The sequence below is a fragment of the bacterium genome, assembly GCA_019912885.1.
Classification (GTDB): Bacteria; Lernaellota; Lernaellaia; order JACKCT01; family JACKCT01; genus JAIOHV01.
Map to the genome: position 1 here is coordinate 1 of JAIOHV010000213.1, position 44,015 is coordinate 44,015.

Genomic DNA, 44,015 nt, shown 5'->3' on the forward strand with positions numbered 1-44,015 from the left:
GCGCGGCTCATCGTGATCGACGATTACGCCGACGGATATCTGCCCGCGCACGCGATCGTGAACCCGAACCCGCACGCCTATCTTTGCCGCTATGACACGGCGATGGACACGCGCACCGTTCTCGGCGCGCCGTTCGCGCTCGTTCGCCCCGACGTGGTCTTCGCGCGCGATCGTGCGGTGGATTCGGGCGCGTGGCCGCGCGTCGTCGTCTCGCCCGGCGCGTTCGACGCGGACGGCGCCGCGCGCGTGGTCGCGGCGCTCGACGCGCTTTCCGATCCGTTCACCCTCGTCGTCACGGCGTCGGTGGACGCTCCCGGCGCGGGCGCGATGCGCGAGGCCGCGGCGTCGAACCATCATCCGACCACGATCGTGCTTTCGCCGGAGGATGTCGGCGCGACGTACGCGGGCGCGGCGGTCGGCGTTTGCACGTCGCCGGTCTCCGCCGCGGAATTCGCGTGCCTCGGCGTGCCGGGCGTGTATCTGCCGCGTAACGCGCGGGACGCATCCGCGTTCGCGGTCCTCGGCCGGATGGGCGCGGGCGTGGCCGCCGGCCGCGCGGGCGCGTTCGACGCGGACGGCCTTTCACGCGTCGTGCGCGCGATGCTTCGCCCGAACGGCCCGCGTTCGACGCTCGCCAAGAACGCGCGCGCGCTTGTGGACGGCAAGGGCGCCGCCCGTGCGCTCGGCAAGCTGTCGAAATACAACGTGCTTCCGCTGGCCGTTCCGGACATCCCCTGATGCCCGATCCCGAGCCGGAAGCGCGCGACCACGACGCCGGCGTCGAATACGTCGGTTTCTGGGAGCGCCTCGCGGCGGTCGCGTTCGACGAGACGTTGCTGGCGATCCTGACATGGCCGCCCCTCGCTGCGATCTATGGCCGCGACTATTTCCTGTCAGACGCGATCATTTACGGCGCCTGGGATGTGGTTTTGGCGTGGGTGTTGCCGCCGATCGTGACCGTGTTGTTCTGGAATGCCTACGCCGCGACGCCCGGCAAGATGCTGATCGGAGCGCGCATTGTCGACGCCTACACGTTCGAGAAACCGTCTCTCTGGCGATATGCGCTGCGTTACGCGGGGTATGTCGCCAGCGCGCTGCCGTTTTTGCTCGGCTACGTCGGCATCGCGTTCACCAAACGCAAGCAGGGGCTGCACGACGCCATCGCGCGGACGGTGGTGATCCGCGCGCGGCCGCGCCTCGTGCCGATCGCGGTGGTCGCGTGTCTCGACGCGCTCGCGTTCGGCGCGGCGATCGCCTTGGTCGTCTGGGCGAGTCTTTCGCCCGAGGATCGCGCCGCGCTGCTGCCGTGGTGAGGCCGGGGGGGGGCAAGACGGCGATGGACAAAATGGACCAAATGGACGGAATGGACATGGCCAACGAAATGCCTGGCGCCCCGAAACCGTCCTGGCGCTTCAATCCCAATTCCCAATTCCCAATTCCCAATTCCCTATTTGTGCTAATATCCCGGCCGCGCGAGATTCCGCGCGAGGAGCCATGGACGCCCACGTCCGACCGTTCAGCATCCTTCCCCAGCCCGACGAGACAAGTTGCGGACCGACGTGCCTGCACGCGGTCTATCGCCACTTCGGGGACGATCATCCGTTGACCGATATCACCGAGGAGATCCGCTGGCTCTCAAGCGGGGGGACGCTCGCCGTTTTTCTCGGATGCCACGCGCTTTCCCGCGGATATCGCGCGACGATCCACACCTTCAACATGGACGTCTTCGATCCCACGTGGTTTACATCCGGCGCCGACCTTGCCGCCAAATTGCGCGCGCAGCTTCTGGCCAAGCGCCGCGCGAAAATGCGCGTCGTGACCGAGGGATTCCTCGAGTTCTTGCGTCTTGGCGGGCAGGTTGTATTCGAGGACCTGACGACGCGCCTTTTGCGCCGCTATCTTGCCAAAGCCACGCCCGTCATCGCGGGCCTGTCCGCGACTTATCTCTACCGAGAAGCGCGCGAAGAGCCGCTCTCCGGCCGCGAGGACGACATCCGCGGCGAGCCCGTCGGCCATTTCGTCGTGCTTTGCGGTTACCGACCCGAAACGCGCGAGGTGACCGTGGCCGACCCGCTGCGCGACAACCCCTATTCGGATACCCACATGTACGACATCCACATCGAGCGCGTCCTCGGCGCGATCCTTCTCGGGACGCTGACGCACGACGACCATCTGCTGATCCTCGCGCCGCCCGCCGCGCCCGTGCGTTCCTGAGCCGTGAATATCTATCTCGTCGTCGAAAAGCCGAAGGACTGGCCGCTGGCCATTCCGGGCGTGCAGGTGATCGCCGCGCGGGAATACCTGACCGGCCCGCCGGTGGCCGGCCGCGGCGTGCGCGTGTTCAACCTGTGCAAGTCGTATCGATACCAGAGCCTCGGATACTACGTGTCGCTTCTGGCCGACGCGCGCGGGCACAAGCCGCTGCCGCGAACCAGCACGATTCTCGACATGAAATCGCTTTCGCACGTGCGCTTCGTGTCCGAGGACCTGGACGATCTGATCGAAAAGAGCCTTGCGCGTCTTGCGAGCGACCGCTTCACGCTGTCGATCTATTTCGGCCGGAACGTCGCCAAGCAGCACGATCGTCTCGCGTCCAAGCTGTTCGCCATGTTCCGCGCGCCGCTTCTGCGCGCGACCTTTTCGCGCAACGGCGGCTGGCATCTGACGAGCGTCGGTCCGATCCCCGCCGCGGACATCCCGCCGGAGCATCACCCCTTCGTGATCGAGGCGGCGAACGCGTTTTTCGAGTCGCGCTCCCAATCGAAATCCACGCGCCCCGCGCGCTTCGACCTGGCGATCCTCTACAGCGAGGACGACCCCTCGCCGCCGTCCGACGAGCGCGCCATCGCGAGGTTCGTGCGGGCGGCCAAACGCCTGTCCATCGAGGCGGAAATCATCGACAAGACGGACTACGACCGCGTCGCGGAGTTCGACGGTCTGTTCGTGCGTGAAACGACAAGCGTGCCGCATCACACCTTCCGCTTCGCGCGGCGCGCCGTGTCCGAGGGACTCGCGGTCATCGACGATCCGGAATCGATCCTGCGCTGCTCGAACAAGGTCTTCCTCGCCGAGCTGCTCTCGCATCATCGCATTCACACGCCGCGCACCGTCGTCGTGCATCCGAACAATATCGACGAGGTGGAAAGGACGATCGGTTACCCGTGCGTCGTCAAGCAGCCCGACAGTGCGTTTTCGATGGGCGTCTTCAAGGTTGAAAACCGCGCCGCCCTCATCGAACGCGTGGACGCGCTGCTCGATCGCTCCGAGTTCGCGATCGCGCAGGAATTCCTGCCCACGCCCTTTGACTGGCGCGTTGGCGTGCTGGATCGGCAGCCGCTTTTCGTCTGCAAATACCACATGGCGTCGCGCCATTGGCAGATCATCCGACACAGCCGCGAAAAGGCGTATTATGGAAAGGTGGAAACGATCCCGGTCGAAGCCGCGCCGCCGCGCGTCGTCAGCGCCGCCGTCCGCGCCGCGAATCTCGTCGGCGACGGCCTCTACGGCGTCGACGTCAAGCTCGTCGGAGGCCGGCCCTACGTGATCGAGGTCAACGACAACCCGAACATCGAGTCCGACATCGAGGACAAGGTGCTCGGCGACGAGCTGTACGACCGCGTGATGCGCGCGTTCCTCGCGCGCATGAGCCGCAAGAGAGGAATCGGCCCATGAGGACGCCGCTTGGCCTGTTTGACGCCTACGGCATCGAAATCGAATACATGATCGTCGACGACATCACGCTCGACGTGAAGCCCATCGCCGACAAGGTGCTCTTCCAGCTTGCCGGTGTGTACGCCCCCCAGCTCGCCGTTGGCGAACTGACGTGGAGCAACGAATTGGCCGCGCATCTGCTGGAACTGAAGGTGACCGACCCCGCGCCGACTTTCGCGGGCGTCGCCGCGCTGTTCGATTCCGGCGTCGGCCGCGTCAACGACATCCTTGCCGAGATGGGCGCGCGCCTTCTGCCCGGCGGCATGCATCCCTGGATGGATCCGGCGCGCGAATCCGGAATCTGGGAACACGACGGCCGCGCGATCTACGAGACGCTCGACCGCATGTTCGACGTCCGCCGCCACGGCTGGCTGAACCTCCAGAGCACGCACCTCAACCTGCCGTTTTCGGGCGACGAGGAATTCGGGCGTCTGCACGCGGCGGTGCGCCTGCTGCTGCCGATCATGCCGGCGCTCGCCGCGTCGAGCCCCGTGTTCGACGGCAAATTGGCCGGCGCACTCGACGCGCGGCTCGAACATTATCTCGTCAACCAGGAGGAGATCCCGTTTCTCGTCGCCGGCGGCGTGCCCGAACCCGTCTACACGCGCAAGGAGTACGGCGAGATCATCGCCCGCATCGAGCGCGAGATCGCCGTTCACGATCCCGCGCGCGTGTTGCGCGCCAAGTGGGTGAATTCGCGCTACGCCATTCCCCGCTTCGACCGCGACACCGTCGAGATCCGCATCCTCGACGCGCAGGAGTGCCCCAAGGCCGACATCGGCATCGGCGCGCTCATCGCGTCCGTGCTGCGTTCGATGACAAACGGGCGGTGGATCGATGTCGAAACGCAAAAAGCCTGGCCGACCAAGACGCTGCGCGAGATCGCGGCGGCGGTCATCAAGAACGGCGGCGACGCGCTGATGTTCGATCCGGAATATCTGCGCGCGTTCGGCCAGCCGACCCGGGCGCCGATGCGCGCCCGCGACTTGTGGGGGCATCTCTTCGACGCGCACAAGGAAGACCTTGCCGCGGCCGACGCGGACGCGTTCGAGGGCATCCGCACCATTGTGGAAAAGGGTTGCCTGGCCGCGCGAATCGTCGATCGGCTCGGACCCGACCCGTCGCCCACGCGCATCAAGGGCGTGTGGCGCGAGTTGTCCGAATGCCTCGCGGCCGGGGCGATGTATGGCGAATAGGGGGGATATGGAAGGCGAAGGGCTCCGTGCGGGTGCGACGCTTTTACGGGCCGCAGGCCAGGAAAGGTGTGCGCGGTCCGCTCGGCACACCTTTGACCTCGCACGCTCGGTCAAAAGGGCGGCACCCGTCCATCCTGTCCATTCGGTCTGTGACGTCCATGATGTCCATTCGGGCACCGGCACTCGATACGCGCGGCGTATGGATTGCCTCGATTAACCCCCCTATAATGCGCACCTCAATTTCCATTGGCGGCCGCGTCCCATGTGCGGACCGGCGGAGGAAGGGATCATGACCAAGTGGTGGATTCTTGTGCTCGTCGCGATCGCGGCCCTTTCGGTTTCCATCGTCGCTTGCGGCGATGACGACGACGACGACGATGATGATGACGCGGCGGACGACGACGCGGACGACGATGACGACGACTCCGCCGACGACGATACCGGCGCCGACGACGACATGGATGACGACGCCGATGACGACGATATGGATGACGACGACGCCGATGACGACGACGCCGACGACGACACGGACGAAGGCACGCCGATCTCGCAATACGCGCTGTTGCTCGAAAACGCGAAGGTCAATATCGCGACCGGCGGGATCGACTTCGACCGCGCGTTCATCTCGACGTCCGGAACGATGACGATCGACCAGATCGGCACGACGACCGGCGCGACGTTCGAAGGTTCGCTTCAGACCGTCGGCTTCACGCAGGCCGAAGTCGATTTTGACGCCGGCACCATCGGCATCCTGCAGGACGGCGACACCGGCGTGCTCGCGCTCGAGGAAGTGACCGCCACCATCACCGCCGTTCCCGTGAAAAAATCGTTCGACGTTTCCGGCACGCCGTCCGGCGCCAAGGCCGAAGCCTTCAACATGAGCGAGTTTACCCAGTGCGCTTCGCCGACATGCGTTTCCGCGGCGTATGCGTCGGTGACCGGCGTTTATCAGGTCTCCGAATACACCGACGGCATCCTCGCCACGAACGACTGGATGCTCATCTGGGCGATCCCCGGCGATGCAACCAACGGTTCGGTGTACGACTTGACGATCGAACTGGACGAATAGCTCATCCGCGCGCGGCGCGGCTTGAACAGCCGTTCAAAAACAACGGCGGCGAGTCCCTTCGGATTCGCCGCCGTTTGATTTCCGGCCACGCAAGAGAGCGCGGCGCTCGCCTGTTGCGCCGGATTATACGGCTTCAATGGCGAATGACAATGCAAGTATCGAGTGACGGCTGATTGCTGACGGCTGATCGGTGACCGCTGACCGCTTCTAAAAATCGTCGTCGAAATCGTCGTCGAGATTTTCGTCGAAGTCCTCGTCCACGTCCGTGCCGGCCATCGGCTTGCCGCCGTAAGCGGACGAATACATCGTCTCGGCGAGCTTGTGCGACGCGCGGTTAAGCTCGTCGATCGCCTTGCGGATCTCGCGCACATCTTCGGTACGCAGCGTCTCTTTCAGTTCGTAGATCGCGTTTTCGATCTGATCCATCTCCTGGTCGGAGAGGCGATCGGCGTATTCGCGCAGAGACTTTTCCGCGGTGTAAATGAGTCCGTCCGCGCTGTTTTTCAACTCCGCCAGCTCGCGCCGGCGCATGTCGTACTCGCGCTGGCCTTCCGCGTCGCGGATCATCTTGTCGATCTCGCCCTCGGACAGGCCGGAGGCGCCGGTCACCTGAATCGACTGCTTCTTGCCGGTGCCGAGATCCTTGGCCGAAACGTGAACGATGCCGTTGGCGTCGATGTCGAATGTGACCTCGATCTGCGGCACGCCGCGCGGCGCCGGCGGAATGCCGACAAGCTCGAAGCGGCCGAGGCTGCGGTTGTCCGCGGACATCTCGCGCTCGCCCTGAAGGACGTGCACCGTAACCGCGGGCTGGTTGTCCGCCGCGGTGGAAAATACCTGGCTCTTTTTCGTCGGGATCGTCGTGTTGCGCTCGATGATCTTCGTGAAGATACCGCCGAGCGTCTCGATGCCGAGCGACAGCGGCGTGACGTCGAGCAGAAGGACGTCCTTCACCTCGCCGCGCAGCACCGCGCCCTGGATGGCCGCGCCGATCGCGACGACCTCGTCCGGGTTGATGCCGACATACGGCTCCTTGCGGAAGATCTCGCGCACCTTGCGCTGCACCACCGGCATGCGCGTCATGCCGCCGACCAGGATGATGCGGTCGATATCTTCCGGCGAAAGCTCCGCGTCCTTCATCGCCTTCTCGCACGGCTCGATCAGGCGGTCGATCAGGTCCGCGACCAGTTCCTCGAGCTTCGTGCGCGTCAGCTTGACGTTCAAATGCTTCGGGCCGCTCTTGTCCGCCGTGATGAACGGCAGGTTGACGTCCGTTTCCGTCACCGACGACAACTCGTGCTTGGCCTTTTCCGACGCCTCCTTCAGGCGCTGCATCGCCATCTTGTCGGAGGTGAGGTCGATGCCCGTGTCGTTGCGGAATTCCTTGACCAGAAACTCGATGATGCGCTGGTCGAAATCCTCGCCGCCAAGGAAGGTGTCGCCGTTCGTGCTCTTGACTTCAAACACGCCGTCGGAGATTTCGAGCAGCGAAATATCGAACGTGCCGCCGCCCAGGTCGAACACCCCGATCAGCTCGTCCGCCTTTTGCTCGAGGCCGTACGCGAGCGACGCGGCCGTCGGCTCGTTGATGATGCGAAGGACATTCAGACCGGCGATCGTACCGGCGTCTTTCGTCGCCTGGCGCTGCGCGTCGTCGAAGTACGCCGGCACCGTGATGACCGCATCGGTCACCTCTTCGCCGAGGTAGTCCTCCGCCGTCTGCTTCATCTTCTCGAGGATCATCGCGGAGATCTGCGCCGGGCTGTAGCTGCGCCCCATCACCTCCACCCACGCGTCGCCGTTGTCCGCGGGAATGATCTTGTAAGGCACCATCTTCTTGCTGCGCTGGATTTCCGCGCTGTTGTACTTGCGACCGATCAGGCGCTTGATCGCGTAGACGGTGTTCACGGGGTTCGTGATCGCCTGCCGTTTGGCGATCTGCCCGACGTGGCGTTCGTTGTTCTCGGTGAACGCCACCATCGACGGGGTTGTTCGCGATCCTTCGGAGTTCGCGATCACCACCGGCTCCCCGGCTTCCATCAGGGCGACGCACGAGTTGGTCGTGCCCAAGTCGATACCGATGCTCTTGCTCATGGAGCTATCCTCAAGCCGACGGAAACTTTCTTGTTGCGAATTGGCAAAAAACCATAGGTTTTCGTGGGGGATTCGTCAAGTACCTCAACGATCTTGGGAAGTTTGGGGGTCTTGGTGGTTCAAATCCGGCCCGGAATCCGCATTCGGCCCGGGTCCGGCGCCGTTTGTTCGCGTGGCGACCACGACCTTCGCGGGGCGCAAAAGACGCCCGTGCAGCAGGTAGGCCGGCTCGTATTGGGCAATCACCGTTCCCGGCTCGCGATCGGCGGTTTCCATGCTCGCCATCGCCTCGTGATAGACGGGATCGAATTGCTGATCGGACGCGTCGATCTTGCGCACGCCGTTTTGCGAAAGCGTGTCGTGCAGTTGTTTCAGAACCAGGCGAACGCCGTCGATCATCGCGTCGGGGTCGTGCGTCGCCGAGGCGTGAGAGATCGCGCGCTCGAAGTTGTCGATGATCGGCAGCATCGACAGGATCAGGTTCTCGTTCGAAAAACGCACCATGTCCGCCTTGTCGCGATTGATGCGCTTCTTGAAATTGTCGAACTCCGCCTGAATGTGAACAAGGCGCTCCTGCAGGCCTTGAATCTGCGTTTCCTTTTCCTTGAGCGCGGCGCCGGATTGCACCGTGGCGCCTGCGGACGCCTGCGCCGAGGCGCGCGTCTCCGCGAGCACCGTGCGCAGCAATTCCGCTTCCTTTTCGAGGTTCTGCTCTTCCTCGAGAAGCTTGGCGAGCATGTCCAGGTCGGCGTCGCGCGAGGCCGGCGGACGCGCGCTCGGCCGGGCGACCTCCACGGGCTCGACGCCGCCCTCCTCGAAATATTTCAGCAGGTTGGCCAGGTCATCCTCGCCCGTCGCGTCGGCGTCGATTTCGATGTCCACCTCGTCCGCCGCGCGAGCGGGGCTCCGGGGGGGTGGAGCCTGCGCCTTGACCGACGGTTTCGCGCCGGCCTTGCCGCGGCGGCGCGATTCTTCCTGCGCGCGCTCGATCGCCTTCAGCGCCTCGTCGAAGGCGGAATCCGGTACGCCGGAGTCGATTCGGTCGTCGTCGGCCATGAAATTAGCTGTCCCCTCGCATGCGCGGAATTTTCGCGCTCGGCGATTCCGGACGCGTCGTCGGTTGCCGGCGGGAATGGAGCCCGCATCAGATTCAAAAATATCATGACTTTCTAGGTCCGGGCAAAAGCTCTTGTCAAGCCCCGTACTCGCGATAACTGCTTGCGGCGTTTGACTTTTTCCGTGGCGCGGATCATATCTGGCCTCCCGTCGCCGTGCCTTGGCGGCGCGTACGTTCCATTCAAGGATCTTCCCCATGACCACGACCGATTCCGGCCTTCCCGCCGCCGGCGCCCGCCCCGATGCCCAAACGCTTCGCGAATGGGAAGACGCCTACGGCTCCAGCAACTACAAACCATTGCCTGTGGTGCTCTCCCACGGCAAGGGCGCCCGCCTGTTCGATATCGAGGGGCGCGCGTACATCGACATGCTTTCGGCTTACTCCGCGGTGTCGCACGGCCACGGGCATCCGCGCATCCTGCGCGCTCTCGCCGCGCAAGCCGAGCGCCTGTGCATGACGAGCCGCGCTTTCCGCAACGATCAGCTCGGGCCGTTCCTGAAGGAGTTGTGCGAGTTGACGGGCATGGCGCGCGCCTTGCCCATGAACACGGGCGCCGAGGCGGTCGAGACCGCCATCAAGATCGCGCGAAAGTGGGCGTACGCCATCAAGAACGTCCCGAACGACACGGCGGAAATCGTCGCCTTTACCGATAATTTCCACGGCCGGACGACGACCATCGTCGGCATGTCCACCTCCGCGAAGTCGCGCGATCACTTCGGGCCGTTTACCCCGGGATTTCGCGTCCTGCCTTACGGCGACATCGACGCGGTTCGCGCCGCCGTCGGCGAACGAACGGCCATGGTGCTCGTGGAGCCGATCCAGGGCGAGGCGGGCGTTCGCATTCCGCCCGACGGGTTTTTGCGCGAGTTGCGCGCCATCTGCGACAAGACGCGCACGCTCCTCGTGTTTGACGAGATCCAGACCGGTCTTGGCCGCTGCGGGCGCATGTTCTGTCACGAATACGAAGACGTGCGGCCCGATGCCATGTGCCTCGGCAAGGCGCTGGGCGGCGGCGTGCTGCCGATCAGCGCCGTTGTGTCGACCGAAGAGGTGCTTGGCCTGTTCAAACCCGGCGAGCACGGTTCGACCTTCGGCGGAAACCCCCTCGCGTGTGCCTGCGCGCGGGAGGCGATGCGTGTGCTCGTCGAAGAGGACCTGCCCGGCCGCGCGGCGCGCCTGGGCGAGCGGTTGATCGCGGGCTTGAGGAAGGTCGCCACGCCCCGCGTCGTCGATGTGCGGGGCCGCGGGCTTCTGACGGCGATCGAGCTTGCACCCGGCGAGCCCGGCGCGCGGACCATCTGCGAACGCCTGATGAATGAAGGCGTCCTGGCCAAGGAAACGCGCGACACGACGATCCGGTTTGCCCCGCCGCTCGTGATCACCGAGGAAGAACTCGACGACGCGATCGGCCGAATCGGAAAAGTCCTGGCCGAGGCTTGAACCCGGCACGTCAGGCGCCTCATGCGATTCGCGGAAATGACCCGCTCCAAGCGTTCATTTTCCTTGACTTTTCCGCCCCTGAGGTCCTTAATGCCTCCCTATTTGAAATGCGCGGTGTAACCCGCGTCCATGAACATCCGGCGATCGCCGGGGGGCTTTTTCCGGCGCGTTGGCCGGAGTGGTGAGGGTAGGGCGTTCCGCGAAGCGAACCCCCTTTTCCAAAATGAATGGTTTGTCATGACGACATCCGGTTACGTCATTCATCGACTTTCGCTTTCGGCCGATGCTTCGCGGTCGGCCGCTAATACGAACCAGAAAAGGTAGGGAGGTCCCAATGAAACACACATTCACTTTCATGCTGGTCGCGATTCTCGCGGCCCTCTCGCTCGCCGTCGCGGGCTGCTCGTGCGGCGACGACGACGACGATGACGACGACGGCGCGCCGGATGACGACACCGGCGACGACGACGCCGACGACGACACCGGCGACGACGATGCCGATGACGACGACATGGACGACGACATGGACGACGACGATACCGGTGACGACGATACCGGCGACGACGACACCGGCGACGACGATACCGGCGACGACGATACCGGCGACACCGAGTTCAGCTCGTTGAGCTGCCCCATCTCGGATCCGGAAAGCATCGGCTCGGCAAACACGGTCGGCGGCGGCTCGGCGACCACGACCGTCGACGTCTACGTTTTCGACGACAATGACTGCTCGGCCATCCAGAATGCGGACGTCATTCACGGCGACACCGTTTATCAGACCGACGTCAACGGCCATGCGGTCGTGACGCTGACGGACGCCGAACAGACCATCACCGCGTACGCGGAAGGCTACTGGTCCTGGACCTACAAGGTCGATGCGGCCGTCATGTATTTCCGCCTGCGTCCGGACAGCTTCGGCAACGCCTACACCGACTCGGGTGACGGCACGTTCCAGGACGAGGGCGGCTCGGACCTCGGCCTGACCAACCCCACCCTGTTCGGCCTGTTCTCGAACCCGATCTATCTCGGCGTCGCACTGCCCGGCCTCGCGCGCGCCGATCTGCTGTCGATGGACTTCGACGGCCTGCTCGCCACGGACACCTTCGATCTGACGCTCGATCTCGGCGACGGCCCCGCGGTTACCGAGGCGCCGCGTAATATCTATCTCCCGGCGCTCAACCTCAGCATTCCTGGGCTGTTCAGCGTCACGGGCACCAACGAGGATTACGTCCTTCCGGTGCGCACCGGCGCCTCCGTTTCGCCGATCGAGGGCTTTGTCCTGTCGGCGAGTGTCGGCGAGTTGTTCGACAACGTCGGCGAGATTCTCGCGGTCGTTGCGTGCGTCACCGGCGGCGGCGACATCCTCGAGTGCGTCGAACCGCTCGTTCTTCCGCTCATCAACGACGCGCTCGCCTTCAGCCATGTCGGCGCGCGCCCGGACTGGAACGGCACCGGCGATCCGTCGATGACCACGCAGGAGACCGGCGGCAACACGCTGTCGATCAACGTCGCCAATGAGGACGCCAATTTCGACTATCTCGCGATCTTCGCGGCCGAAATTCCGAACCGCGCGCTGCTTCCGCTGGGCGTCGGCATCGTGGATTCCGGGTCCGTGGATGTTGACTACGCCGACGTCCCCGACGGCGATTACCTTGCGGTCGTGGGCGCGACGGACCTGTTCGCCTCCGGCTTCACGAGCGTGAATTTCTCGTTCGCGTTGAAATACGGCGAGAGCATCGCGGACATGACCGCCAAGGCGTCCTTCGACGCGGATACCGATTTCCTGCCGAACTTCAACGGCGACAATACCGGATACGACGACGTGACCGGCGAGATTTTCTGGGAACTCGAGGCCGGCCCCGCCAAGGCCACCGCCGACGTCTTCCAGATCGTCTACGTCCCGGATTGCGAGGACTGCCCGGTCGTGCTCGCGCAGGTGCCCGGCGCCGACTCGAGCTTCCAGCCGCCGGTTGATGATCTCGGCATCACGCCAAGCGACGCCGACATCGTCGTCGTGCTGGGGATCGACTACCCCGCGGGCGTGGATCTGCAGGAGTACAACCCGGCCGGTCTGCTCGGTTACAACAGCAGCGCCGTCAACATGTGGACGAACTTCGACATCCTCGGGTTGCTCGGCGGACTGTTCTAGGCATCAGCAAACGCTAGCGAAGCGGGCCGCGCGGTGTTTGCCGCGCGGCCCGCTTTTTATTGAGGATTGAGGATCGAGGATCGAGGATTGAGTCCATCGCAACGGGACACCGCGGCATGCGTTGTGATGACCTTTCAGACTTTCAGACTTTCAGGCTGTTTAGGAACGAGGAGCGAGAGCTGCGAACATCGTGGCCTGCGTGGCACTCGATCCTCAATCCTCGATCCTCGATCCTGCCCACGCACCCGGTCACTTCGCGTAGGGTATGGCGCATGTCATCAGTCTGTTTTCCGGTTGCGGCGGAATGGACCTGGGGTTTCGCGGCGGCTTCGTTTTCGGCGGACGGCGATACGCGCGCACGGGTTTCGATATCCTCGCCGCGGTGGACGCCGACGCCGAGGCTGCGTCGCTCTATCGGTTGAACATCGGCGCGATTTGCCGCGCGCGTGTGGAAGATGTCGCGATCTGGCCGCGCGCCGGCGTTGTGATCGCCGGGCCGCCGTGCCAGCCATTCTCCGCCGCCGGAGTCAAACAAGGCGCGAACGACGCGCGCGACGCCATGCCGGTCCTTATCGAGGCGATCGGCGACATCGCGCCGAGCGCGTTCGTCATCGAAAACGTGCCCGCGCTCGCCGAGCGAAAGCCATTTCGGCAAGCGTTCGCCGAACTGACCGGCGCGCTCGCCGCGTTGGGCTACGAGATCCGCGCGCGCGTGCTCGATGCGGCCGATTTCGGCGTTCCGCAGCACCGGCGCCGCCTTTTCATCGTGGGGCTGCGGCCCGATCAGGCATGCCCCGATCCGTTCCCCGCGCCGACGCACGGCGGAGCGCTTCGCCCGTTTGTGCGCGTGCGCGACGCGATCGCCGATCTGGGCGTTCCGGGCGATCGCCATTTCGCGAAACGCGACGCAACATTGCGACGACTCGCCGAGGGCGAACGGCGGCATCCGCGATTCGGCGCGTCGTCGCGGCGTGTTTTCGCGGATCGCCCGTTCCCGACGATCAAGGCGTCGGACACGGCGGCGCCGCGCCTGATTCATCCGTGGTTCGACCGGGCGCTGGCGATGCCGGAGCTACTGCGCGCGCAGTCGTTTCCCGACGATTTCATCGTCCCGCGGCGCACGCCCTCGATCGGCAACGCGGTGCCGCCGGTGCTGGCCTGGCATATCGCGCGAAGTATCGCCCGGATCCTGAAGTGAAGCGGTGGCGATCGAACTCGCGCCTATCGCGGCTCTACCTTGGGGGCGGGTTTTGCGATGACCTCTTTCCTCTTTCCTCTTTCCTCTTTCCTCGTCTCACGCGTGTCCTTCGCCCTTGGCCCAGGCCCACGCATCGCCTTCCTGCGTGCGCTCGAAGTATTTCACTTCGCCTTTGGTGAAGGGCGTCATGAGTTTCGCCGAGATTCGCTGCCAGTCCTTGTCGCCGACCATAGCGACGCGCTCGACGTGTTTGTTCAGCTTCCCCTCCAGTTTCAGATCCTCCCAGGCCGCCTTTACGGAATCCCACCCGTGGAAGTCGTCCATGATGACGACCAGGCGAAGCTTGCCTTGCGCCTCGGCAAGCGCCTGCGCGCGCTCGCCGATTTCGTCGAGCTCTTGTTTGGTCAATTTTCCGCTGATGCGAAGGCCGACCAGGTTGCCTTCGGCTTTGCCGCCAACAACTTCAAACATGGCGAATTCTCCTTTTGAAAAAATGAAAAACGCCGCCCCATCCCGCCTTCATTGTAGTCCCGCCGGGATCGGATGGCGTAAGGAAATTTACATGTGTTTCGGATAAAGACGGCGAAACGACGCATCAGGCGCCTCGACCGACTGCGGTCGCCCTTTTTGCACCCGCGCTTCGTCGTCGCCACGCGTCGCCGGGCATCACGCTTATGAGCGTGCTGATGCTTTTTGCACCCGCGCGTCGTCATCCTGAGGCGATGCGTCGAGCGTCGTCATGCCGAGGCAATGCATCGAGCGTCGTCACACTGACGCGATGCGTCGAGCGTCGTCGCCCCGAGGCGATGCGTCGAGCGTCGTCACACTGACGCGATGCGTCGAGCGTCGTCATCCTGAGGCGATGCGTCGAGCGTCGTCATCCTGAGGCGAGCGAAGCGAGCCGAAGGATCTGGCTGGCCCCTGCCGGCGGCCACGCGTCAACCGGGGCGAGCCAGATCCTTCGCTTCGCTCAGGACGACGATCACCGCGATGACGAGCACCGAATTGACGATCACCGCGGCGACGAGCACCGGAGCGACGAGCGCCGCGATTTCAAATCGACGGAAACCCTCGGTGTCCTCTGTGGCTCCTCCGCGCGCTCTGTGTACCGCCGAACAAAAATCGTTTGTGACGACCTGTCAGCCTTTCGGCCTTCGAGCCTTCGAAGGCCGTCTCCTAGCAGCCGCAACACGCTCCGCCGGTCACCGCGCCTTCGGGCCAGCCGGGTCCGCCCTCGTCCTCGTCGACCGGGATATCCGGATCCGAGTCCGTGTCATCGTCCAGGGTCGCTTCGTCGTCGTCGTCGTCGGCCGGATCCTCGGGCGTTTCGCACGAACGGTTGAACTCGTCGCAGCTTTCGCCCTCGGGGCACGGATTACCGGAATGCGTGCAGATATCCGCGTCCTCGTCACAGCCGTCGTCGCCGTTGCAAAACAGCGCGTCGTCCAGGCACGGCACGAGGATTTGCGTGCACATATCCGTTTCCTCGTCGCAGAACTCGACGCCATTGCAATATTGCCCGTCATTCAGGCATTGCGGCCCGGTCGTCCCGCACTTGTCGTTCACCTCGTCGCACGATTCCGCGCCGTTGCAGAAGACGCCGTCGTCCGCGCAGTCGGGCACGGCCACCTGCACGCACGTGTCCGCCGCCTCGTCGCAGGCCTCGTCGCCGTTGCACCACGCGCCGTCGTCCGCGCACGGATCGTCACCCGGCCCGCACACGTTTTCGTCCATATCGCAGACCTCGGCGCCGTTGCAGAAGATGCCGTCGTCGCACTCGCCGTCGTTCTGGCAGTCGCAGAAATCGAGCCCGTCGCAATTCTGGTCGATGCGGTCGCAACGGATTTCGGTTTCGCCCGGATTGATATCGGGATCGAAGTCGTTGCAGTCGTCGCCGTTGCACTGCGGGCCTTCGTAGCCGTCCAGGTCGTTGTCGCACTCGACAAGAACGCCGTAGAGCGGAATGAACTCCGCGCCGGCGACCACGCCGAAGCTGTTGAAGACGGACAAGGGCTGCGTTCCGGTGACGTGCCACGTGGACGTATAACACGGCACGAGCTGATGCCCGCCCTCGCCGAGCGTGCCGCTCCACACCACCACGTCGTCGCCCGGCGCCAGCGTGTTTTTCGTGTCGGTAACGACGATGTCGTTGTCGTCGAGATACGAGAACAGGTCGAACTGCCCGTTCACGGACGTGAAGAAAAACTCCGTGCCGATGCGCGTGCCGTCTTTGTCCGGCATGATGTCCATGTAGTGGTAATCCCCCGCGGCGCCGCTGAAGGGATTGACCTGCACGGCGACCGGCGCGTCCGCCGTCACGGTGAAATACAACTCGTTGAAGGTCTGGAACGCGGTCTGCCCGCTCGCCAGCGTTCCGGACTTGACGATCGCGGAGGTCTTCGAGTTGCGCACCTCGTAATTGTTTCCGTCCGTATAGCTCGTGATGAGAAGATCGCCGCTGCCGCTTGTCGTCCCCATGTAGCCGTGAAATTCCGTGCCCGTGAACAGGCCGGATTTCGACGGCACGGAATAGCCGATGTCCGTGAAGTTGAGAACGGAGATGATCCCCGTGGAAACGGTCTTCACGTACCTGTTGCGCGTCTGCGCGGGCGGCACCTTCCACGTCTCGCCGTCGGCGAGAACCCTGGACGCCAGCAGCGTCCCGTTGACCATGTTGAAGACTTCGACGAGGTTGTTGTCGCCGTAAGACGAAACGTACTGCGCCTCTCTCGAGTCGCCGAATCCGCCGCGCTGATAGCTGTAGAATTTGATGCCCGTGCCGATCGAGGCGTCGGTGAGCGCATGGTAGCCGGTGATGTTGTCGTCCGCGGCGCCGACAAGGACGCTCACGAGGTCCGAGGCCTCCAGCCGATACGTCCCGACCGGGACGTCGAAGCGGACGTAGCCGCCGTCGGAAAGGCTCGACGCCGCGAGGATGTTGCCGCCCTGGTCGTAGAGCGTGAACGTCGTGCCGTCGTGAAATCCGAATATGAAGATGCGGTCGAACGCGTAGAAGTAGCTCGTGTTCGGCTGCGGCGCCGCCTGCGCGCCTTTCGGAAACGCGTAGTAGTTCGGCGGCGGAACGTACTCCTCCACCGGTTGCAGCAGCATCTTCGACCCGTTGTTCGGATACGCCGGCGCGTCCGTCAACGCGAACGCGGCCGCGGCAATGGCCAGCACGGCCAGGATCAGCGCAAATCGTCCGAAATATCGCATGAACGAACCCTCCCAGGCGGCTCGCAAGATGTGTTTGGGGCGCCGGGAATATGGCACAGGTTCCGGCGTCCGGCTACCGGTTGCCGGCTGCCTGCTACCGGCGCCGGCAACGGGCTACCAGCAACGGGCGTCACGCGGTTTGTCACCGTGAGCGAAGCGAAGGGCCTCCGTTCGTGCCGGCACGGCGCGAGATCCTTCGCTTCGCTCAGGATGACAGCCGCTCAGGAGTTGCGGCATGGACGTCTGACGTCGTGCTGCCGAGTCTCGTTTTGTGTCCTTTGTGCCTTTGGTTTGAATAGCGATTCTGCGATGGCGTTCCAGCCCGCTTCTAACACCCGCAGCAATTGCCTCCGGTCACCTCGCCTTCGGGCCAGCCGGGTCCGTCGTCTTCTTCGTCCGCGGGGATGTCGGGATCGGCGTCTTCATTCGGATCGCCGACGGGCGGGTCGTCTTCCTCGTCGTCGTCGGGCTCGGGATCGTCGTCCGGCGGCTCGCAGCCGCTTGCCGCCTCGACGCACGTCTCGCCGTCGGGGCACGGGTCGCCGGTGTGCACGCAGTTGTCGATCTGCTCGTCGCAAACCTCGTCGCCGTTGCAGAAAAGCGCGTCGTCCGTGCAGGGCGCCGGGCCGCTCGCGCAGGAGTCGGTCTCCTCGTCGCACGCCTCGGAGCCATTGCAGAACTGGCCGTCATCCGCGCACGGCGGATCGGTGGAGACGCACGCATCCGCCGCCTCGTCGCAGGATTCGGCGCCGTTGCAGAACAGGCTGTCGTCCGCGCAGTCCGGCGGATTCACGTGGATGCAGGAGTCGATCTGCTCGTTGCACGCCTCGCTGCCGTTGCAGAACAGGCCGTCATCGCCGCACGGATCGTCGCCCGGCTCGCACTCGTTGATCGCGAGGTTGCACGTCTCCTCGCCGTTGCAGAAGATGCCGTCGTCGCAGTCCGCGTCGCTCGCGCAGTCACACAGATCCTCGCCGTCGCAATCCTGGTCGATGCCGTCGCAGCGGATCTCCGGCGCCCCGGGGTAGATTGTCTCGTCGAAGTCGTTGCAATCGTCGCCGTTGCACTGTGGGCCGTCATGCCCGTCCCCGTCGTTGTCGCACTCCACGAGGATGCCGTAGAGCGGGATGAACTCCGCGCCCGCCTGCGTGCCGAAGCTGTTGAACACCGTCAGCGGCTGCGTCGCCGTGACATGCCACGTGGATTTGTAGCACGTCACCCGCTGGTGGCCGCCGACGCCGAGCGTGCCGTTCCAGACCGGGATATCGTCGCCCGGCGCGGTCGTTCCGCGCGTGTCCGTCACCGTGATCTGGTTGTTGTCGACGTACGAAAACAGGTCGAACTGGCCGTTCACCGACGCGAAGAAGAACTCCGTGCCGATGCGCGTGCCGTCCTCGTCCGACATGACGTCCATGTAGTGGTAATCGGGAACCGTGCCGCTGTACGGATTGATGGCGACGGCCAAGGGCGCGTCGGACGTCACGTGGAAATACAGTTCGCTGTACGTCCGATACCACGTCTGCCCACGGCTGAGCGTTCCGTTGGCGACAAGGGAGCCATTGTTCGCGTTGCGCACCTCGAAATTGTTGGCGTCCGCGTAGCTCGTCAGGAGCAGATCGGCGGGGCCGCTCGTCTCCCCCATGTAGCCGATGAAATCGGTGCCGGTGAACAGCCCGGACTCCGAGGGCACGCTGTACCCGATGTCGGTGAAATTCAGAACGGCGATTTTCTTGGTCGCGGTCGTCTTGACGTATTTGTTGCGCACATCGCCCGCGGGCACCTTCCAGACGGTGCCGGCCTGCATCAGCTTGGAGGTGATGAGGTTGCCGTTGGCCATATTGTAAATCTGCACGAGCGTGTTGGGCTGATACGCCATCACGAACTGCGTCTCCGCGTTGTCGAGAAAATCGCCCATCTGGTAGGAGTAAAATTTGGTCCCCGTGCCGAGCGAGGAGTCCGTCAGCGCGTGGTAGCCGGTGATGTTGTCGTCGGCGGTGCCCACCAGCACGCTCACCAGATCGGACGCCTCCAGGCGGTAGGTGCCGACGGGCACGTTGTACCGCACGTAGCTGCCGTCGTTCAGGCTCGACGCCGCGATCGGATTGCCGAACATGTCGTAGAGCGTGAACGTCGTGCCGTTGTGGAACCCGAAGATGAAGATGCGGTCGAACGCGTAGAAGTAGCTCGTGTTCGGCTGCGGCGCCGCCTGGGCAATTTTCGGGAACTCGTAGTAGTTCATCGGCGGGATGTATTCCTCGACCGGCTGCAACAGCAGGCGCGAACCGTTTCGCGCCGGCGCCGCGCCGACAAGAACCAGCGCGGACACGGCAATCCCCAGCGTCGCGAGTAGAAGGACGAACCGTCCGGATGCGCGCATGAACAAACCCTCCCCAAAGGGCAAACTGTTCTTTTTTGCGCGCAAATTATCGCACAGGCCAATCCAATAGGGAATTGCGAATGGAATACGCGGGAGCGAATTTCGGGAGCCCCCGCGGGGCGTCCGTCAGACCCTTCGCGCCCGCCCAAGCTCCCCGGATACGCCCCTAAACCCGTACCAGCCGCGCCAGCCACGCGGCGGCGCCGTCCTCGTGGATGTTCGAAACGAACCGGGCGGATTCGATCGAGAGAATCTTGAATCCCTCGGCGAAGGTGTCGCGGATCTCTTCCTGCGTAACCCGCCTCGGACCGCCCTCGCGCTTTTCGTGCTCGGAAAAGCACATCAGGAAATAGCGCGAGCCGGGCGCCGTGACGCGGCGCAGCGAATCCACCCACGGCTCGCGGTCCTCGTCCGGAAACGTGTGGAAAAGCCCCACGTCGATGACGGTATCGAAGACGCCTTCGAGCCTTCCGGCGTCGTGGGCGGAAAGCCGCGCGAAACTCACGCGCGCGATGCCGCGCTCCGCCGCCTTGTCGTTCGCGAAGGCGATCGCCGGTTCGGAAAAGTCGATGCCGACGACCTCGTGCCCGCGCGCCGCGAGATACAGGGCGTTTTCACCTGTGCCGCACCCCGCGTCGAGCACGCGCCCGCGGATTTCGCCGGATTCCTCGAGCGCGAGAATGACCGGCTGCGGCCTTCCGATATCCCACGGCGCCTGGCCGAGGGATTGGTACATTTCGTCAAAGCGGCTCATTTTTTTCTCCCATGCCCGTGCCCGGCTGAATAGTCTGAAAGTCTGGAAGTCTGAAAGTCTGAAAGGTCATCGCAACGCACACCGCGATGTCCCGTTGCGATGGACTCAATCCTCAATCCTCGATCCTCAATCCCCGTTCCTCCCTCTACGCCCCGGCTTCCTCGATGGCCCGCGCGAGCACGGACAGCCCGTCGCGGTTCATCGCCTCCTGATAGAGATACGGCAGCTCGACGAACTCCGCATCGATGCGCTTTTTCGCGCGCGTCACGTAGCCTTCCGCGAGTTTGCGGCGCGCCTGTTCGCGCCGTCCGGCGGCCAAAAGCCTCTCGTGCCCGCCGGGAAGCGCGGCGTCGAGCGCCGCAAGCGCCTTCCCGTCCTTGGCGAGCGCGTCGATGCGCTGTTGCTGCGCGGGTGTCAGCACCTTTTGCGGCATCATGTTTATGAACACGAACCCGAACGGCATCAGCAGTTGGTCGCGCGCGGCGTCGAACATCTCGCACGCCTCGTTCATCGGCATCTCCTCGGGCAGCGTCACGACGTTCAAAAGCGTGCGGTGCGGATCGAGCAGGAGTTTTTGAACCTCCTGCGTATGATGCCGGATCGGCCCGTATTTGAATGTGTCGATGATGGCCCTCGGCACGCGGAAGAATCCGACGCCGTGCCCGGTTGCCGGCGCGTCCACGACGATGAGATCGTATTCCGGCTTGCCGGTCCGCTTGTCCGCCGCCTGCTCGATCGTCCAGATCTTCCCGAGGGTGATCAGCTCACGCCAGCCCGGCGCGGCCTGCAAAAGCGCCCGGATGACGTCGGTCTCCAGGAACTTTTTCGCGGCCCACTCGAATTTCATCTGTTGTGCGAGGTAGTCCTGAAACGCGAGGTAAGGATCGAGCCTCAGCACGTCCAGGTCGTCCTCGACCGTGGCGATATTGTAAACGGGAATCCACTTGTGAAAGAGCTGGCCGAGGTTTTCGGTCACCCCGACCTCCACGAGCAGCACGCGCATGCCGCGGTCGCGCGCGGCCACGGCCAGCGAGGCGGCGATCGTCGTCTTGCCGACGCCGCCTTTCCCCGTGATGAAAAGCAGCCGGCGCGAAAATAGGGTTTTGTGCGGCATACGCGTCGCGCCAAACCTTAAAGGAGAAAAGAGGAAAGAGGAAAGAGGAAAGAGGCCGTCGCGCCGGGCCGCCGGACAGGGCAGGGGCAAGGCCGCAATCCCATGGACACGATGGACGGATTGGACATGATGAACGGCATGGACAATTCGCCAAGCGCCACGCCCCCGGCCGTGGGCAAGTCGCGCCCGCGCCGCGCGTACGCGCGCCCGCCCGTGGCGGCGGCGTATTTCGTTGCGTCGGCGGTATCGTGGGTGCTCGTCGGCGGTAGATGGAACATCGCCATTCCGATCGCGATCGCATCCGCGGCGCTCGGGTGGCTTGTCATGATCGAGCCGACCTTCCGCGCGCCCGCGCGCGTCGCCGGTGGCGCGGCGTTCGTGCTCGGGGGTGCGATTCTGTTTGTCGCTTACCTCACCGCGCGTCTCCATGGCTACATCTGACGCACCGCTCCGCGCCCGCGCGATTCAGCGGCACGCGCTCGCGTTCGCGGGCTTTCTGGCGGCGATGTTCGTGCTCTGGGAGACGATCGCGCGCTTCATTCCGTACGTGGGGATGCTTCAGTACGACCCGGTGCTGCTATGGACAAATCAGCGGACCATCGGTTCGGGCATCAACGAGCAGGGGCTCCGCGGCCCGGCCGTCGATCCGGAGGCGCGGCCGGATCTTCGTATCCTCGCGTTGGGTTGTTCGTCGACCTACGGCCTGATCGTGCCGGAGGCGGCGGCGTACCCGCGCCGTCTCGAGACGCGCCTTCGCGAGCGCCTGCCCGGCCGGTCGATCGAGGTACTGAACGCGGGCGTCAACGGCTATTCGTCGTACCAGGGCGTCACGCTGCTTCGCGACCTGGGGCCGCTTTATCGGCCGCAGATCGTGACGTTCATGTTCGGACATACCGACAAATGGAAATCGCGCCGTTACGCCGGCGGGGACAAATCACGCGTCATGCCCGAGCTGACCCGGCTTGAGCGGATGATGCGCGACGCGCCAAGCGCGCTGCTGCGCCTGAACGTCTATCCGCTCGCCGCGCCGCGTCGCAAGAAAAACAGGCCGCCGCCGGCGGGCGAATCGGCGATGCGCGTTCCTCCGGGCGAGTTTCTCGACAACGCGGAGGAGATCGCGCGGCTCGCTTCGGCGTGGGGCGGGCGCGTCATCTTCCTGACCTACCCCGCGAAAAGTCTCGACACCGAGGAATATGACGCGGCGCTGCGCGAATACGCGCCCCCACGCCGTGAGGTTCTCGTCGATGCGGCGGCGATCCTGCGCGCCGCGGGCGACGACGCGTTCCTGCTTGATGAGTACCACCCGAGCCGCGCGGGCCACGATCTTATCGCGGCGGCGCTGGCGGACGCGGTGCTGGAGTTGCGGCCGGACCTTGTTCCCGTGCGATAGGATCGGGTGACGGAAGCGTTATCAAGAAGGCAAACGCCACCGCGTTTGGCGGTTCGCGAGATAGATACGCAGGCTTTTGCAATCGGCGAGCGATCGCATCCGGCCCGCGTTCGCGCGGATGTACGCCGCGGCGTCGAAGAGGTTCACGAACTGGAACGCGGCGGGAAGGATGGCCGTTTCGTCGCCGGAGAGCGGACGCCGCGAAACATATCCGTCAATCATGGCGCGCGCGACGCGCGGCGGCAGCACGTGCGCCTTGTTCTCCCCGGCGAAGTAGTGCAGCGAACGCGCGAGGTCGATGATATACGGCGCGCGGTGCAGCGAGACGAAGTCGAGGACGGCGGCAAGACGATCGCCGCGAAAGATGACGTTCAGCCGGTGCAGATCGTGATGGATCGGCCCGCCGGGCAGCCGCGGAAGCGCGCGGCGGAGGATCGCGCCGTCGGTTTCGAGAAAATTTTTCGCGATGCGCCGGAAGCGGTCGCGCCCGGGATAGGCGCGCCGGGCGCGCGCGGCGTTCGCGATGGTTCCGAGCCTTTCCAGGCCCGGCAGCTTTTCGGGATACGCCGCGCCGACGATGTGAAGCCGCGCGAGCGCCACGCCGATCTCCGACGCGACGTTCATCGTCATCCTCGGCGGCACGTCGCCCGGCACGAAACGCAGCAGCGCGATCGGGCGGCCGTGATGCGTCGTGTGGCGGCGACCGTCGATCGTGTGGATCGGTTCGGGCGTGGGGAAATTGCGCTCGGCGAGATAGGACAGAAAAGGTAGCTCGCGCGCCGCGCGGCCGCGGGGCGCATCGTCGTACCGGCGCAGCACGAAGAGGCCCGCATTGGTGTCGACGACGAAGTTCGTGTTCTCGAGCCCGCCCGTCAGGAGGCGCGGGCGATCGCGCAGGCGCAACCCGTAACGCTTCAGGATCAACCCCACGGTCGATTCGTCGATGAATCGTTTGGCCCGCGGCATCGCGACACCCCGCGCTGAGACGGTAACGACCCCGGCGCGTGCCGGGGCCGTCGGTTTTCGAAGCGGGCGCGGCGCCCGCGCTCGCGCGCCCGTTACGGTTCCGTCACTTCGCGGACGAGTTCGCTTGCGGCGGCGTCTTCGACGTTCTGCGCGATGTCGCCCATCGAGACGACGCCGATGGGCTTGCCCTGCGTATTCACGACGAGCAGCCGGCGCACCTTGTTCTGTTCCATGATCCGCGTCGCCTTTTCGAGTTCGTCGTCCTCCAGGCAGGAGACGACGCCCGCGCTCATGATGTCGGCGATCTGCTCGGTCATGGGATCGTATCCCTCGGCCACGCTGCGAAGCGCGATGTCGCGGTCGGTCACGATGCCAATGCAGTTTTCGCCGTCGATCACCGGGATCGCGCCGACGTCGAACTCCCGCATCTTCTCGGCGGTCGTTCTCACGGTGTCGTTCGGCTGAACGTATTGAATCTGGCGTGACATGACTTCTCTTATCTTCATGACGAAATCCCCCTTGACGATTTGTCGTTTGGCCGGCGCGTGGCGGAGGTCGAATACCGACGTTTCCGCCACGCGCCGCGCGTTTTCCCGTATCCCCCATCGCGCCAACGCCGCGGGCAACGCAAGCCGCGTCGCCGCGGCGTCTATTTCCGTTTTTCCTCCTGGGTCTTCGTGCGCGGCTCGGCCGGCGTGCGCCGGTATTCGGGCAGCGGCGCGAGGTGAAGATCCTGCGTCGCCGGACCGTGGATCACGCGGCCGGTCGCGGTGTACCGCGAGCCGTGGCACGGGCAATCCCAGCTTCGCTCCGCGCCGTTCCACGCGACGTGGCAGCCAAGGTGCGTGCAGGTCGGATCCATCGCGTGCAGCTTGCCCGTGTCGTCGCGATAGACTGCGATCCGTTCGCCATCCAGGGCGATCACGCGCCCGTATCCGCGCGGCAGATCCTCGATCTCGGAATCCCCCGCGCCGACGGGCCGCCGGTTCAGCCGGTCGGTAACGAGTCGCGCGGGGTAGTCCTTGTTCTCGGCCAGGAAGCGGGCCGCCGACGCGAGCGGCTTGACGCGCCGCGCGTCGTACAACCCGGCGTACCGGTTCTCGATCTCCAGGATCGCGTCCGAGAGGATCATCGACGCGATCGCCGCGCCGGTGAGGCCCGTGCCCGCGTAGCCGGTGGCGATGAAGACGCGATCGCTCATCACGTTGCGGCCGATGTACGGCAGGCCGTCGACCGGATTCAGGATCTGGCCCGACCAGCGATACGGCGCCCACTCCACATCGAATCGCGCGCGGGCGTATTCCTCGAGCCGGATGTAACACGCCTCGGTGTTCTCGACCGCGCCGGTCTTGTGGTCCTCGCCGCCGACGATCACGACGGGCTCGCCGTCGATCGTCTGCGTGCGGATGTAGTGGTACGGCGTCTCGGTGTCCCAAAACAGCGCGTCCATCGGCGCGGCCGGCGTCTTCAGGTGCACGCCGATCGCGTAGGTCCGATACGCGGCGAGCTTCGTCAGAAGCGCGTAGCGGTTGGTCGCCGGGGAATTGGTCGCGATGACGACGTTTTCCGCGAGCACCGTTCCGCGGTCGGTGATGACGCGGCAGGGCTCGCCCTCGCGCACGTCGATGACGCGCGTGTGCTCGTGAATGGCGCATCCGTTGCCCGGAATGCGCGCCGCCAGGCCGTTCAGGAAACGGAGCGGGTGAAACCGCGCCTGATCCGCGAAACGCAGCGCTCCGCGCGTGACGAACGGCAACGGCGGGGACTCGATCCACTCGGCGTCGATATCCAGGTCGCGCAACGCCGTCAGCTCGCGCCGAAGCTCCAGCTCCTGGCTTTGCCGCTCGACGTAGAGATATCCGGGGATGCGGGCGAAATCGCAATCGATGCCCATCTCGCGCGTCATGTTCTCGATCATGCCCATGGCGTCGCGCGCGGATTCGTTGGCGAGCGCGGCGTCGGATTTTGAGAACTTGGAGACAAGCTCGAAGTAGCGCCGGTCGAAGACCTCGGTGAGATGCCCGCTCGTGTGGCCGGTTTCGCCGTGGCCGACACGCTCGCGTTCGACCAGGATGACGGATTTGCCGGCGTCCTTCAGGAGCCACGCGGTGAGGATTCCCGTAAGCCCGCCGCCCACAATCGCGACGTCGGCGTAAACGTCCCCCGCCAGCGGCTCGAACGGTTCGGCCTCGGCCGTCGACAGCCATATCGACCCGTGGCTTGTGTTATTGGCATGCGCCATTTTTTTTCTCCTTCCGCGAATCGCTATTTTTCAAAAAAACGGATAACCGTTCGCGGCGGCAACGTACGCGGCGGAAGGTGCGTATTCGCGGTCTATAAGTCGCGCCATCCGATCGGGCGTTGTGCCCCTTGTGCGCGGGTGCAATCAACCGCGCGGGAATGCGGAACCGCCGCGTTCCATATCAATAAGGTATCAGCGTGCTAAAACGCCTGATGGCAACGTTGGCGTTCTCCGTGAGGCGCGTAACGAACGCGCCTTTGCGGCGGTCCGCGGCCGGAAAAATCTACCCGGAAGCGGTTTCGCAAAAAGGGGCGCGACGTAACGTTATTTCACGATCGCTTATGCGATGCGCCATCGCGGGACAGGCGCGGGACGGGTTCGCTACGCGCTGAACGCGCGGCGATAATTTTCGATGGCGTGCCGGATCGTGTCCTTCGCCTTCGCGGGGCCGAAAAAATCACGCACCAATACCTCCTTGTTTTCGAGTTTCTTGTAATCCTCGAAAAAGCGGCGGACTTCCTGCATCACGTGCGGCGGCAGCTCGCTGATATTGTTGTACGACGCGTAAGCGGGATCGTGCAGATGAATCGCGATGATTTTTTCGTCCTGTTTGCCCTGATCGACCATTTCCATCATGCCGATCGGCCGCGCGTACAGAAGCGACAACGGCACGACCGGCTCCTGCATCAGCACGAGCACGTCAAGCGGATCGTCGTCGTCGCCGAGCGTTCGCGGCAGGAAGCCGTAGTTTGCCGGATACACGACCGACGAATACAGCACGCGGTCGACCTTGATGAGGCCCGACTCCTTGTCGAGCTCGTATTTGACCTTGCTGCCCTTGGGAATCTCGATGACCGCGCGGAAGGCGTCGATGTCGCCAAGCTCCACGTCATGCCACGGATGACTCGCCACGAACGCGCCTCACGCGCCCGACGGCGGCGTGCCGGCGGACGAGTCAAGCGACGCGAGCCACGCGCGAACGCGCCCGGCGACCTGTTCGGGCGTGAAACCGAACTTCTCGCGCAGGACATCGTCGGGCGCCGAGGCGCCGAAACGGTCAAGGCCGATGGAAAGGCCGCGCCGCCCGGTGACAATGGCCCATCCCGGCGTTGCGCCGGCCTCGATCGAGCACACCGGTCGGTCGAACGGCACGATTCGCTCGCGTTCTTCTTCCGTGCGCGAAAGGAATCGCTCGCGGCACAACATCGACACGACGCGCGTCGCGATGCCGTGCTCCTCGCGCAAAAGCCGCGCGGCCTCCTGCGCGATCCAGACTTCGGAGCCCGTGGCGACGATCGTCGCCTCCTCGTCGAGATGCGTTTCAACCACCTGCGCGCCGTTCAGCAGATCGTGGATCGTGTACGGCGCGTCGCGCTTGACCGGCGGGATCTTGTGCCGCGTCAGCGACAGGATGCTCGGCCCGGAGTGTTGCAGCGCGGCGTACCACGCGGCGCCCGTCTCGACGCCGTCCGCCGGACGCAGCACCAGAATGCCGGGGATCAGGCGAAGCGAATCCAGGTGCTCGATCGGCTGGTGCGTCGGCCCGTCCTCGCCAAGCTGGAACGAGTCGTGCGTGCACACGTGAACGACCGGCAGGTGCATGATCGACGCGAGCCGCAGCGTGGGGCGCAGATAGTCCGTGAAAATGAGGAACGTCGAGCCGTAGGGGCGCCATCCGCCGAACGCGGCCATGCCGTTGACGATCGCGCCCATGCCGTGCTCGCGCACGCCGAAATGGATATTGCGGCCGGCGAAATTTCCGGGCGCGACGGCGCCGCCATTCTTGATGTCCGTCTTGTTCGAGACGGCCAGGTCCGCGGATCCGCCCGCAAGCCCTGGCACGAGTGCGGCGACCTTTTGCAAAACCGCATGGCCAAGCGAGCGCGTTGCGTCCTTCTTGTCCGGTGCGACGGCGATGAGCGCGTCAAACAGATCGGTTGGCAGGCGGCGGTTCCAGAAATCGTCGAGTGCCCGGGCGCGATCCGGGTTGGCGTCGTTCCACGCCGTGAAACGGCGGTTCCACGCCGCGCGCGCCTCGCGCCTTTCGTGTACGACGCCGCCGCAGAAATCGCGCACGTCATCCGGCAGCTCAAACGGCGGCAGGTCCCAGCCGAGCGCCTTTCGCGTCGCGGCGATCTCCTCATCGCCAAGCGGCGCGCCGTGCGAGTCGGAGGTGTCGTGCGCGTGCGGCGCGCCGTGGGCGATGTGCGTCCGGCAGATGACGATCGCGGGCTTGCGCGCCTCCTTCGCGGTCGTGATGGCGTTGTCGATCGCGTTCAGATCGTGCCCGTCGATCGACTGCACGTGCCATCCGAGCGACGCGAATCGCCCGGCGACATCGTCGGAATAGGTGATCTCGGTGGGGCCGTCGATCGAGATGTGATTGTCGTCGTAGTAGACGATCAGGTTGTCGAGCTTCAGGTGCCCGGCGAGGCTCGCCGCTTCCTGCGTGACGCCTTCCATCAGGCAGCCGTCGGAGGCGATGACGTGAATCCATTGATCGAACGGCGAAAATCCTTCGCCGTCCGGAAAGTGCTGCGCGGCCATCTTCGCGGCGAGCGCCATGCCGACGCCGTTGGCGAAGCCCTGACCGAGCGGGCCGGTGGTGATCTCAACGCCCGGCGTGTGCGCGCGCTCGGGGTGGCCGGGCGTTTTGCTCTCGTACTGGCGGAAATTCTTGATGTCGTCGATCGACAGATCGCAGCCGAAAAGGTGCAAAAGCGAATACTGAAACATGCACGCGTGGCCGTTCGAGAGCATGAAGCGGTCGCGCCCCAGCCAGTTCTCGTCGTCGGGGTCAAAACGCAGGTGCCTGGCCCACAGCACGGCGCCGATTTCCGCAAGGCCCATCGGCGCGCCCGGGTGGCCGGAGTTCGCCTTCTGAACGGCGTCCATGGAGAGGAAACGGATGGCGTTGGCGACGCGCGAAAGGCGTTCGAGATCAAGCGGATCGAGCGGCATGGCAGTCTCCGGCAAGGAAAAGGAAACGCCGCGGGCGCGCGCGGATCGACGCGCTTTTCCAAAACGCCGGCGGTAGGGATTCGCGCCGCGCCTGAAAGCGCGCCGCGCAAGCCGTTAGTATACCCGCTTCGGGCGCATTTCAACGAGGTGCGGGCCGGTCGAAAGTCCAGGGCCTATTTCCAGGCATCGAGAAGCCGCCGCGCAAGCGCTTCACAAGAAAGGGCGATGGCGCCCTCGACTTCGAGTCCGGCGCTCGCGCGTACGGCCATCCGCGCGCCGATGCCGTTGCGATCGGCGAAGAGCCGGCCGAGATACCCGCGCGCCTGCCGGGTAACCTCCCCGGCCAGGGGATGCGCGGCAAGCCTGGAAAGCGCGTCGGCAAGATTCGCCGTATCAGCGAACCGGAGCAGGCGCAGTACATCCAGGCCGTCCTTGTCCTCCAGGCGGTTCGGTGTGACCGCGCGTTCCGCGATCTTGTGGAGCTTCGCCACGACCAGCGCGGCGACACCGGCAACACGCACGTCGAATGCCCGCGCGTCAGCCGGGTGAAGGGCGCTTACTCGGACGAACGCGTGATCGACCACCGCGGCTTCGAGGCCGGCGGCTTTCCGCGCGAAGTCGGCGCCATGAACGCCAAGCCGGGCGCCCCGCCGTCCCCGACCGCCGAATGACGCCGGCACGAGAAAGTCGATCTGCACCCCCGACCTGCTCCAGGTGCCGGGGCGAATCGTGAGTTTGAAGCCAGCGCCCTTGAGCATGTTCGACAGCATGGGTTCGTCGTCGAGTTCTCGTGGATCGATCGCGAGGTCGCCATCGGTGGTGTACGGGGCCACCGCGAGATCCCCCTCGCCCGTGTGCAGATAGATCGCCTGCGCGCCGACCAACACGACGGATTTCCGATGCGTGTCGAGGGCTTCGAGGGCATCGAGCAGCACGCGCCTTGCAGCGATGTATTCAGGATCGGGGGCGTTGGCGCCAGGCATACTCGGTTCGCCTCATCTTCTGAATGAGCGCTTCGGCTTCTTGCGGGCCGCGGCCAGGGCTCGTCATCAGATCGGCGACGATCTGACTTGACGCCGCCGCCGTGATGGCCGGCATTTCGGGCGCGGGTGCGAACGGCACGTTTTGCGTCCGCTCGAACACGACGTTGTCGTACGGCTCGATAAGCCAAACGTTGGCGCCGGTTTCCGTGGCCACGAGTTCAAGTACGTCCGCCGCGAATTGGGCGTCATCGACATAGATCATGGCAAGCCGCGCCGGCGCGAGACCCGTTCCGGCAAGGCTGCCGGTAACGGCGTACCGTCCGAGCCTCGATATTTTGGCGCCCAGGGCGGCGAGCCCGCGAGGTTCCAGATAGGAACGCGGCACGTTGGACTTGGTGACGCTGTAGTCGCGAGCCCAGCGTGCGATGAGAGCCGGCCAGTCGACGGCCGTAACCACCTTTTTGTCGTCACGCGTGATAAGCGCCTCCTCCTCGAGAAAGCTGATCACCCGCGACACCGTGCCGAGGGGGGTGGACGAAGTCTCCGCGAGAGAGCGCACGCCATAAGGCGGCATGAAGTCGCAAAGGGCGCGAACGACGCGCCCGGCAACGGCCCCTTTTAGGCTTTTGAGCGCGCGGGGCTCTCGATTCGGATCCCGATCGGCGCCGCGACCCTCGATAAAAACGGCCGGACGAGCGACGGCGATCCGGACGTTGCCCGTCGCGTCGATATAGCTGGCGCCGGAGTCGGCGAGGAGCTCGCGGGTTCTCACGCTGAAAAATGGTGCGACGATCAGAAGCGGCGCGTCTTGGGCCTGGCTCACGAGGTACGGAACGTCCTTCGGGCCGATTTGCCTGCGCGAAACGACTTTGAGCGTGGCGCGACGCCCGTCAGCGCCCCGCAGGACGAACACCGCGTCCTGGTCGCCCGATCCTGCCCGAAGTTCCGAGGACCAGCCCGGCGGAAGCCTCTCGCGGACCTTTTCGGCGGCCGCCCGAACGCCAAGTGTTCCATACTTATATGTGTTCCGCATTATGTGGAACATGCCATATTGCGGAACGTTCGGCAAGGGCGTTCGGCTCCGGTTTGCGACGACGGCCTGACCGACCGCGTTGTCAGGCGCGGCGAGCGTATCTATACTTCGCGGCTCCCGCGCGGCGCCGGGCGTTTCCGGCCGTTCGCGCCAAAAGACGCACGCAGGACCAGTCGTTATGTTTTCGCTATCACCGACTCGAATTTTGGCCGCGCCGCGCCGGCGCGCTGCCGCCGCGTTTGCATTCGCGGTGCTTTTCGCCGCGCTCCTGACCGTCGTCGCGTGCGTCGAGAGCGAAACCGAAGACGTCGACGAGGGCGGCATCGACGGCGAGGTGGATTCCAACTATTGCGGCGTCTCGTTCGAAGAAGACATGCTGCCGTTTTTCGACAGCTACTGCCTGCGTTGCCATTCCGAACAGGTTGAGGGCGACGCGCGGCGCGGCGCCCCCGCGGATCTGAACTTCGACACGCAAGAGCTCGTGCTGGCGAACGCCGAGGACGTGCGCGGCGCGCTGCTTGATAACAGCGGCCAACCGCCGAGTCCACCGTATCCCACGGCGTACGATCGCGACCGCGTGCTGGCCTGGATCGACTGTGCCGAGCGCGTGCGTAGCGAGGAATAGACTCTGCGTGCGACGGCGCCGCTCGACATTCGGCACTCGAAAATCGACACTCCCAAAAATAGGTGACTGTCCCCTGTTTGGGGGCGGGCGATGAACGCCGGCGCGGTCGGGCGCGATCTTCGCCGCGCGCTCGTCGCCGCCAACGTCGCCGGCGCGGTCGCGCTCGCGTCGCTCATCCCGCTTTTCGTCTGGCCTGACGCCAAGGCCGGCGCGGCCGGGACGATCACCGCGATCTTCGGCGCGATCATGAAAGGCGGGCTTGCCGCGACCGCGCTTGCGTACGCCGGCATCCGCGCGTTCGACCTCTTTCGCGCGCGGCGTTGGCGATCGTTCGGCTGGCCCGGATTTTTGCCCGGCGCGATCGCGATGTTGTTCGCGGCGCTTCTGATCGTACGCGTCACGGTTCAGGTCGGCACGCGCGAAAGTCCGCACGCCGACGATCGCGCGAAAGAACTCGGCACGATCGCCGAGAAGGCGCTGAAGGCCTATCACAAGCAAAACGGGCACTACACGGACAACATCGCGGAGCTTGCCGCGATCGACGAGCGGCTTGATGATCGAGGCGGCATCGAGTTTCATTTTGACGTCGCGGACGAAAATGCCTATCGCTTCACGACGCACGCCAAAGGGAGCGCGCGGCTGTTCCGCTTCGTGAGCGAGGGCGTGCCGTTTCTGGGCGGCGTGAAATTCGAGGAGGCCGATCCCCTGGCGCCGCCCGCGCCGCCCCTGCCCGATCCCTACTGACCGGAGGCCCGACGATCGAACCCCGCACCGCCAATATCGCGTTTTCCCTTCTCGCGGTCGCGCTCATCTCGGTTGCCGCCGTCTGGATTCTTTCAAGCGGGCGCAATCCCCTTGTCGCGTCGCCCGTGCCGGTCGAGGAGGAGCTTGAATCGCTGCCGTTTTCCGAGCGAATCGACCGCGTTCGCAAATCGCTCGAATGGGTCGATCGGCCCGACGATCACAAGATCGATCGTGCGACGCTTGAACATTCCCTTGAGCTCGCGACGCAATTCCTGATCGCGAATCAACGGACCGAGGGCAATTTCAATTACGAATACGACTTCGTGCAAAAGTCGATGAACGACGACGACAATCAGGTGCGTCAGGCGGGAGCGCTCTGGGGCGTGGCGTCGATCCATCGTTACAAGCCGTCGCCGAAAACCGCCGGCGCCGTGAAAAAGGGCGTGGAGTTTTTCGAGCGCCACACGAAATCGCGCAAGGACGCGATGGACATTGCGTATCCCGGCGAGATCATGTGCAAGACCGGCACCGTCGCGCTGACGGCGCTTGCGCTCATCGAGGCGTTGCGCGTCAGGGAATCATTTCCCGGCGAGGACATCGAAAAATTCGAACGGTTGCTCGACGGCTATCTGGCGCATCTGTTACGCATGCAGCGCGGCGACGGCCGGTTTGCGCAAGCGAGCCTCGTGCTGAACGGCAAGCCGTCGATCGGCACGAGCCCGTATTTCGATGGCGAGTCGCTGCTCGCGCTCGCCAAGGCCGCGCGCTATCTGGGGCGCGTGGAGCTTGTGCCGGCGATCGAAAAGGCCGCGTCCGCCATGGCCCGGTTTTACACGTTCGACGCGTGGGAAAAGGACGCGGACTCGGAAAAAACCAAGGGCTTCTACCAGTGGGGTTCGATGGCGTTTCGCGAATACGGCGAGGCGGGCTGGGCCAACGCGAAGGATTACAAGAACACCGCCGTCGTGCTCGCGTGGTGGATGATCCACACGCACCGCACGCTTTCGCGCCGCGCCAACACGGGCTACGCCTACGAGGGCATCGCGAGCGCGTACGCGATCGCGCGGCGGATGCACCTCGCGGACGCGATCGACGAGATCGCCTACACGATCGACCGCGGCCTGTACAAACTGACGGCGTGGCAGGTCGAGGGGCCGCTCGTGAGGAAGAACCGCTTTCTCATGAAACATCGCACGGACGATGCGCTCGCGATCGGCGGCGTCATGAATGCGAAAAATCTCGCGCCGCTGCGCATCGACGTGACGCAGCACCAATCGCACGCGCTCATCCTCGCGCTGGAAGAAGTGTACTCCGAGCACGAGGCGCCCATCGCCGAGCCCGCCGAGTGACGTGCGTTGTCATCCTGAGCGAAGCGAAGGATCTCGCTGTTTAACCCAATGAGACCCTTCGCTTCGCTCAGGGTGACAACAGCGCTCAGGGCGACAACAGCGCTCAGGGTGACAACAGCGCTCAGGGCGATAACACCGCTCACGGCAGCAAGGGCGGGATGGTACGTTTCCGCGAATCTTTCTCCTTGCGCGTCGCGCCGACGCGCCCTTTCGCGTAAAATGCCCTTCATGACGCTGACGCGACACCGTTTCCCTTTTGCGTTTCTGGCGGCGCTTGCGGCGCTCGCGCTTTCCGCCGCGGGCTGCGGCTGCGGCGACGATGACGACGACGACTCGTCCGATGGCGGAGACGACGACGCGGCCGGTGACGACGACGACGGGCCCGCCGGATACGACGAGCCGATCCCCGACGATCTTCCGGCCGAGGTGCCGCAATTCGGCGATGACGAAACGCGAAAGATCGTCGTCATCGGCACCGCGGACGACGGCCTCGATGTCCCGCGCGATCTCGATTTCGATCCGGAGCGCCCGGGCCGGCTGTGGACGGTGAACCGCGCGACCGACGGCACGGTCATCTATTTCGACGCGGGCTCGGACGAGCAGACGTCCGACGAGATCATCGACCGCTACGCCAACCACTTCATGGAGGAAGTCAGTTCCATCGCGTTCGGCGCGCCGGGGACGTTCGCGACCTGCCAGGAATCGCGCAATACCTACAACGGCCAGGCCGAGCCCAACGATTTCATGGGGCCGGCGCTGTGGCCGAGCGATCTCGACGTCTACGCGGCGGTGCATCAGTTCGACAACCTGCTCGGCAGTCACCTCGACATGCTTCACGAAAGCCCGCTTTGCATGGGCATCGAGCACGACACCGCCAACGTGTATTGGGTGTTCGACGGCATGCACGGCAACATCGTGCGCTACGATTTCAAGGAAGATCACGGGCCCGGATACGACGACCACTCCGACGGCATCGTGCGCCGTTACACGGAAATCGGGCTGACGCGCGAACCGGACGTGCCCGGGCATCTGGCGATGGATGATGAAACGCGGTGGATGTACGTGGCCGACACCGGCGCCGCGCGCGTCGTGCGCTTCGATACCGAGTCCGGTGCGTTCGCGGGCGATCTGTCCGGCGCGAAGGAGCCGCTCGCGGAGTATTCCGAATATCGCGGCGCGAACCACGAGACGTTCGTCGATGGGGGATTCGAGACGCCCTGCGGTGTCGCGGTGCACGAGGGCATCATCTTCGTGAGCGATTACGAAACGGGCGACATCGCGGGATTTGACGTCACCGGCGCCGAGATCGACCGCGTCAATGTCGGCGCGGGCGTCATGGGCATCGAGATCGGCCCCGACGGGCGGCTGTGGTTCGTCAACGCGGACGAGAACACGGTGAGCGTGATCGAGCCGTAGGGGGCACGCGGATCAGCTTCGGCGCCGCCACGGGCCGCCGGGCTCCCGCGCGAGATCCGCGTGCGTCCCGGACGCGATCGCCTCGGTGAGCGGCCACAAAAAATCGCGAATCGCTTTCATCGTGTCGGGAAATTCCCGCGCGGCAAGGTTCGCGCGACGAAGGAACGCCGACCACTGTGCGGCCTTCAACGAATCGTGCAGAAACCCGTCGGTGAACGCGATCGGCAACGCCCGTGGAAGGTCGTCGTGGCGACCTCCGAACGTCGCGACGATCGCCGCGCCGAGAACGCCTCCGTCAAATGATGTCGTGCGCGAGAAGTGCTCGATATCGAAAAAATCCTTCATTCTCGTATTCGACTGACCGAGTTCGACCGTCGCGCTGTACTTTTCCGCGATCACCGTTTCGGGCCGGTAGGCGAGGATGGTCGGTGCGGGGTGGTCCAACATCGTGGGAAGCGTCTCGGATCGCGGCGGAGGTACCAACCGATCGCCGAATCCCACGTCGACTTGCACCGGAATCACCGCGACGCCGAGACGTCCGGTCAGCGTGACGCGTAGTCCGTCATGCACACCGTCCTCGCGAATGCGCGCGACACGCACGGTGTTCGCGTCGAATTCGACACCGTCGGCTTCGACGGGTGCTTTGCAGATACCTTGAAACAGTTCGACGAAACGCCGCCGGTCCGATGCACCGAGCGACAGGAGATCGAGGTCGCGCGTCGGTCGTTGCGGGGCGTTGTCCCAAAGCGTGTAGAGCACGGCGCCCTTGAGGACAAAATCGTCGGCGAATTCGGACTGCGTGACGCGATACAGAAATCGCTCGATGCCGAAGTTGGTCAACCGAAGCGTGAAATCTTCCTTAAGCGCGTGTGCTTGCTTGAGGAGGCGGTCACGCACAGACGCAGGGATGTTTCGTTTCGCGCTCATATCGTCATCTGAATAAACGGCATGATGATTTTTTCGACGCGGCAAACCCTGGCGGCGGCCAGCAGGTCGTCGATCGTGCCGCGGCGGTCACGGCGAAAATCCCAAAGCGCCTCGGTAGCCACGTCGAGCCCGACCTTGTTGCGGTACTTGAAGCAGTCGGCCACCGTTTTCGCCGGCGTGGTCACATGGACATCGACGCCCTCGATCCGGTGCGTTTCGACCCCGTGCGTCAGCGCCGCGCCGGAGAAGCGGACGAAATTCAGCGGCAGATCGCGGATGTGCGGTTTTCGCGCGGTTCGGTCGATGGCGACCCAGACCTGCCACGGGTTCTGCGTCCCAAGTTCATGAAAGCGCAGCGCCGTCAGCAGGCAGATCACGCCGTCCGGGACAAGTTTGGCCAGCCGCGCGAGGTAATGGTGGTGCGTGACCTCGTGCTCCTCGGACATGTACAGGCCGCGGGCCACGCGACGCAGATATCCGCGCTCCACAAGTCGCGTTAGCGTCATGCGTGGGATGCCGTACCCGTCCAGATCGCGAGCGCGAACGAACTGCCTGTCGGCGATGAGTCTTTCGAGTTTTTCCGTATTGGCGACCATGTGTTCCGTTTTGTCTGCATATTTAAAAATATGCATACGTATCGTAACACACCGATTCCTTCGACGAAAGACGGCGTCCAGCAGGTTGTCGTTTCACTCCTGATGATCGTACTCCCCGCGCGCGAGGCTGTGGCGCTGGGGGTCCCAAGCGTCGCCCAGGTAGTCATCGGGCACCGGCACGTCGAACGGCGTGGCGTACCGCCCCGGGCGCATCAGGTAGGCGTCGGTCTGGTAAGACAGGACGTTCATCTTGTCTTCGAGCCGTTTGCGGCAGCGCTCGATCGCGGCTTCGTCCGCGCCGTCCGGAACGATGACGTGATCCGGGTCCATCGCGCACACGAAACGCGCGAACGGCTTGGGTATCACCGTGCCGTCCCACGTTTTCGGCCGCCAGCATGGCCACACCGCCGCGGCCGACGGAACGATCGGAACGCCCGAGCGCGCCGCGAGGATCACCGTCCCCATCTTGCATCGCTGCGCCGGGCCTTTGGGCGCGTCGCACGCGAGCGCGCAGTCGTACCCTTCGCGCGAAAGATCGACGATCTCCGCGAGCGCCTCGCGCCCGAAGCGCGTGCTTGATCCGCGCGGCGCGCAATATCCCAGCCGCCGGATAAGGCCGGCCGCCCACTCGCCGTCCTTGCTGCGGCTCGCGATGCACGCGGGATTGTACAGGCCGTTTCGCCGCCGCCGTCCGACGTACATGAGCTGCAGCAGATCGCGATGCCACGCGGCGTAAACCGCGCGGTGGTATTTCTGCTTCATGCGGATTTCGGCTTCCGTGCCGTGGTGCTCGTAGCGGCACGTCGCGTAGATCGCGCGCATGATGAGCGAAAGAATCCACGTGCCGATCCACGCCATCGCGCGATACCAGAACGGCACCGGAAAATTCTCCGACGGCATCCGCTTGCGCGGCAGGTTTTTGCGTTTGTAGGTGAGTTTTTCCGCCATGAATTTCCGCGCCGCCATACTTCCCGCGCGCCTGGCGCGCGTCAAGAAATACGGACGGGTGACGCGCGTGCGCCGCCGGGCGTAGAATCACGGGCCATGTCCATCCGATTTCTCGCCGTTTTCGCGCTCGGCGCGTTCGCGTTCGCGTTGATTCCCCTTACCGGCTGCGGTTGCGGGGACGACGATGACGAAGATGACGACGATGACGGCGGCGGCGCATTTCCCTACCGCGAGGACGGCCGCTATCCCTTCGGATACCTGCTTTCCGGCGACGGGCCGGCGATGGCGCGGCTCTCCAATTTCAACGTCGCGGTCTTCGACGTGTACGAGGACGGAGACGAAGACCTGATGGACGCGCTCGCGGATGCGGGCACGCTCGTATTGTCGTACGTGAATCTCGGCTCGCTGGAATCCTGGCGTTCGTTCGCCGGCGAGTTCGAGGATCTGTGCCTCGCCGCGTACGAAAACTGGGAAGACGAATGCTGGGTGGACGTGACCGACGCCGGCTGGCAACAGAACTTCATCGACGAGGTCTGCTGGACGGCCTGGGACGCCGGCGCGGACGGGTTTTACATCGATAACGTCGATATCTTCGCGCTTTACCCGGACAAGGACGTTCGCGACGCGCTCGTCGATGTGCTCGCGACGTTGCGCGATGAATTTCCCGATGCCTACATCGCCGTGCAAAACGGCGGCGATCTGCTTTTGGACGACGAGGTGGGCGGCGACGCCCGCGATCTCATCGACGCGACGAGCCGCGAAGACGTGAGCTACATCCCCGACTTCGACGCGCCGGATGGCGGCGATGACACCTATCGCGCGGTCGACGGAGATGAGCGCGACGCGACGCTCGACGAACTCGATGGGCTCGCGGACGATCTGGATGTCTACACCGTCGACTACACCAACGACGTCGCGCAGATGCTTGACGCGGTCGAGTTTTCGCGCGGGCACGGGTTCACGCCGTTTGTCGGCGACACGAATCTCTCACGGCTCGACTTTTACCCGCCGCTTGATTGACCCATCGCGGGAACAGGCGCGCGTGACCGAACGCAGGATCCGATTCGGCATTCTTTCGACCGCGAACATCGCCCGCACGATCGTTCCCGCGATCGCCGCGAGCCGGAACGCGGCCGCCGTCGCGGTTGCAAGCCGCGATATCAAAAAAGCGCGCGCGTTCGCGGCGCGGTTCGGCATCGAGTACGCCTGCGGATCGTACGAAGAATTGCTCGCACGCGAGGACATCGACGCGATTTACATCGCCGTGCCGAACAGCTTGCACGCGCGCTGGACAATCGCCGCGCTGGCGGCGGGCAAACACGTGCTTTGCGAAAAACCGATCGCGACAAACGCCGGCGACGCGCGGCGCATGGCGGATGCCGCGCGCGCGGCCGGCCGGCATCTTGCCGAGGGATTCATGTATCGCCACCACCCGATGTACGACGCGCTGTTCGCGCGTCTCCAGGCAGGGGCGATCGGCGATGTACGTTCCATCGACGCGCGCTTCACGTTCATGGACGACGGCTCGGACACCGTCCGCGCCGAGGAGCTGGGAGGCGGCGCGCTCGCGGACGTGGGCTGCTACGCCGTGCACCTCGCGCGATGGGTCGCCGGCGGCGAACCGGCGCACGCCGCCGCAATCTTTACCGGCGCGGACGCGGACGAAACGTTCGCGGGCGTGCTCGCGTTCCCGAATGGCGTGATCGCGCACATCCACGCGAGCATCGCAAGCGCCGAGACGCACGGGGCGCTCATCACCGGCACGAGGGGCGCGATCGAGATCGAAAGCCCGTGGCATCCGGGCGAGGACGCGTCGCGATTTGTCGTCAAACGCTGGGGCGAGGCGGACGAGATCGTCGCCGCGCCGGGCGCGAATGCGTACGTGCGTCAAATCGAGGATTTCGCCGACGCCGCGCTCGGCAACGCACCGCCGCGCTGGGACGCGCGCGATGCGGTGGCGAACATGCGCGCGATGGACCTGCTGCGCGCAAACGCAACGAAATTGGAACCGCGGCCGGGAATGTAGGAGCGCCTTCCAGGGCGCGATCAACTCATGCCGAATCGGCGATCGGCCGGCCCAGGCGCTCCGTTACAGCACCCCCGCCACGCGGTCCATCGCCTCCATCAGGCGCGGCTCGGGTACCGTGAGCGCGATGCGGAAATACCCCTCGCCCGACGGGCCGAACGCGGTGCCCGGTGTGAGCACGACGCCCGTCTCGGACAGCACCCGCGAGACGAACTCGGCGCTGTTTTTTCCGCCGGGCGTTTTGCACCAGACGTAAAACGTCGCGGGCGACGAGAGAAACTCGATGCCCATCTCGCCAAGACGCGTCTCGGTGGCGCGGCGCCGGTCGCCGAACGTCTTGTGATTGTCTTTTACCGCCGCGTCTTCGTATCGTTCGAGTGCGGTGATGCCCGCGAGCTGGATCGCGTCGAACGCACCGGAGTCGATGTTCGTTTTCACCTTTCCAAGCGGACCGACAAAACGCGCGTCGCCGACCGCGAACCCGATGCGCCAGCCGGTCATGTTGAAGGTTTTCGAGAGGCTGTGCATCTCGATCGCCACCTCGCGCGCGCCGTCGATTTCGAATATCGAAAGCGGCGCGAAGCCGCCGAATGCCAGCTCGGAATACGCGTTGTCGTACACCAGCACGATGCCGTGCTCCCGGCAGAACGCGACGGCCTCTTCGAGCGTCTCGCGCGTCGCGACCGCGCCGGTGGGGTTGTTGGGGTAATTCAAAAACAGCATCTTCGCGCGATCCGCGGCGTCGGCGGGAATCGATGAAAGATCGGGCGCGAAATCGCGATCCGCCGAAAGCGCGAAGCGATGCGGCAATCCGCCCGCGAACGACGTGGCGACCTCGTAAACCGGATAGCCCGGATCGGGGCAAAGCGTCACGTCGCCCGGGTTCACGAACGCGAGCGGCACGTGCGCGATGCCTTCCTTGCTGCCGATCAGCGCGAGCACCTCGGTGTCGGGATCAAACGCCTGCCCGAATCGCGCGCGCATGAACGCCGCCGCCGCCGCGCGGAAATCGCGCCGGCCGTTGTAGTCCGGGTAGCGGTGCGTCGCCGGGTCCGTCGCCGCTTCGCGCAGGCGATCGACGATGAAACGCGGCGTCGGCAGGTCGGGGTCGCCGATCCCCAGGCTGATGATATCCTTTCCCTCCCCGCGCGCCTTTTCGCGCGCCTTGTCGATCGCGGCGAAGGGGTACGGCGGCAGGTTGCGGATGCGGTCGGCGGGCAGGATCGGGGGCATGGTTTCTCCAAAAACAGCGGGATGGACGAAATGGACCGATTGGACATTATGGACGGGATGGACAAACCAGACGCCCCGTCCGGCGTGCGGCAAAGCGCATTTTTTATCGTCGCGCTCCGCCCGTGTCCACAGGGGCGCCGTCCATATTGTCGATCATGCCCATAATGTCCATTCCCCGCGCCGCCCCGCGCGAGGGCGCGCTGGCCCTTTTCCTCGTGCTTCTTTCGCTTGTCGCCTACGCGCGCGCGCTGCCCGCGCCGTATATGTGGGACGACGTGTCGCTCATTGCCGACAATCCGGCGCTCGAAGATCCCGCGAACATCCTTCGCTATTTCGTGGAGGACCTCGGCCACTTCAATCAATCGCCGCGCGACATGGGCTTCTATCGCCCGATGCAGGCGCTCACGTTTCACCTGGAGGCGATGACTTTCGGCAAGCGCGCACCGGTGCATCGCGCGATCAACGCGCTCTGGCACGGTGTCGCCGCCGCGTCGATCTTCTTTCTGGCGCGCGCGTTCGCGCTACCGCTTGGCGTCGCGTTTTTCACCGGACTGCTCTTCGTACTGCATCCGCTCGCGACGGAGCAGGTGGCCCTTGTCGCCAATCGCGGCGGCGTCATGGCCGGCGCGCTCTATCTCGCCGTGCTCGCGCTGCTCGCGCGCGCGGCGACGAACGGCGAACTTGTCATCCTGAGCCGTCCCTTTGTCATCCTGAGCGAAGCGAAGGATCTCGCCACACGCCGGACAACGCGCGCGTTTGCCCTCGCGCTTGCGCTCTACGCGATCGCCCTGCTGACGAAGGACGAAGCGCTCACACTCGCCGCGCCGGCGGCGGCGCTGGCGTTCTTTCTACCGGCGGCGCGAATCGGTGCGCGGAAGGAGATCCTTTGCTTCGCTCAGGATGACGGATGCGGAGAGCGGCTTCGGCTGGCTGCACGTCTGGCTGGCCCCGTCGCGGCGCTTGCGCTCGCGTACGTCGTTTGGCGGTGGTTCGTGCTCGACATCTCGCACGGGGGCCGCATCGAGGTGACATTTCCGCTCGCGACGCGCGTCGCGGCCATTCCCGCGATCGCGCTCAAGGCGTTCGCGCTCGCGTTCGTACCGACGAATCTGCGAGCGATCCGCACCGCGGACATCGCCTCGCTCGCCTCGCCGGGCGTCGCCATCGGAGCGACGCTCGTATGGATCGCGATCTTCTTTGCCGCGTGGCGCGCCCGCCGCGCCGCGCCGATCGTGCCGTTCGCGGCGCTGCTTTTCGCCGCGACGATGGCGCCGTCATCGGGACTCGTGCCGCTTCTTCGCCCGATTGCCGAGCACTACTACTACCTTCCCACGGCGGCGATGTGCCTGGCGATGGGCGGCGTGATTGGAGTCCTGATCGAGCGCCCCGGATGGCGAATCCGCCGTGGAATCGCGGTCGGCGCGGCGTCGGCGGTTGTCGTCATTTTTGGCGTCATGACGTGGCAGCGCCTTGGCGCGTGGACAAGCGAAGAGGCGCTATGGCGCGACAACTTCTCAAAGGAACCCCGCAACACGCACGTCATGAACAACCTCGGTACGCTCGCGGCGATCCGCGGCGACTCGCAGGAGGCCTTCCAGATGTTTCGCGCCGCGGCGTTCACCGGCGAGCCGAACCCGAAGGCGCTCGCCAATCTCGCGCGGGCCGCGATCGATCTTGGCCAATATCCCGACGCCGCGCGGGCGCTCGATTTGTTGCTCGCGAATCGGCCGAAAGATCGAAAGGCATGGTTTTCGCTTGGACGCCTGTCGGTACGCGCCGCGACGGACAGCGCGCGCGACAGAATCGAAAGTATCCGCGCCCGCGCGGGCGAAAACGCGGATGCGGCATCGGTTTTCGATACCGGCGTTGCGTACGAGCGTTCGCAAATCGCGAAGGAATCTTCAGCGCCATGATGCGCGTTCGTGTTAACCTTCGCGGCGGCGGACTCGTCGAATCGCGTAGGTTTATTTTCGGCGGTACACAGGGAGCACAGGGAAGCCACAGGGGACACGGAGTAATGACATTGGGGCACGTGAAATTCAATTCTTCGCGCTCTTTGCGCCTTCTTTGCGCCTTCGCGGTTTTCTTCGTCATCGCGCCGTCCGGCTGCGGGCTCATGGGTGCGCCGCCGGCGTCGTCTTCGTCCGACGTTCGCGTCGTCAATGACATCACGTATTACAAGGGCAACCCCATCGACGCGGTTGCGCACATGCTCGATCTCTACCTGCCGCGCGAGGGCAAGGACTGGCCCGTCGTCGTCCTGATTCACGGCGGCGCGTGGTTTGCCGGCAACAAGCGCTACGTCGCGCCGCTGGCGATGGAGTTGGCGCGAAACGGCATCGCGGTCGCCAGCGCGAACTACCGCCTGACGCCGCGCGTGCGCCACCCGGGCCACGTGAAGGATGTCGCGCGCGCGATCGCGTGGGTGCGGCGAAACATCGACCGCTACGACGGCAACCCGGACGCGCTGTTTCTCGCCGGGCATTCGGCCGGCGGGCATCTGGTGTCGCTCGTCGCGCTCGATCGCGGCTATCTAGGTGAGCACGGCATCGACCCGGACACGGACATCGCGGGCGTGATGCCGATCTCCGGCGTGTACGAGATTGACACCGACGTGCTCGAGCCCGCGTTCGGCAATGATCGCGACGATTGGCGCGACGCGTCGCCCATCGAGCACGTGCATCCCAGCGCGCCGCCGTTTTTCGTCTTCTTCGCCGAGCACGAGATGCAAGGCGACATCCCGCTCGTCGCGCAGGCGGGGGATTTCTTTGACGCGCTCATCGACGAGGGCGTGCCGGCGTATATCCGCGAGATTCGCGGCGCGAACCACGACACCATCGTGACGCAGACAAACGGCCCGGCGGGCACGACCGCGAAGGAGATGGTGAAGTTCGTCGAGCAATATGAGTAAGGCCGAGGCTGAAAGACTGAAAGGCTGAAAGGTCATGCGCATCGCACCGCGAAGACGCGAAGAACGCAAAGGACGCCGGGCGCTTGTCACCCTGAACTACTATAGCGAAAATTCTTGTTGGGAGTCGCAGAAGCTACGGTCGGCGTCGGCTATGCGGCGTGTAGCAGCTGTTTGAGGCTGGCGTTGCGCGTGGCTTGCAGGGCGGTGATGAGCAGTCGTCCGCGGTCGGT

At 64.8% G+C, this 44,015-nt stretch carries 37 protein-coding genes; 19 read left to right on the forward strand and 18 right to left on the reverse strand.

From position 1 onward, the window contains the following. From K8I61_18895 to K8I61_18920, 6 genes are all read left to right on the forward strand, one after another. The coding region (locus tag K8I61_18895; GenBank protein MBZ0274114.1) for a hypothetical protein at positions 1 to 738 on the forward strand (738 nt) is incomplete at its 5' end. Continuing rightward, positions 738 to 1,313, forward strand: a complete 576-nt coding sequence (locus K8I61_18900; protein MBZ0274115.1) for an RDD family protein — start codon at positions 738 to 740, stop codon at positions 1,311 to 1,313. The genes K8I61_18895 and K8I61_18900, both read left to right, overlap by 1 nt. Before the next feature lie 181 nt (positions 1,314 to 1,494). Continuing rightward, entirely contained in the window at positions 1,495 to 2,214 is a 720-nt protein-coding gene (locus K8I61_18905) for a C39 family peptidase (protein ID MBZ0274116.1), read from the forward strand. Positions 2,215 to 2,217: 3 nt separating this feature from the next. Then, positions 2,218 to 3,672 (forward strand): RimK family protein, encoded by a 1,455-nt coding sequence (locus K8I61_18910; protein MBZ0274117.1) that lies wholly within the window; start codon positions 2,218 to 2,220, stop codon positions 3,670 to 3,672. Beyond that, complete coding sequence (locus K8I61_18915; protein MBZ0274118.1) at positions 3,669 to 4,907, forward strand: glutamate--cysteine ligase; 1,239 nt, start codon at positions 3,669 to 3,671, stop codon at positions 4,905 to 4,907. The genes K8I61_18910 and K8I61_18915 overlap by 4 nt, the downstream gene beginning before the upstream one ends. A gap of 289 nt (positions 4,908 to 5,196) precedes the next feature. Continuing rightward, entirely contained in the window at positions 5,197 to 5,976 is a 780-nt protein-coding gene (locus K8I61_18920) for a hypothetical protein (GenBank protein ID MBZ0274119.1), read from the forward strand. Positions 5,977 to 6,183: 207 nt separating this feature from the next. On the opposite strand, the gene dnaK is transcribed toward K8I61_18920, so the two are convergent. Continuing rightward, entirely contained in the window at positions 6,184 to 8,070 is a 1,887-nt protein-coding gene (gene dnaK / locus K8I61_18925; GenBank protein ID MBZ0274120.1) for a molecular chaperone DnaK, read from the reverse strand. An 84-nt stretch (positions 8,071 to 8,154) separates the two neighbouring features. Continuing rightward, the gene (locus K8I61_18930; GenBank protein ID MBZ0274121.1) at positions 8,155 to 9,126 is read right to left on the reverse strand and encodes a nucleotide exchange factor GrpE; all 972 of its coding nucleotides are present in this window, start codon (positions 9,124 to 9,126) and stop codon (positions 8,155 to 8,157) included. Positions 9,127 to 9,382: 256 nt separating this feature from the next. On the opposite strand from K8I61_18930, the gene rocD reads away from it, so the two are divergent. From rocD to K8I61_18945, 3 genes are all read left to right on the forward strand, one after another. Then, on the forward strand, positions 9,383 to 10,627 hold the full coding sequence (rocD, locus tag K8I61_18935) for an ornithine--oxo-acid transaminase (protein ID MBZ0274122.1): 1,245 nt from the start codon (positions 9,383 to 9,385) through the stop codon (positions 10,625 to 10,627). Positions 10,628 to 10,961: 334 nt separating this feature from the next. Further along, entirely contained in the window at positions 10,962 to 12,776 is a 1,815-nt protein-coding gene (locus K8I61_18940) for a hypothetical protein (protein MBZ0274123.1), read from the forward strand. A 265-nt stretch (positions 12,777 to 13,041) separates the two neighbouring features. Further along, positions 13,042 to 13,974 (forward strand): DNA cytosine methyltransferase, encoded by a 933-nt coding sequence (locus tag K8I61_18945; GenBank protein MBZ0274124.1) that lies wholly within the window; start codon positions 13,042 to 13,044, stop codon positions 13,972 to 13,974. A 96-nt stretch (positions 13,975 to 14,070) separates the two neighbouring features. Here the strand turns inward: K8I61_18945 and K8I61_18950 are convergent, their stop codons facing one another. From K8I61_18950 to K8I61_18970, 5 genes are all read right to left on the reverse strand, one after another. After that, positions 14,071 to 14,445 carry an STAS/SEC14 domain-containing protein gene (locus tag K8I61_18950; protein MBZ0274125.1) on the reverse strand — a complete coding sequence of 125 codons (375 nt, stop codon included), beginning with the start codon at positions 14,443 to 14,445 and terminating at the stop codon, positions 14,071 to 14,073. A 705-nt stretch (positions 14,446 to 15,150) separates the two neighbouring features. Continuing rightward, a complete protein-coding gene (locus K8I61_18955) occupies positions 15,151 to 17,190 on the reverse strand; it encodes a hypothetical protein (protein MBZ0274126.1) in 2,040 nt (679 codons plus the stop codon). A gap of 328 nt (positions 17,191 to 17,518) precedes the next feature. Then, complete coding sequence (locus tag K8I61_18960; protein MBZ0274127.1) at positions 17,519 to 19,567, reverse strand: hypothetical protein; 2,049 nt, start codon at positions 19,565 to 19,567, stop codon at positions 17,519 to 17,521. A 166-nt stretch (positions 19,568 to 19,733) separates the two neighbouring features. Then, positions 19,734 to 20,321 carry a class I SAM-dependent methyltransferase gene (locus K8I61_18965; protein MBZ0274128.1) on the reverse strand — a complete coding sequence of 196 codons (588 nt, stop codon included), beginning with the start codon at positions 20,319 to 20,321 and terminating at the stop codon, positions 19,734 to 19,736. 145 nt (positions 20,322 to 20,466) lie between these two features. Next, a complete protein-coding gene (locus tag K8I61_18970) occupies positions 20,467 to 21,435 on the reverse strand; it encodes an ArsA family ATPase (protein MBZ0274129.1) in 969 nt (322 codons plus the stop codon). Positions 21,436 to 21,537: 102 nt separating this feature from the next. Between K8I61_18970 and K8I61_18975 the strand changes: the two genes are divergently transcribed. Beyond that, a complete protein-coding gene (locus tag K8I61_18975; protein MBZ0274130.1) occupies positions 21,538 to 21,876 on the forward strand; it encodes a hypothetical protein in 339 nt (112 codons plus the stop codon). Further along, positions 21,863 to 22,825, forward strand: coding sequence for an SGNH/GDSL hydrolase family protein (locus K8I61_18980; GenBank protein MBZ0274131.1), 963 nt, complete (start codon positions 21,863 to 21,865; stop codon positions 22,823 to 22,825). Before K8I61_18975 ends, K8I61_18980 begins: the two co-directional genes overlap by 14 nt. A 21-nt stretch (positions 22,826 to 22,846) precedes the next feature. Here K8I61_18980 and K8I61_18985 read toward each other — a convergent pair whose 3' ends face one another. The 7 genes from K8I61_18985 to K8I61_19015 form a co-directional block, all read right to left on the reverse strand. Next, a complete protein-coding gene (locus K8I61_18985) occupies positions 22,847 to 23,791 on the reverse strand; it encodes a phosphotransferase (protein ID MBZ0274132.1) in 945 nt (314 codons plus the stop codon). A gap of 92 nt (positions 23,792 to 23,883) precedes the next feature. Then, entirely contained in the window at positions 23,884 to 24,297 is a 414-nt protein-coding gene (locus K8I61_18990) for a CBS domain-containing protein (protein ID MBZ0274133.1), read from the reverse strand. A gap of 143 nt (positions 24,298 to 24,440) precedes the next feature. Then, the gene (locus tag K8I61_18995) at positions 24,441 to 26,033 is read right to left on the reverse strand and encodes an FAD-dependent oxidoreductase (protein MBZ0274134.1); all 1,593 of its coding nucleotides are present in this window, start codon (positions 26,031 to 26,033) and stop codon (positions 24,441 to 24,443) included. A 381-nt stretch (positions 26,034 to 26,414) separates the two neighbouring features. Then, positions 26,415 to 26,945, reverse strand: a complete 531-nt coding sequence (locus K8I61_19000; GenBank protein ID MBZ0274135.1) for an inorganic diphosphatase — start codon at positions 26,943 to 26,945, stop codon at positions 26,415 to 26,417. Between the two features lie 9 nt (positions 26,946 to 26,954). After that, positions 26,955 to 28,994, reverse strand: coding sequence for a transketolase (tkt, locus tag K8I61_19005; protein ID MBZ0274136.1), 2,040 nt, complete (start codon positions 28,992 to 28,994; stop codon positions 26,955 to 26,957). 173 nt (positions 28,995 to 29,167) lie between these two features. Next, on the reverse strand, positions 29,168 to 29,881 hold the full coding sequence (locus K8I61_19010; GenBank protein ID MBZ0274137.1) for a hypothetical protein: 714 nt from the start codon (positions 29,879 to 29,881) through the stop codon (positions 29,168 to 29,170). Positions 29,882 to 29,948: 67 nt separating this feature from the next. Continuing rightward, the gene (locus tag K8I61_19015; protein MBZ0274138.1) at positions 29,949 to 30,800 is read right to left on the reverse strand and encodes a hypothetical protein; all 852 of its coding nucleotides are present in this window, start codon (positions 30,798 to 30,800) and stop codon (positions 29,949 to 29,951) included. A 415-nt stretch (positions 30,801 to 31,215) separates the two neighbouring features. On the opposite strand from K8I61_19015, the gene K8I61_19020 reads away from it, so the two are divergent. The 4 genes from K8I61_19020 (at position 31,216) to K8I61_19035 (ending at position 35,144) form a co-directional block, all read left to right on the forward strand. Beyond that, the gene (locus K8I61_19020; GenBank protein MBZ0274139.1) at positions 31,216 to 31,635 is read left to right on the forward strand and encodes a hypothetical protein; all 420 of its coding nucleotides are present in this window, start codon (positions 31,216 to 31,218) and stop codon (positions 31,633 to 31,635) included. A gap of 90 nt (positions 31,636 to 31,725) precedes the next feature. Next, the gene (locus K8I61_19025; GenBank protein MBZ0274140.1) at positions 31,726 to 32,379 is read left to right on the forward strand and encodes a hypothetical protein; all 654 of its coding nucleotides are present in this window, start codon (positions 31,726 to 31,728) and stop codon (positions 32,377 to 32,379) included. 125 nt (positions 32,380 to 32,504) lie between these two features. Next, entirely contained in the window at positions 32,505 to 33,728 is a 1,224-nt protein-coding gene (locus K8I61_19030; protein MBZ0274141.1) for a hypothetical protein, read from the forward strand. A 228-nt stretch (positions 33,729 to 33,956) separates the two neighbouring features. Then, positions 33,957 to 35,144, forward strand: coding sequence for a hypothetical protein (locus K8I61_19035; GenBank protein MBZ0274142.1), 1,188 nt, complete (start codon positions 33,957 to 33,959; stop codon positions 35,142 to 35,144). Positions 35,145 to 35,156: 12 nt separating this feature from the next. On the opposite strand, the gene K8I61_19040 is transcribed toward K8I61_19035, so the two are convergent. The 3 genes from K8I61_19040 to K8I61_19050 all read right to left on the reverse strand — a co-directional run bounded on the left by K8I61_19040 (position 35,157) and on the right by K8I61_19050 (position 37,615). Then, positions 35,157 to 36,041, reverse strand: a complete 885-nt coding sequence (locus K8I61_19040; GenBank protein MBZ0274143.1) for a nucleotidyl transferase AbiEii/AbiGii toxin family protein — start codon at positions 36,039 to 36,041, stop codon at positions 35,157 to 35,159. Between the two features lie 26 nt (positions 36,042 to 36,067). Further along, complete coding sequence (locus K8I61_19045; protein ID MBZ0274144.1) at positions 36,068 to 36,667, reverse strand: type IV toxin-antitoxin system AbiEi family antitoxin domain-containing protein; 600 nt, start codon at positions 36,665 to 36,667, stop codon at positions 36,068 to 36,070. Positions 36,668 to 36,760: 93 nt separating this feature from the next. Continuing rightward, positions 36,761 to 37,615 carry a lysophospholipid acyltransferase family protein gene (locus tag K8I61_19050; protein ID MBZ0274145.1) on the reverse strand — a complete coding sequence of 285 codons (855 nt, stop codon included), beginning with the start codon at positions 37,613 to 37,615 and terminating at the stop codon, positions 36,761 to 36,763. Positions 37,616 to 37,711: 96 nt separating this feature from the next. Here K8I61_19050 and K8I61_19055 point away from each other — a divergent pair, with 96 nt between their 5' ends. Then, complete coding sequence (locus K8I61_19055) at positions 37,712 to 38,635, forward strand: endo alpha-1,4 polygalactosaminidase (GenBank protein MBZ0274146.1); 924 nt, start codon at positions 37,712 to 37,714, stop codon at positions 38,633 to 38,635. A gap of 22 nt (positions 38,636 to 38,657) precedes the next feature. Beyond that, on the forward strand, positions 38,658 to 39,641 hold the full coding sequence (locus K8I61_19060) for a Gfo/Idh/MocA family oxidoreductase (protein MBZ0274147.1): 984 nt from the start codon (positions 38,658 to 38,660) through the stop codon (positions 39,639 to 39,641). A 63-nt stretch (positions 39,642 to 39,704) separates the two neighbouring features. Here the strand turns inward: K8I61_19060 and K8I61_19065 are convergent, their stop codons facing one another. Next, the gene (locus tag K8I61_19065; protein ID MBZ0274148.1) at positions 39,705 to 40,874 is read right to left on the reverse strand and encodes an LL-diaminopimelate aminotransferase; all 1,170 of its coding nucleotides are present in this window, start codon (positions 40,872 to 40,874) and stop codon (positions 39,705 to 39,707) included. A 164-nt stretch (positions 40,875 to 41,038) separates the two neighbouring features. Between K8I61_19065 and K8I61_19070 the strand changes: the two genes are divergently transcribed. After that, positions 41,039 to 42,787, forward strand: coding sequence for a tetratricopeptide repeat protein (locus K8I61_19070; protein MBZ0274149.1), 1,749 nt, complete (start codon positions 41,039 to 41,041; stop codon positions 42,785 to 42,787). 203 nt (positions 42,788 to 42,990) lie between these two features. Beyond that, complete coding sequence (locus tag K8I61_19075) at positions 42,991 to 43,785, forward strand: alpha/beta hydrolase (GenBank protein ID MBZ0274150.1); 795 nt, start codon at positions 42,991 to 42,993, stop codon at positions 43,783 to 43,785. Positions 43,786 to 44,015 lie beyond the last annotated feature (230 nt).

Bases quoted from the DNA above. Each gene is read 5' to 3' on its own strand.
- K8I61_18900 (MBZ0274115.1), top strand. From the start codon at position 738: ATGCCCGATCCCGAGCCGGAAGCGCGCGACCACGACGCCGGCGTCGAA.
- K8I61_18905 (MBZ0274116.1), top strand. From the start codon at position 1,495: ATGGACGCCCACGTCCGACCGTTCAGCATCCTTCCCCAGCCCGACGAG.
- K8I61_18915 (MBZ0274118.1), top strand. From the start codon at position 3,669: ATGAGGACGCCGCTTGGCCTGTTTGACGCCTACGGCATCGAAATCGAA.
- K8I61_18920 (MBZ0274119.1), top strand. From the start codon at position 5,197: ATGACCAAGTGGTGGATTCTTGTGCTCGTCGCGATCGCGGCCCTTTCG.
- dnaK (MBZ0274120.1), bottom strand. From the start codon at position 8,070: ATGAGCAAGAGCATCGGTATCGACTTGGGCACGACCAACTCGTGCGTC.
- K8I61_18930 (MBZ0274121.1), bottom strand. From the start codon at position 9,126: ATGGCCGACGACGACCGAATCGACTCCGGCGTACCGGATTCCGCCTTC.
- rocD (MBZ0274122.1), top strand. From the start codon at position 9,383: ATGACCACGACCGATTCCGGCCTTCCCGCCGCCGGCGCCCGCCCCGAT.
- K8I61_18940 (MBZ0274123.1), top strand. From the start codon at position 10,962: ATGAAACACACATTCACTTTCATGCTGGTCGCGATTCTCGCGGCCCTC.
- K8I61_18945 (MBZ0274124.1), top strand. From the start codon at position 13,042: ATGGCGCATGTCATCAGTCTGTTTTCCGGTTGCGGCGGAATGGACCTG.
- K8I61_18950 (MBZ0274125.1), bottom strand. From the start codon at position 14,445: ATGTTTGAAGTTGTTGGCGGCAAAGCCGAAGGCAACCTGGTCGGCCTT.
- K8I61_18955 (MBZ0274126.1), bottom strand. From the start codon at position 17,190: ATGCGATATTTCGGACGATTTGCGCTGATCCTGGCCGTGCTGGCCATT.
- K8I61_18960 (MBZ0274127.1), bottom strand. From the start codon at position 19,567: ATGCGCGCATCCGGACGGTTCGTCCTTCTACTCGCGACGCTGGGGATT.
- K8I61_18965 (MBZ0274128.1), bottom strand. From the start codon at position 20,321: ATGAGCCGCTTTGACGAAATGTACCAATCCCTCGGCCAGGCGCCGTGG.
- K8I61_18970 (MBZ0274129.1), bottom strand. From the start codon at position 21,435: ATGCCGCACAAAACCCTATTTTCGCGCCGGCTGCTTTTCATCACGGGG.
- K8I61_18975 (MBZ0274130.1), top strand. From the start codon at position 21,538: ATGGACACGATGGACGGATTGGACATGATGAACGGCATGGACAATTCG.
- K8I61_18980 (MBZ0274131.1), top strand. From the start codon at position 21,863: ATGGCTACATCTGACGCACCGCTCCGCGCCCGCGCGATTCAGCGGCAC.
- K8I61_18985 (MBZ0274132.1), bottom strand. From the start codon at position 23,791: ATGCCGCGGGCCAAACGATTCATCGACGAATCGACCGTGGGGTTGATC.
- K8I61_18990 (MBZ0274133.1), bottom strand. From the start codon at position 24,297: ATGAAGATAAGAGAAGTCATGTCACGCCAGATTCAATACGTTCAGCCG.
- K8I61_18995 (MBZ0274134.1), bottom strand. From the start codon at position 26,033: ATGGCGCATGCCAATAACACAAGCCACGGGTCGATATGGCTGTCGACG.
- tkt (MBZ0274136.1), bottom strand. From the start codon at position 28,994: ATGCCGCTCGATCCGCTTGATCTCGAACGCCTTTCGCGCGTCGCCAAC.
- K8I61_19025 (MBZ0274140.1), top strand. From the start codon at position 31,726: ATGAACGCCGGCGCGGTCGGGCGCGATCTTCGCCGCGCGCTCGTCGCC.
- K8I61_19035 (MBZ0274142.1), top strand. From the start codon at position 33,957: ATGACGCTGACGCGACACCGTTTCCCTTTTGCGTTTCTGGCGGCGCTT.
- K8I61_19045 (MBZ0274144.1), bottom strand. From the start codon at position 36,667: ATGGTCGCCAATACGGAAAAACTCGAAAGACTCATCGCCGACAGGCAG.
- K8I61_19050 (MBZ0274145.1), bottom strand. From the start codon at position 37,615: ATGGCGGAAAAACTCACCTACAAACGCAAAAACCTGCCGCGCAAGCGG.
- K8I61_19055 (MBZ0274146.1), top strand. From the start codon at position 37,712: ATGTCCATCCGATTTCTCGCCGTTTTCGCGCTCGGCGCGTTCGCGTTC.
- K8I61_19065 (MBZ0274148.1), bottom strand. From the start codon at position 40,874: ATGCCCCCGATCCTGCCCGCCGACCGCATCCGCAACCTGCCGCCGTAC.
- K8I61_19070 (MBZ0274149.1), top strand. From the start codon at position 41,039: ATGTCCATTCCCCGCGCCGCCCCGCGCGAGGGCGCGCTGGCCCTTTTC.
- K8I61_19075 (MBZ0274150.1), top strand. From the start codon at position 42,991: ATGGGTGCGCCGCCGGCGTCGTCTTCGTCCGACGTTCGCGTCGTCAAT.